Origin of the sequence: Kitasatospora sp. NPDC127035, assembly GCF_042726075.1 — a bacterium.
Lineage (GTDB): Bacteria > Actinomycetota > Actinomycetes > Streptomycetales > Streptomycetaceae > Kitasatospora.
This window is the reverse complement of the sequence record NZ_JBHXDN010000058.1, coordinates 1-56,496: the sequence shown is the minus strand read 5'-3', so window position 1 is coordinate 56,496 and position 56,496 is coordinate 1. Positions and strand designations below refer to the sequence as shown.

Genomic DNA, 56,496 nt, shown 5'->3' with positions numbered 1-56,496 from the left:
CGCGCTGCTGCTCCTGATCACCCGGACGGACGGCGGGTAGGCCGGTCCTGCCGTCCGCCGTCCTGCCGCCCGCCGTTCGTCGCCGGCCGTCCTAGCCGGCGCGCGAGGCAGCCTCGGCCAGTGCCCGGAAGACCAGCGCGGTGGAGGTGGCGCCCGGGTCCTGGTGGCCGACGCTGCGCGGGCCCAGGTAGGAGGCGCGACCCTTGCGGGCCTGGAGCGGCACGGTGCCCAGGGCTCCCCGCTCCGCCCCCTCGGCCGCCGCCGCGGCGGCCTCCGGCAGACCGGCGCCGCCGGCCACCGCGTCCCGGTAGGCGGCCAGCGCGGGCGTCCAGGCGTCGACGATGGTCTTGTCACCGGGCTCGGCCTTGCCGAGGTCCCGCACCGCGCGCAGACCGGCGGCCAGGGCCTCGCCGAGCGCCGCCGCGTCGACCGGGCCTCCGCCGGGCCCGGGCAGCGCGGCCCCGACCGCCCGGAACGCCTTGCCGTACAGCGGGCCGGAGGCGCCGCCGACCTTGGAGATCAGCGTGGTGCCGGTCCTGGTCAGCACCGCGCCGGGCCCGGTCGGCTCCAGGCCGTCCAGGGCGGGCAGCACGGCGGCGAAGCCACGCTGCAGATTGCTGCCGTGGTCGCCGTCACCGATCGCGGAGTCAAGCTCGGTGAGCCGCCCCTGCTCCTCCTCGACCGAGGCCGCGATCGCGCGGATCCACGCCTCGGCGAGCGGGGTGTCGAATTCCATGCCGGTCATTCCTCCTCTTCCTTCCCCCGTGCCGCGGGTCAGGCGCGCTTCAGGGCCGGGGTGTCCACCGGGGCGTCCCACAGGTCCAGCAGTTCCTCGTCGGCCTTGGTCAGGGTGACCGAGAATCCCGCCATGTCCAGGCTGGTCACGTAGTTGCCGACCAGGCTGCGCGCCACCGTGATGCCGTGCTCGGCCAGCCTGGCGACCACCTCGCCGAAGACGATGTACAGCTCCAGCAGCGGCGTCCCGCCCAGGCCGTTGACCAGGGCGATCACCTCGTCCCCGGCGGTCAGGTGGCGGTCGGCGAGGATCGTCTCCACCACCTCGGCGGCCAGCTCGCGGGCCGGGCGGAGCTTCTCCCGGCGGCGGCCCGGCTCGCCGTGGATGCCCACGCCGACCTCGATCTCGTCCTCCGGCAGGTCGAAACCGGGCTTGCCCGCCGCCGGGACGGTCGCCGCGGTCAGCGCGATCGCGAACGAGCGGGAGGCCGCGTTCACCCGGCCGCCCAGGGAGGCCACCTCGTCCAGCGTGGCACCGCGCTCGGCCAGCGCGCCGGCGATCTTCTCGACCAGCACCGTCGCGCCGGTGCCGCGGCGGCCGGCCGTCCAGGTCGAGTCCTCGACCGCGACGTCGTCGTCGACCAGCACGGTGCGGACCTCCAGGCCCTCCTCGGCGGCCAGCTCGGCGGCGAGCTCGAAGTTCATCACGTCGCCGGTGTAGTTCTTCACCACGAGGACCACGCCCGCGCCGGAGTCCACCGCCCGGGCGGCGGCCAGCACCTGGTCGGGGACGGGGGAGGTGAAGATCTCGCCCGGGCAGGCCGCGTCCAGCATGCCGGGGCCGACGAAACCGCCGTGCAGGGGTTCGTGGCCGGAGCCGCCGCCGGAGACCAGGGCGACCTTGGACGTGCCCGGCCGCGCGGCGCGGGTGATCACCCGGTTGGCCACGTCCACCGTCAGCTCCGGGTGCGCGGCCGCGAATCCGGCCAGCGCGTCCTCCAGGACGGTCTCCGCGGCGTTGATGAGCTTCTTCACGGCGTTGCGCTCCCCTCGGTAGACGGTGCTGACCCGACGCTACGCCAGGCGGGTGGTGCGGGCACGGATTCCGACACGCGGGGGAACGGCCGGTCCGGCTCACCCGGGTGGAGCAGCGCCGTAGGGTCGGGCCATGAGCGACTACGTGGGCATCGTCCTGGTCTCGCACAGCGCGCGGCTGGCCGCCGGGCTGAAGGAACTGCTGGGGGAACTCGCCTCGGACACGGTGCGGGTGGTGGTGGCGGCCGGCACCGAGACGGGCGGGCTCGGCACCAGCTACGACCTGATCGCCCGGGCCGTCGCCGAGGCGGACGCCGGGGCCGGCGTGGTGGTGCTGCCCGACCTCGGGAGCTCGGTGCTGACCGCCGTGACCGTGCTGGAGGACGACCCGCGACCCGGCGTCGTCCTGGTCGACGCGCCGTTCGTGGAGGGCGCGGTCTCCGCCGCGGTGACCGCCTCGACCGGCGCCGCGCTGTCCGAGGTCGTCGCGGCGGCCGAGGAGGCCCGCGGCTTCCGCAAGCTCTGACGCCCGCCCCGGGCCCGGTCGCCCGGCCCGCTCCGGGCTACTTCGCGTCGGCGTAGCACTCGACCACCGCGGTGGTGAGCGGGAACCGCACCGGTGTCTCCCCGAAGACCAGCCGCCGTGCCTCCTCCGCGGCCTCGCCGACGGCGGCGGCCACCTCGTCGGCCAGGTTGGCCGGGGTGTGCACCACCACCTCGTCGTGTTGGAAGAAGACCAGGTGCGGCCGGTCGCCCGGACCGGCGACCGGCAGGGCGTGGAGACGGCGGCGCAGCGCGGCCAGCAGGGCGAGGGCCCAGTCGGCGGCGCTGGCCTGGATGACGAAGTTGCGGGTGAACCGGCCCCGGGCGCGGGCCGAGCGCCCGCCGGCGTCGCCCGCCGTCTCCGGCGCCTCGGTCAGGTCGAGGAAGTCCGCCGAGGGCGGCGGGCAGGGCCGGCCCAGCCGGGAGGCGACCACGCCGCCGTCCTCGCCGGTGCGGGCGGCCGCCTCGACGTAGCCCATCGCGGCCGGGTAGCGGTGGTGCAGCGTGGTGAGCAGCGGCCCGATGTCGCCGCTGGTCTGGCCGTACATGGCGCCGAGCAGGCCCAGCTTGGCCTTCTCGCGGTCGCCCTGGAAGGCGTTGGCGGCGAGCGCCTCGTACAGGTCGCCGCCGGCCGCGGTGCGGGCCAGCCCGGCGTCCTGGGAGAGGGCGGCCAGGACGCGCGGCTCCAGCTGTGCGGCGTCGGCGACGACCAGCAGCCAGCCCGGGTCGGCGACCACGGCGCGGCGCAGGATGCGCGGGATCTGCAGCGCGCCGCCGCCCCGGCTCGCCCAGCGGCCGGAGACCACGCCGCCGACCACGTACTCGGGGCGGAACCGGCCGCCGCGCGCCCAGGCGTCCTGCCAGGCCCAGCCGTGCGCGGCGTGGATCCGGGAGAGCTCCTTGTAGCGGACCAGCAGGCTCGCGGCGGGGTGGTCCACGGCCTTCAGCTCCCAGGACCGGGTGGAGCCGAGCTGGATGCCGGCGTCGGCGAAGGCACGCAGCACCTGGCTGTGCGAGTCGGGGTTGAACGGGCGGCCGCCGAGCGCCTGCTGCAGTTCGGCGGCCAGCTCGGCGAGGAGCCTCGGCCGGCTGCCGGGCACGGCGGGGCGGGGGCCGAGCAGTTCGGTGAGCAGCCGGTCGTGGACGTCGGCGCGCCAGGGCAGACCGTCGTGCGCCATCTCGGCGGCGACCAGGGCGCCGGCCGACTCCGCGGCGATCAGCAGGCGGAACCGGGCCCGTGCGACCGGATCGGCGATCGCGGCGAGCCGGCGCTGCTGCTCGGCGTGCACGGCGACCACGGCGGCCAGCGGGTCGGCGCCGGGCGGCAGTTGCAGCCGGTCCGGGGCGAACAGGGTGTCCTGGCCGTCGCCGGCCTCGGCGGAGCCGGGCTCGGGCAGGTCGGCGGGGACGGGCCGGCCGAGGAGCCGGGCCCAGGCGGCGCCGAGCGAGCGCGGCGCGCCGAACCGGCCCTCGTGGGCCAGCAGCAGGGCCTCGACCAGCCGCAGGTCGTGACAGCGGGCGAGCCGGTCGGGCAGCTGTGGGAGCAGCGGCGCGTAGCCGGAGTCGGTGGCGGCCCAGACCCAGCGCGGGTGGTCGGCGGCCTCCCGTGCGGCGACGGCGGCGGCGAGGTCGGGCGCGGGGACGGGCGGGCCGAGCGGGGTACCCGCGTCGTCGAGCGGCTGGAGCCGGCCGCCGCGGCCGTGCGGGTCGGGGACGAGGGCGATCCGGGGTGTCACGGGGGGCTCCTTTCGTCGGGACGGGTGCCGTCCGAGGGGCGTACGGCGGGCGGAACTCGACGGTAGCGGGTGGGTGTGACAACCGGAGCGAGGCGGTCCGGGGCCGGTTCCCGGGCGTGGCCCCCGGGTGGTCCGCGGCCGGCCGCGGGAGCGTCCGGGGCGCCCCGGAGAAGGAGGGGAACGACGGGTCCGGGAGGTGCTTGCGCGGGGTGGCCCCGGGGGTCCGGGCGCACGGCGGGAGCGGTGCGCCCGGCGGGCGGGCGGGGACGTAGGCAGGGCCGATGACACCGCGTAGGGTCGGCGGAATGACCGAGAACCCGTTCTTCAGGCCGAGCACGCTGGCCTACGAACTGCCGCCGTTCGCCGAGATCCGGCCGGACCACTACCTGCCCGCCTTCGAGCGCGGGATGGCCGAACAGCTCGCCGAGATCGCCGCGATCACCGCAGACCCGGAGTCGCCGACCTTCGACAACACCCTGATCGCGCTGGAGCGCTCGGGGGCGCTGCTGCGCCGGGTCCGCGGGGTCTTCGACAACCACTCCTCCGCCGACACCACCCCCGAGGTGGACCGGATCGACGCCGAGATCAGCCCGCGGCTGGCCGCGCACCGGGACGCCGTCCACCTGGACGCCGCGCTGTTCGCCCGGATCGAGGAACTGCACGGGCGCCGCCACGCGCTCGGACTGGACGAGGAGTCGCTGCGCCTGCTGGAGCGCCGGCACACCGCCTTCGTCCGGGCCGGCGCCCGGCTCGGCGCCGAGCAGCAGGACCGGCTCCGCGAGCTCAACGCCGAACTGGCCGTCGGCGCCTCGGCGTTCCGCCAGAACGTGTCGGCGGACTCCAAGGCCCGGGCGCTGGTGCTGGACTCCGCCGACCAGCTGGCCGGCCTCTCGCCGGACGCGGTCGCCGCGGCGGCGGAGAACGGCCGCGCGCTCGGCCTGGACGGCATGTACGTGCTCAGCCTGAAGAACTTCTCCAACCAGACCGAACTCTCCTCCCTCACCGACCGCTCGGTGCGCGAGCGCCTGCTCGCCGCCTCGCTCGGCCGCGCGGTGGACACCAACGGCCCGCTCGCGATCCGGATGGCCGCGCTGCGCGCCGAACGCGCCCGCCTGCTGGGCTTCGACACCCACGCCGCGTACGTGGTGGCGGACGAGACGGCCGGTTCGGTCGGTGCGGTGGACGCGCTGCTGGCCCGGCTGGTGCCGCCGGCGGTCGCCAACGCCCGCCGGGAGGCGGCCGAGCTGGGCAAGCTGGCCGCCGCCGACGGCATCGAGGAGATCGCCGCGCACGACTGGGCCTACTACGCGGAGCAGGTGCGGCAGGCCTCGTACCAGGTGGACGCGGGGGCGCTGCGCCCGTACTTCGAGCTGGAGCGGGTGCTCCGGGACGGCGTCTTCTTCGCCGCGAACCTGGCCTACGGGGTGACCTTCACCGAGCGGCCGGACCTCGTCGCGTACCACCCGGACGTCCGGGTCTTCGAGGTGTTCGAGGAGGACGGGGCCCCGTTGGGCCTCTTCCTCGGCGACTTCCACGCCCGGGAGTCCAAGCGCGGCGGCGCCTGGATGGACGAACTGGTCACCCAGTCGCACCTGCTGGGCCGGCGGCCGGTGGTGTACAACAACCTGAACGTGGCCAAGCCCGCGCCCGGGGAGCCGGTGCTGCTCTCCTGGGACGAGGTCCGCACGCTGTTCCACGAGTTCGGGCACGCCCTGCACGGGCTCTTCTCGGACGTGCGGTACCCGTACTTCGCGGGGACGGCCGTGCCGCGGGACTTCGTGGAGTTCCCCTCGCAGGTGAACGAGATGTGGATGGTCCGGCCGGAGGTGCTGGCCAACTACGCGAAGCACCACGAGACGGGCGAGCCGCTGCCGGCCGAGCTGGTCGAGCGGATCGGGGCGGCCGAGTCCTTCGGACAGGGGTTCCGGACCGTCGAGTACCTGGCGGCGGCGCTGCTGGACTGGGCCTGGCACACCCTGCCGGAGGGCCAGGAGGTGGCCGACGCGGAGGAGTTCGAGGCGGCGGCGCTGGCCGAGGCCGGGCTGGCGGTGGCCGCGGTGCCGCCCCGCTACCGGACCAACTACTTCGCGCACATCTTCGCCGGCGGCTACAGCGCGGGCTACTACGCGTACATCTGGTCGGAGGTGCTGGACGCCGACACCGTGGAGTGGTTCGAGGGGAACGGCCGGAGCGTGCGGGAGAGCGGCGAGGTGTTCCGCCGGGAGCTGCTCGCGCGCGGGGACGGCCGGGACGCGCTGGCCTCGTTCCGCGCGGTGGTCGGGCGCGACCCGGAGACCGGCCCGCTGCTGGCGCGGCGCGGGCTGGCCTAGGAACGCCACCGGGGGCGCTGCCCGGCGGCGGACCCGCCGCCGGGCGTCAGCGCCCTTCGAGGGTGACGGTGACCGCGGTGCCCGGCCGGGCGCCCGGGAGGCGGATCCGGGCGGTGCCGGCCCGCTCCCCGGCGGGCTGGTCGAGCGCGACCAGTGCGCCGGCCGGTCGCACGGTGATCCGCACGCCGGCCGGGAACGCGGCGGCGGGCAGGACGAGTTCGGTGGCGTGGCCGGTGCCGTCGGCGGCCCACCGGACGGTGTGCGAGGCGCCGTCCGCGGTGGTGCGCGCGGCCGTCCCGGCCACCGCGGCCGGGTAGGGGCCGAAGGCCGGTCCGTGGCCCGGGGCCGGCCGCCCGGCCGGATCGAGGGCGCAGTAGCCGCCGTCGCCCCGGCACCAGTACCACATCGTCCAGCCGGCGGCGAAGCCGTCCATGGCGTCGACCTGGCGGCGGACCAACAGGGCGTTCCCGGGCCTGCGGGCGTCGGGCGGCCCCCACTCGCCGACCAACACCGGCAACCGGTGCGCGGCCGGGTACGCGGCGATCGCGGCGGTGTAGTCCTCCACGAAGCCGCCGGCCGGGTCCCAGTCGGCGCCGGACTCGACGGCGGTGTCGTAGAAGTGCGGCGCGTAGCCGAGCCGGGGGGCGCCGGGGCGGGGGTCGGTGAAGCCCGGCAACCGGGTCGGCACGCCCTGGCCGACCAGGACGGTCGGTTCGACGAACAGCCAGGCGCGCCGGTCGACCCGGCGCACGGCGGCGATCAGCCGGCGGTACATGTCGGCGAGCCGGCCCTGCTCCAGCGCGGCGGAGGCGGCGGCGAGCACCGCGGGGTCGGTCGGGTCGCCGTCCACCGGGCCGAACGGTTCGTTGAACAGGTCGTAGCCCAGGAGCGAGCGGTGGCCGCGGAGTTCGCGGGCCAGCCGGGTGTAGAAGTCGGCCTGCCAGGCGCGGAGGTCGGGGTCGTCGTAGAGGTGGCGGAAGGCGGCCTGGACGGCGGGCTGGAAGTAGCCGGCGAACCAGTCGTCGGGGTCGGCCTCGAAGGGCAGGTCGTCGTCGCGGGTCGCCCAGAGCGGGATGCCGCGGTCGCCGCCGCCGAACTTCGGGCCGTAGACGTCCTGGTGGAAGTCGACCAGGGCGAGCACGCCGTACCGGTCGGCCCAGCCGAGGAGCCGGTGCAGGCGGCCCAGCTCGGCCTGGTCCAGCCGGCCGCGGCGGGGCTCCAGCCTGGTCCACGAGACGGCCACCCGGATCAGCGTGAAGCCCCGGGCGGCGAGGGACTCGACGTCCTGCTCGGTGGCCTCGGCGTACTTGTCGAGGTTGAAGCCGCGCAGCCGGAGCCGGCGGCCGGAGGCGTCGACCGGGTCGGTGCGGCCGTCCGGGCCGGTGACGGCGGCGGTGGGGAACGCCGCCTGACGGTGCGGTGGCCGGGCCGCGGCGGGTGGGGCGGACAGCGCGGTGCCGGCGGTGGTGGCGGCGAGGAGGAGGGCAACGGCGGTGCGGCGCAGGCGCATCGGGACCTCCGGAGCGGGGGAGGGTGGGGCCCGATGATGCCGGGGCCGGCATGTCCGGCACAAGGGTGCGGTGGGGAGTCGGCGCCGGGCCGGCGGGGTGCGGGGGCGGCGGGGCGGAGGCGGGGCCTCAGCCGGCTGTCGGCTCCGGCGCCGCCGAGCCGGTGGACAGGGCGGTCGGCAGGTCGGCCGCGGCGGCCAGCCGGCCCCAGAGCAGGTCGGCGAGCGCCTGGACCATCCGGGCCCGGGAGCAGGGCTTGGACTCCAGCCACCAGTCCCCGGCCGCCAGCACCATGCCGGTGATGCCCCGCCCCCAGGCCTCGGCGAGGAGTTCGCGGTCGGCGCCGAGGTCGACCTGGCCCGCGACGGCCCGGGTGATCTCCTCGGCGATCTGGCGCAGCGCCGGCGCGAGCGCGTTCCCGGCTCCGCTCGGGTCGCCCGGCTCGGGGTGGGTGAGCAGCCGGTACACCTGCGGGCGGGACTCGATCCCGGCCAGGTAGGTGTCCAGCACGTGTTCGACCCGGTCGCGCCGCTCCAGCGGCTCGGCGAGCGCGGCGCGGACGGCGGCCAGCAGCCCGCCGGTGTGCCGCTCGGTCAGCGCCCTGATCAGGCCGTTCCGGTCGCCGAAGTGGCGGTAGAGGATCGGTTTGGTGATGCCCGCCTCGGCGGCGATCGCGTTCATGCTGGCGCCGGGCCCGTCGCGCTGGACGACCCGGTCGGCGGCGTTGAGCAACTGCTCCCGGCGGGGTTCTGGGGACATGCGCTGTTCCTTCGCTAGGGCGTTGACACCGGTTACCAAGCAGTAGCAGACTCCGACGATGTTACCCGAGGTAACACCCCGGTCGGCCGCACCCTTCTTCGGAGGCACGCACCCATGAGCACCTTCTCGCTGGACCCGGGCGAGGACCAGGTCGCCGTACGCGACTGGCTGCACGGCTTCGCCGCCGACGTGATGCGGCCCGCCGCCGCCGAGTGGGACGAGCGCGAGGAGACCCCCTGGCCGATCATCCAGGAGGCCGCCAAGCTCGGCATCTACTCGCTCGACTTCTACGCCCAGCAGTACTTCGACCCCTCCGGCGTGGGCATACCGATCGCCATGGAGGAACTGTTCTGGGGAGACGCCGGCATCGGCCTCTCCATCGTCGGCACCACACTGGCCGCCGTCGCCGTGCTCGCCAACGGCACCGACGAGCAGATCGGCACCTGGGCGCCGCAGATGTTCGGCACCCCGGACGACGTCAAGGTGGCCGCGTTCTGCTCCTCCGAGCCGGACGCCGGCTCCGACGTCTCCGCGCTGCGCACCCGGGCCGTGTACGACGAGGCCACCGACGAGTGGGTGCTCGACGGCACGAAGACCTGGGCGACCAACGGCGGGATCGCCGCCGTCCACGTGGTGGTGGCCACCGTCGACCCGGCGCTCGGCGCGCGCGGGCAGGCCTCCTTCGTGGTGCCGCCGGGCACCCCCGGGCTGAGTCAGGGCCAGAAGTTCAGGAAGCACGGCATCCGGGCCTCGCACACCGCCGAGGTGGTGCTGGACGCCGTCCGGGTGCCCGGGCACTGCCTGCTCGGCGGCCGCGAGAAGCTGGACGAGCGCCTCGCCCGGGCCCGGGAGGGCGTCCGCAAGGGCGGGCGGAACGCGGCGATGGCCACCTTCGAGGCCTCCCGCCCGGCCGTCGGCGCACAGGCGATCGGCATCGCCCGGGCCGCGTACGAGGTGGCTCTCGACTACGCGAAGACCCGGGTGCAGTTCGGCCGCCCGATCATCGACAACCAGGGGGTGGCCTTCCAACTGGCCGACATGAAGACCCGGATCGACGCCTCACGGCTGCTGGTCTGGCGGGCCTCCTGGATGGCCGCGAACAACCTGCCGTTCACCTCGGCCGAGGGCTCGATGTCCAAGCTGTACGCGGGCGAGACCGCCAAGTGGGTCACCGCGCAGGCGATGCAGATCCTCGGCGGCAACGGCTTCACCCGGGAGTACCCGGTCGAGCGGATGCACCGGGACAGCGCGATCTACTCGATCTTCGAGGGGACCAGTGAGATCCAGCGCCTGGTGATCGCCCGGGCGGTCTCCGGACTTCCGATCCGCTGAGCGGCGGGGTCCGCGGAGTCCGCCGGGTCCGCGGCGTCCGTGGGGTCCGCTGTGCCTGCGGGGTCCGCGATGCCCCGGGGGGCGGGCCTCAGCGGGCGGCCCAGAAGGCGAGCCCGGCGGACAGCGCGCCCACCACCGTGCCGACGACGGTCTGCGCGGTGGTGTGGTCCCGCAGCACCACCCGGGACCAGCCGATCGCCGCGACCAGCGGGCAGAGCAGCAGCCACCAGGGCCCGAGCGCGATCGCCAGGCACACCGTCGCGCCGCTCGCCACGGCGGTGTGCACCGAGACCTTCCACCAGACGGTGATCACCAGGATCGGGACCAGCGAGGCGAACATCGCCAGCACGATCGCGGTGAGGTCGGCCGGCGCGTCCAGGCCGAGCATCACGCCGAAGGCCGTCGCGACCGAGCCCATGACGAACGGGAGGACCGTCAGCCGCCGCTGCCGGTGGCCGACGTGCCGGTCCTCAAGGGTGCCCCTGCGGATGCCGCGCCGGATGAACAGGGTCGGGATCACGGCCGCGAAGAGCGCCGCGAACGCCGCCCAGCCGAGCCCGCTCCAGCCGTACCGCACCCCGCCGAGCAGGAGGACCAGGCAGATGATCACGTTCTTCGGCTCCAGGCCGTCGGTGATCTGCCGGGCCCGGATCGTCACGGGCGTGGGCTCGGTCATCGCGGTGGGGCTCCAGGACGGACTCGGCGGCGGAACGGTCGGATGATCATATCGACGGCGGTGCGGCGGTGCGGCGGCACGGCGGCACGGTGACGCCGCGAGGGCGGCGGACCGAGGCGCGGCGGGGCTCAGAACCGGGGCGGCCGGCGCTCCAGGAAGGCCGCGAGCCCCTCCCGGACGTCGGGCGACTCGCGGGAACGGCGTTCCCAGGGCGCGAGGGCCGCCGCGGCCTGCTCCGGGGCGACGGCCAGGGCGGCCTTGACGGCGCCGATGGTCTGCGGCGAACGGGTGGTCAGCAGGCGGGCGAAGTCCAGCGCGGCGGCGTCCAGTTCGGCGGCCGGGAGGACCCGGTCGGCCAGGCCGAACGCGGCGGCGTCCGGGGCGGGCAGCAGCTCGCCGGAGAACAGCAGGTACTTGGCGCGGGACGGTCCGACCAGCCGGGCCAGCCGCAGCGTGGGCACCGCCGGGTAGACCACGCCGAGCTTGGCCGGCGTGATGCCGAGCCGCGCGTCCTCGGCGACGAACCTCAGGTCGCAGGCGACCGCGAGCTGGCAGCCGCCTCCCACGCAGGCGCCGTGGACCACGGCGATCGTCGGGTGCGGGAAGGCGGCCAGCGCCTCCTCGGCGGCGACGTTGATCGCGTGGTACTCGTCGGCGCGGTCCGGGTCGCCGTAGACCCCGGCGAGTTCGTCGATGTCGGCACCGGCGCTGAAGGTGCCGCCCGCGCCGGTCACCAGCAGGGCGCGCAGGCCCGGCTGTTCGGCCAGGCGCAGCAGCACCTTCGGCAGGGCCTGCCAGATCTCCAGGGTGACGGCGTTGCGCCGGTGCGGGCGGTCGAACTCCAGGACCGCCAGGCCGTCCTCGCCGAGGTGGGCGTTGAGGCCGTCGACGTGGGTGGGCAGCGGGGTGCGGTCCCGCGTCAGCAGCGGCCTGGCGGCCATGGGCACCTCCGGGAGGGTGGACGGGTGCGGCCACTCTCTCAGGACCGGATGCCGCGGTGAGGTCCGGGGCCGCCGGCCCGACGGGTGCACCCACCGGGCCGGGGGTCCCGGACCGACGGTGCGGTCAGGGCGTCCCCGAAACCCCGGGTGTCCCCGAAGCCCCCGAAGCTCCCTACGCCCCGGCAGCCTCCGCCGCCCCGGCCGGGCCGCCCGCGGGCTTCCACTCGTGGGTGAGCATCGACCAGACCTCGCCGTCGTGGTGGACGCCCCGGTGCAGGTAGCTCTCCCGCATGACGCCCTCCAGCGTGAAGCCCAGCCGCTGGGCCACCGCCCGGCTGCGGACGTTGTCGGGCCGGTTGTGCCACTCGATCCGGTGCATGCCCCGGGTGGTGAAGGCGTAGTCGATCAGGAGCCGGACGGCGGTGCCGATCAGGCCCCGGCCCTCGGCGGCGGGCTCGGTCCAGACGCCGATCTCGCAGGTGCCGGTCTTGGTGTCCCACTGCACGAACATCACGCCGCCGACCAGCGTGCCGTCCAGCCAGATCCCGAAGAGCCGGGCGGAGTCGGCGGCCTGCCGGTCGGCGTAGCGCTGCAGGACGGCGCGGGCCGACTCGAGGTCGGTGGCCAGGGCGGCCCAGCCGATCCACCGGTCGATGTGCGCCCGGCCGCGCTCGATGTGGGCCAGGTACTCGGGGGCCTGCCACGGCTCCAGCGGGCGGAGCACGGCGTTCTCGGCGAGGGGGAGGGCGAACATGGGCTGGCCTTTCGTGGCGCGTCGGGCGGACGCGGTCGGTCCGGGTCGTTCGTACGGGTGATCGTGCTTCGTCCATACATAACAAACGTTTGGTACGTAAGATAGCCCCATGACGCCGGCCCGTGGAGATCATGAAGCCCGCCGCACCGAGGTCTCGCAGGCGGTGTGGGGGGTGCTGTCCACCCGCGGCTTCGAAGGGCTGACGCTGCGGGCGGTGGCCGCCGAGATGGGGGCCAGCACCGGGCTGCTGACCCACTACTTCCCGAGCAAGAAGGCCCTGGTCGCGCACGCGCTCGACGTCCTGGAGCGGCGCTCGGGCGCGCGGCCGAGGCGTGCCGCGCCGGCCGACGGCAGCCCGCCGCCCCCCGAGGGGCTGGCCCGGCTGCGGGCGGCGCTGCTGGACATCCTGCCGCTGGACCCGGCCGCGGTGGCCGGCAACCGGATCTGGGTCGGTTCCTGGGACGTCGCGCTGGCCGATCCGGACCTGGCCGACGCGCACGCGGCGCGGTACGGGCGGGCCCGTGCGGCGATGACGGAGCACGTCGAGGCCGCGCAGCGGCTCGGGGAGCTGTCGGCGGAGGCGCCGGCGGCGCAGCTCGCGGCCGGGGCCCAGGCCTTCGCGCTGGGCCTGGTGGTGCAGGCGCTGTTCGCTCCGGCGGAGTTCCCGCCGGAGCGGCAGGTGGCGCTGCTGGACGCCTATCTGGTGGGCCTGGCGGCCTCGGCGGCGGCGGGTGCAGCCACCGCGGGCGGTGCGGGTGCGGCGGGCGGTGCGGGCGGGGTCGTCGGGGCCGTTCGCCGGGGCTGATCGGCGGCCGGGCGGTGATGTCCGGCCGCGGCGTAAGGCCCGAAACGGGCATTCCGCCGGGTGTAGTTCGGGGTATCCCCTTTTCGCCGTGTTTTTGTCCGCGGTCATGACACGGATGGTCACGGCATATGCGCGGTGGGTACCCGGGATTCACGGCGGCGGGGGGCGCGATGACGGGTCCGGCGCCTGCGGTGGCCTGCGGGAAAAACAGTGTGGCGCCCCCAGCAGGATTCGAACCTGCGACCTACCGCTTAGAAGGCGGGTGCTCTATCCGCTGAGCTATGGGGGCGGGACGGGCGGCACCCTGATGGGCGTGACCGTTGCCGGGACCGGGCGGCGGGCGCGTGGCGCCCGTTGTCCGTCCCCGTGCCTGAGGGTGGGGTGTGGGGGTTGGCGGGCCCTTGCCCTGTCGGGACAGGATAAGGGTGTCTCGATCCTCGGTCGGGCGTAACGACACCGCCGTTGGTGTGTCGGCCTCGGTGGAGCGGTCCGATAATCGCAGGTGAAGGCCGTGAGTGCAGCGGTCTGGCGGTGTTCCGCGCCGGACGTTGTGCAGTCGTTACGGGGCTGTCTCCCCACCCGTTATGGATTCGGCACGGAGAAAGCGCCGCGGTCGAGGCCGGCCCCGGCGCGGGTGGGGGGCCGCATTCGGGTTCGTTCGGTCGGATGACGTGCGCGGACGGTCGGCGGGCCGCCCGTGGGGGTGTCCGGGGTCGGGCGGCGATCCGGGGCGATTGTTGTCATGGACCCGCAGATCGGGGGCCTGATGGTCACACAAAGGCTGAAATTCACCCCTGAGAGTGACAGTGGTTTTCCACAGCCCCGAGTTGTCCACAGGATTTCCGATCCCCCTGGTACGGATTTCCCCGAGAAGCGCACTCTCAACGCGCACCGGTCGATTCCGTACGGTGCAACCGGGAGGGCGGAGCGTGGCTGTGTACGAGACCGTCATGACGATGATCGGGAATGCCGCCGCGGCGGCGGGTCGCATCCGGGCGTCCGGCGGAGTGCGACCGCGCACGTCCGACCGGCGCCGACCGGGCGGCGGCCCGACCCGGCCGGAGAGCTCAGGGCGGACGGCGGGGTGTCGTGGGTGGCGGCGCGGTCCGAGGCGGGCGCCGGCCTGCGCGGGTGGGTACCGGCGGGCCTCGGCGGGGCGTCCGTCCGGCGCGCTGACGAAGGGTGACCCGGCGGTGGTGGGCGGGAGGCTGAGGGGGCGCGAGTGGGCGGCGGAGGCGGCCGGTGGGCCGGAGGCGAGATCGCCGAACGGTCGGTCGGACACGATCCGAGCTGCGGGGCGGTGACGTTCGCGCGGGGGAGGGGCGTTCCGGGCGGGCCCGCGGGTGGCGCCGGGGCTGCGGAGCGTGGGCTCGGACTCGTCGCGGGGAGGCCGCGCCGGGGCGGATCGTGGGCGTCCTACGGGCGGGGAGGGGCTTGGTGGCGGCGGTGTTGGGCGTCGCGCAGGTGTCGCGCGAGGGAAGCGGGGGTGTCGACCGGCGGCGGGCGGGGCGGCGGGCGAGCGCCTTGACTGTCGACAAATATGTTGATCGAGAAGGTTGTTGGGACCGCCCGTGCAATCCCGTTCCGGTTAAGAGAAAGATCCAGACTTTCTGGCAGGGCGTCAGCTTGTGTGGATACTGGGAGCGTTGATAACGATACAGATACGGAATCGTCCTAATTTCGCATGGGGGTTTCCGGGCCCCTGGGGCTCAATAGGATTCGTCTGGTTCACATCGTGAAGCAGCGCCACAGGGGGCGCGGCAAGCAAGGCGGGCTGCCATCGGCAAGGCCCGGCCCGGAGGGATCCCAGATGTTCCAGAGGCATGGGCGGAGTCTTCCGCGCATCACCACTGTCATGCTCACGACCAGCGTTGCGCTGGGCGGAAGCCTGTTCGCAGCCGGTGCGGCGGCTGCGGCCGACGCGCCGGGAGACGGTGTCACGGCAGTGGTCCAGCCGACCATGATGAGCGAGGAGATCGCCATCGAGGGCGGCCACTCGATCCAGGGCGGGCTGTTCACCCTCAAGACGGCCGACGGTGAGATCAAGACGTACTGCATCGACATCGACCACCCGGTCGACATCACCAAGGCCATCGAGTACCGCGAGTCCGACTGGAAGTCGAGCTCGCTCGGCCGCCCGGAGAAGGCTCAGGACGCCTCCAAGATCCGCTGGATCCTGGAGAACTCCTACCCGCAGGTGACGGACCTCAAGAAGCTGGCCGCCGACGCGGGCGTCAAGGGCGAGCTCACCAAGGAGGACGCCGCCGCCGGGACCCAGGCCGCGATCTGGAAGTTCTCCGACGGCAAGAACGCCACCCCGGTCGACGCCGAGGCCAAGCAGCTCCGCGACTACCTGGTCAGCGAGAAGAACAAGGGCATAGCCGCGGAGCCCAAGCCGTCGCTGAGCCTCACCCCGGACTCGGTGTCGGGCAAGCCCGGCACCAAGCTCGGCCCGTTCACCATCAACTCCAGCGCCAACGAGGTGAAGCTGGCGCTCGCCGGCGACGCCGCCGACAAGGTCAAGCTGGTCGACAAGGACGGCAAGCCGGTCGCCGACCTGGCCGGCCCGGTCGCCAAGGACACCCAGCTGTGGCTGGACGTCCCGGCCGACACCCCGGACGGCACGGCCACGGTCAACGCCGCCGCCGAGACCGTGGTGCCCAGCGGCCGCGTCTTCCTCAGCAAGGGCTACACCCCGGAGAAGCACAGCCAGACCATGATCCTGGCGGGCTCCACCAAGCTCAGCGTCAAGGACTCCGCCAAGGCGACCTGGAAGGCCGCCAAGGGTGCGCTGATCGACAGCACCGCCGTGGTCGAGTGCGTCGCCAACGGCGTCAAGGTGTCGGTCGCCAACGGCGGCGACGAGGCGGCCACCGTCTCGGTGAAGCCGGGCAAGGACCTCACCGTCCAGCCGGGCAAGATCGAGACCGTCGTCGTCCCGGTCGCCGAGGACACCGCCTACGACATCACCGTCACCGGCCCGAACGGCTTCACCAAGAACTTCAAGGGCATCCTGGACTGCAAGACGGTCAGCGTGACCACGCCGACCCCCACCCCGACGGCCAAGCCGTCGACCCCGGCGCCGACCACCCCGGCCCCGAGCACCACCCCGTCGGCGACCAAGAGCGCCACCCCCACCCCGTCGGCGACCGTCAGCACCACGGCCGCCCAGCCCGCCCCGGCGGTCACCAGCTCGGCCCCCGGCACCACCGGTGGCCTGGCCGCGACCGGCGGTAGCGACGCCACCCCGATCATCGCCGCCGTCGCCGGCGGTCTGGTCGTGGCCGGCGGTGCCGCGGTCTTCCTGCTGCGCCGTCGTGGCCGCCACGGTGGCACCGCCGCCTGAAGCGCCTCTGCCTGAAGCACCTCTGCTGCCTGGGGCGCCCCTACCCGGGGCACCTCCGCCCGAGGCGCCGAGGAGCTGACACCCGGCCCGGCCCCCCGCACCACGTGTGCGGGGGGCCGGGCCGGTCCGCGTTCGGGGCCCCGGCGGCGGGGATCGCGTGCACGGAGGGCCGTCCGCATACCCCCCAGGGGCACGGTGCGCGGTTCTGCGCTCCCGGCCGGTGCGGCACAATGGAACGCTGCAAGCCGAATACTCCCGACGACGCCGGAGCGATCTCACGTGGCGGAATACATCTACACGATGCGCAAGGTGCGCAAGGCGCACGGCGACAAGGTCATCCTTGACGACGTGACGCTCAGCTTCCTCCCCGGGGCGAAGATCGGCGTCGTGGGCCCCAACGGCGCGGGCAAGTCCACCGTGCTGAAGATGATGGCCGGCCTGGAGCACCCCTCCAACGGCGACGCCTTCATCTCGCCCGGGTACACCGTCGGCATGCTGCTCCAGGAGCCGCCGCTCGACGAGACCAAGACCGTCCTGGAGAACGTCGAGGACGGCGTCAAGGAGATCAAGGGGAAGCTCAACCGCTTCAACGAGATCGCCGAGCTGATGGCGACCGACTACTCGGACGCGCTGCTGGACGAGATGGGCAAGCTCCAGGAGGACCTGGACCACGCCAACGCCTGGGACCTCGAAGCCCAGCTGGAGCAGGCCATGGACGCGCTGGGCTGCCCGCCCGGCGACTGGGCGGTCACCAAGCTCTCCGGTGGCGAGAAGCGCCGTGTCGCGCTCTGCAAGCTGCTGCTGGAGGCCCCCGACCTGCTGCTCCTCGACGAGCCCACCAACCACCTGGACGCCGAGTCGGTGAACTGGCTGGAGCAGCACCTGGCCAAGTACGCGGGCACCGTCGTCGCGGTCACCCACGACCGGTACTTCCTGGACAACGTGGCCGGCTGGATCCTGGAGCTCGACCGCGGTCGCGCCATCGGCTACGAGGGCAACTACTCCACCTACCTGGAGTCCAAGCAGTCCCGCCTCAAGGTCGAGGGCCAGAAGGACGCCAAGCGCGCCAAGCGGCTCAAGGAGGAGCTGGAGTGGGTCCGCTCCAACGCCAAGGGCCGTCAGGCGAAGTCCAAGGCGCGTCTGGCCCGCTACGAGGAGATGGCGGCCGAGGCCGACAAGATGCGGAAGCTGGACTTCGAGGAGATCCAGATCCCGCCGGGCCCGCGTCTGGGCAGCGTCGTCATCGAGGTGGAGAACCTCAACAAGTCCTTCGGTGAGAAGGTCCTGATCGACGGCCTCAGCTTCACCCTGCCGCGCAACGGCATCGTCGGCATCATCGGCCCGAACGGCGCCGGCAAGACCACCCTGTTCAAGATGCTCCAGGACATGGAGACCCCGGACAGCGGCACGGTCAAGGTCGGCGACACGGTCAAGATCAGCTACGTCGACCAGAGCCGCGCCAACATCGACCCGAAGAAGACGCTCTGGGAGGTCGTCTCCGACGGCCTGGACTGGATCAACGTCGGTCAGGTCGAGATGCCGTCCCGCGCCTACGTCTCGGCGTTCGGCTTCAAGGGCCCGGACCAGCAGAAGCCGGCCGGCGTGCTCTCCGGCGGTGAGCGCAACCGCCTCAACCTGGCGCTCACCCTGAAGCAGGGCGGCAACCTGCTGCTCCTCGACGAGCCGACCAACGACCTCGACGTCGAGACCCTCTCCTCGCTGGAGAACGCGCTGTTGGAGTTCCCCGGCTGCGCCGTGGTCATCTCGCACGACCGCTGGTTCCTGGACCGGGTCGCCACCCACATCCTCGCCTACGAGGGCGAGAGCAAGTGGTTCTGGTTCGAGGGCAACTTCGACTCGTACGAGAAGAACAAGGTCGAGCGGCTGGGTGCGGACGCGGCCCGTCCGCACCGGGCCACGTACAAGAAGCTGACCCGAGGCTGACACCCAACCGTCACAACGGCCCGGCAGACTCGCCCTCCTGGGCGGCCTGCCGGGCCGCGGCCCACCGGCACCGAAGCCCGGCCGGGTCACCGGACGTCGAGGAGAACACCCGTGGCACGCCACATCTACGCCTGTCCGCTGCGCTGGTCCGACATGGACGCCTTCGGGCACGTCAACAACGTGGTCTTCCTGCGCTACCTGGAGGAGGCCCGGATCGACTTCATGTTCACCCAGGCCGCCGCGGCCGGTGCGGGGGAGTTCGCGGGCGGTTCGGTGGTGGCCCGCCACGAGATCGACTACAAGCGCCCGCTGGTCCACCGGCCCGAGCCGGTGACCGTCGAGACCTGGGTCACCAAGATCGGCGGCGCCTCGCTGACGGTCGGCTACGAGATCAAGGACACCGCCGAGGACGGCACCGAGACGGTCTACGTCCGGGCGTCGACCGTGGTCGTCCCCTACGACCTGGCCGAGGGCCGGCCCCGCCGGATAAGCCCGGTCGAGCGGGGGTTCCTGGAGCGTTTCATGGACGAGGAGCCGGCCGTCGCGGCGGTCTGAGCGGACCGCAGGACCCCGCCCCGCTACCGGATGTGAGCTGAAGCGTTGATCAGTACCGCCCCCCTCGCCCTCGCCGGCACCGGGGAGGCCGCCGACCTGGCCGCCTTCCTGGTCCGCCTGCTGCGTTTCGACAGGGCGGCGGCGGTCCGGTTGCAGGGGGTGCCGCGGCCCGGGGCCGGCGGCGGCGTGCTGGCCGTCTTCGGACGGCTGCCGCTGGGCGGTTCGGGCGCGCTGGCGGTGCGGACCGCGCGGCTGGTCGAACTCGGCGGGCCGGTCGACCTGACCGTCTCGGCCGGGCAGCTCCTGGACGGCGTCGACACGGAGGCCGGCACCGTCACCCTGCCCGGGCCGGTCACCGGCCCGGCCTGGGCAGGTCTGCTGCCGCCGCGCACCGGCTGGCGGCCGGTCGGCGAACCGCCGGCGGCCCGGGTGTATCCCGAACTGATGGCCGCGGTGCGGGAGTTCAGGGAGCGCAGCGAGGCCGTCCCGGATCACCACCGGACCCGTGCCGTGCTGGACGCGCTGGCCGACGAGATCTGGTCCCGCCCGGTCACGGCGCTGCCCGAACTGCCGCTGCGCGCCGCCCACGCGGCCTACGTGATCGGGTTCCTGGCCCCGACCGCCCCGCTCACCGTGCACCGGGCCGGCGGCTGGCTGAGGCTGAGCGCCCCGGCCGGGTCGGTGGCGGTCCGTACGGCGGCCGCGCCGGGCGCGGGGCTGGGGCTCAGCCCCGTCCGCTGAGGCGGGTCGGGCCGTCCGCCGGACCCGGCCCGGCCCACCGGGTCGGGCCGTCGGGTCGGCCGTGCGGTCAGCCCTCGGTGTTGATCATCGAGGCGGCGGCGTACGTGAGGTAGTCCCAGAGCTGCCGCTCCGCGTCGGCCGGCAGGGCGAGTTCGTCGACGGCCACCCGCATGTGCTTGAGCCAGGCGTCGTGCGCCGCGCGGTCCACCCGGAACGGCACGTGGCGCATCCGCAGCCGCGGGTGGCCACGCTGGTCGCTGTAGGTGCGCGGGCCGCCCCAGTACTGCATCAGGAACAGCGTGAACCGCTCCTCGGCCGGACCGAGGTCCTCCTCGGGGTACATCGGCCGCAGCAACTCGTCCCCGGCGACGCCCTGGTAGAACCGGTGGACCAGCCGCCGGAAGGTCGGTTCGCCGCCGACCTGCTCGAAGAACGTCTCCTCGCTGAGCGTGCCACGCCGGATCTCTTTCACCCGACCATGGTCGCAGACGGCGGCGGGGCCGTACACCGGGACCTGGGGACCAGGACCGGAGGTGTACGACCCCGCCGCCGATGCCGTGGCGGTGGCCGCGGCGCCGGCGCCGCCGCCGGAGGATCAGTCCTCCCAGCGGAAGAGCTTCCACGAGATGCCGGTCAGCACGGCGGCGAAGAGCAGCAGGCCGCCCATCGCCGGCAGCGCGTCCGTCACGCCGCCGCCCCGGGAGAGGACCGACTGGGCGGCGGTGACCAGGTGCTTGAGCGGCAGCGCCTCCGAGATCGCCTTCAGCCAGCCCGGCATGTCGTCGGTCGGGAAGAACGAGCCGGACAGGAACGACATCGGCAGCACGATGATCTGCGAGAGGCCGTTGGCCGCCTCCTCGGTCTTCGCGATCGAGCCGGCCAGCAGACCGATCGACATGAAGGCGATGGTCGCGCAGACCACCAGCGGGATGATCAGCCACCAGTTGCCGGTGAGCCGGAGGCCGAAGAACGGCATGGTGGCCACCACCAGGAAGATCGCGGTCTGGGCCAGTGCCGTCACCACCGACACCGCGATCCGGGAGGCCACGATCGACCCGGCGCTCACCGGGGCCAGCCGCAGTCGCCGCAGCACCTTCTTCTGCCGCCAGCCGACCAGGGTCAGCGAGGCGCTGAACACCGCGCCGGTGGCCACCGCCCAGCCCAGCAGGCCGGGGGTGAGGAACTGGATCGGCTTCAGCGCCTCGTCCTCGACCTGGCTCGCGTCCAGGGTGTACGCCGGCGGTCGGCCGGACGCGGCCTGGTTGGCCTGCTGGACGACGGAGTTGACGATGCCCTGGACCGAGCCCGCGCGGACCTGGTCGGCGGCGCTGTAGCGCACGACGACCCTGCCGTCCGGCCCCTCCTTGATCATGGCGTCCAGGTCGCCCTTGCGGACCTTCTCCAGCGCGGCGGCCTCGTCGTCGCCCCGGGTGATGGTCAGGACCTTCTCCAGCCCGGCCCGGCCCTCGCCCTGCACCGCGTCCAGGACCTTGACCGCGCCGACCTGCTCCACCTTGGCGTGCGGGCTGGAGGCGCCCTTGAGGAGGGTGCCGAAGAGCAGCAGGAACATCAGCGGGAAGAGCATCACGAAGAACAGCGCGGTGCGGTCGCGGACGAACGAGACCAGCATGACCCGGGAGAGGCTCGCGAAGGCGGAGACCCGCTCGCGTTCGGCCGGTGCGCCCGCCCCGCCCGGTCCGGCGGGCGTGCCCGCCGGGTCGGCGGACCGTTGGTCCGGGACGGCGGCGGACCCGGTGCGTTCGGTGGTCATGCGCGGTACTCCCGTCCGGTGAGCTGGAGGAAGACGTCCTCCAGGGTGGCGCCGCGGACCTCCAGGCCGCGCAGCGCGTTGCGCTCGGCCAGGACGGCGAGCACCGGGGCCGGCAGCCGGGTGGAGAGGGAGAGCGAGACGCCGTCGTCCTCCAGCGAGGTGATCTCCGCCCCGGCGGCGGTGAACAGCTCGCGCGCGGTGTCCACGGCCAGTTGGCCGGACTCCACGCTGATCCGGACGGTGTCGTCGATCTCGCGGACCAGCGCGGCCGGGGCGCCGGTGCGGAGGATCCGCCCGCGGTCCATCACCGAGACGCGGTCGCAGAGCACCTCGGCCTCGTCCAGGTAGTGGGTGGTCAGGACGACGGTGCGGCCCTCGGCGTTGATGTCCCGCAGCAGGTCCCAGAGGTTGCGGCGGGCCTGCGGGTCGAGGCCGGTGGTGGGTTCGTCGAGGAAGACCAGTTCCGGGCCGTGGACCAGCGCGCAGGCGATCGAGAGGCGCTGCGCCTGGCCGCCGGACATCTTGTCGGTCATGACGCCGGCCGACTCGGTCAGGCCGACCCGCTCCAGCATCGCGTCGGCGCGCCTGGGGCCGACGCCGTAGAAGGAGCCGAAGGTGCGGATGGTCTCGCGGGCCGTCAGCTTGGTGAAGAAGGCCGAGGCCTGGAACTGCACGCCGATGCGCGGCAGCAGCTTCGGGTTGCGCGGCCAGGGCGCCAGCCCCAGCAGTTCGACGCGCCCTTCGTCGGGCTTGCGGATCCCCTCCAGGATCTCCATCGTGGTGGTCTTCCCGGCGCCGTTCGGGCCCAGGATTCCGTAGAATTCGCCGGCCTCGACGGTGAGTGACACCCCGTCGACGGCTTGTACGTCCCCGTACCGCTGACGGATTCCGTCGGCGGATATTGCAGCAGTCATGGGCAGTGAGCGTACGGGCGCGGGGCAGCCTTGGGCAGAGATCCGGGGCTGATTTGATGATCATTTTTACAATGAACGCCGACCGCCCTGGCCGGACGGACGGTGACGTCCGTCCGGCCGGGGCGGTCGAGTGGCCGGACTGCCGGCCCGGGCGGGCCGGCGGGGCTCAGGCGCGGTGCAGGGTGATCGTCGTCCAGGCGCCGACGTGGACCCGGTCGCCGTCGCCCAGCGGGATCGCGGTGTGCGGGGCGATCGGCTCGCCGCCGCCGTTCACCGTGGTGCCGTTGGTGGAGTCCTGGTCGACCAGCACCCAGCTGCCGTCCGCCTGTTCGGCGAGGAGGGCGTGCTGGTGCGAGGCCCCCGGGTCCTCCGGCGGCACCGAGAGGTCGATCTCCGGCACGGTGCCGCGGTGCTGGCTGCGCCGGCCGATCCGCAGCTGGCCGCGCCCGGTCAGCGGGATCCGGCGCTCGGGGCAGTACGGCGGGAAGAACAGGCCGGCCGCCTCGGGGCCGCTGCGGGCCATCATCTCGGTGAAGTACTCGCGGTCCGCCGCGACCACCGCGAACCAGGTGCTGCGGACCTGCTCGGGGGCCTGCCCCTGCGGCGGCTGGGCCTGCTGCGGGGGCATCGGCGGGGCGAGGTGGAACGAGGTGCCGAACTCGTCGCCGCGCCGGGTCGGGCCGGGCTGGGCGTAGACCGGGCCGGAGTCCTCGCGCGGTGCGGTGCCGGGGTACGGCGCGCCCTGGTGCGGGGCCTCCTGGTAGGCGGCCTCCTGATAGGGCGCTCCCTGCGGGGGCGCGCCCTGGTGCTCCTGGTACGGCGCGCCCTGGTGCACGGGCTCCTGGTACGCGGCTTCCTGGTACGCGGGCTCCTGGTACGGGGCCTCCCGGTAAGGGGACTCCGGGTACCCGGCCGCCTCCTGGTAGGGAGCCTCCTGGTACGGCGGAGCCGCGTGGGCGGGGGAGGGGCCCTCCGACCCGTGCGCGGGCGGCGGGTAGCCGTACCCGGCGGGCGGGCCTGGCTGCGGCGGGGCCGCCGGCGGCTGGGGGGCGGCGGGCGGCTGCGGCGGGCCGCCGTACGCCGCCGGGATGTTGAGCGGCGCCGGCGGGGGCGGCGGTGCCTGGGCGGGGACGCCGAAGGGCTGCTGGGCGCGCTGGGGCGCGGAGAGGTCGTAGTCGTACCCGCACTCCTCGCAGAACCGCCCGGTCTGCGGGCTGCGGCAGATCGGGCAGACCACGAGGCCCTCGGTGAGGTCCGGGAAGCCCCGCGGGTTCGACGGCGGCACCGCTCCGGGCGGGACGGCCCCCGGCGGGGCTGTCGGACCGCCGTACGGCGCGCCGTGGCCACCGTGCGCCCCCGGGCCGCCGGGTGCGCCGGCGAGCGTGCCGGGCGGCGGCGGTACCGGCTGCGGCGGCGTCATCGGGAAGCCGCAGAAGTCGCACCAGTCCTCGGCCTGCGACTCATGGCCCCTCGGGCAGATCGGCATCAGGTCCCCCCTCAATTCCAGCAAGCCGGGGCAGTGTCCGGCCGGGGTTGCGGCCCGGTCGGCTCGTCGGCGGTCACTTCTTCACACGGACGGTCTTGGTCGACCGGGTCTCAAGGGTCATCGAGTCGGCCTCGCTCACGTTCTTACGGAACCGAACGGTACCCTCCTTCGGGTCCACCACGTCCACCACCTTCTGCAGCAGCTTGAAGGTGCCCTCGTTGCCGGTCGCGTGGGCGATCCGGACGGCGGCGCCGAGCTTGGCGGTGGCCCGGTCGACGTCCCCGGCCCGGTGCGCCTCCAGCCCCTCCTGGATGGACGAGGCCAGCTCCGCCTGCCCGGTGTAGTGGGCGACCTGCGGGCTGATCCGGGTCGACGAGGCGAGATCGTCGGTCCAGACCGCCTTGACCAGGCCCTGCGACAGCACCTCCGGCGTCCCCCCGGAGACCGACGGCGGCAGGACGAGGCTGATCCGGGCGGCGAGCATCTCGTTGCCGACGGCGGAGGACGGGACCTCCACGCAGACGTGGTAGTCGCGGCTCTCGTCGCCCCACGAGCCGGTCGGGTAGTCGCCGGCCCGCGGCCCGGCCTCGGTGCGGCGTTCGGTGAGGTCCTCGACCGAGGGGGCGACCTGCTTGACGAACCTGACGACCGCGTTGGCCGGCGTCCAGATCCGCAGCGCGACGTCGGCGACCTGCTTGCCCATCGCGCCGGCCATCATCGAGCGGAAGTCCTCGGCCAGGCCGGAGGGCTCGGCGACGATGTCGACGGTGCCGAGCAGCGCGGAGGAGATCCTGCGCAGCTCGTCGACCCGCCAGTCGGTGCCTACGCCCCGGCAGTCCGCCGTGAAGTGGCCGCCGACCCGCTCGATCGCGCGCTCCAGGTCGGCGGCGGTCTCGTGCTCGTTGTTGCCGTCGGTCAGCAGGATGGCGTGCCGGATGGCGATGTCGCGGCGGGTCAGGAACAGCTGGTCGGCCTTGGCCAGCCAGGTGCCCATGGCGGTGCCGCCGGCCGCGGTGAGGCGGCGCAGCGACTCCTTGGCCCGGGCCCGGGTGGCGTCCGAGGCGATGGCGAGGGTGCCGTCGCCGGGGAAGACGTCGCGGGCCTCGTGGGTGCCGGCGACCACGGCGAAGGCGACGCCGTCGCGGACGGTGTCGATGGCGGCGGCGGTGGCCTCGCGGGCGCCGCGCAGCTTGCTCGCGGGGTAGTCCATCGAACCGGAGCAGTCCACCAGGATCACCACGGCGGCCGACTGCGGGCCGGCGCCGCCCGGGCCGGCGTCGGTGACGCCGGGCGGGCGGGCGCCCTGGGTGCCGAGCGGGCGGCCGCCCGAGGTGCCGCCGCCGGTCGCGGTGACCGTCACGATGGCGTTCACCTCCCGGGCGCCGTCCGCGAGGAACTCGTTCTGGAAGATCTCCACGTCGAACCTGGGCAGGTTCGGCTTGGCCAGTGTTGCCATGGGCGGGTGGCTCCCGTCGGATGGTCGGATGGTGCGGGCGGTCGGTGGGCGTGCAGCGGGGTGGCGGGTGGTGGCGGTCCGCCGGCCCGGTCGGTGCGTGGCGTCCCGGCCTCCGGGCTCAGCGGGCCGCCGGGGGCCGGACCGGGCGCGGGGGGACGGCCGGCGGCTGCGGGGGGAGGGGCGGGACCGGGGGCAGCGGAGCGGCGGCGGAGCCGATCACCGGGATGTCCGGCAGGGTCGGGTCGTGGTCCTCGTCGTCCGCGTCCGCCGGCCCGGATCCGGCCGCGGTGATCACCGGAAGGTCCAGCGCGGTCGCGGTCCGGCCGTCCTCGCCCTCCGCCGGTTCGGCCGCCGGGGGCGGGTCGATCGGGATCACCGCGACGGTGATGTTGTCGTGCCCGCCGGAGGCGACGGCGAACTTGACCAGGGTCTGGGCGGTGGCGAGCGGTTCGGTGCGGGCGTCCGGACGGACGAAGTAGGCGAGGTCGGTGGCGGCCTCGGCGTAGTTCCAGAGTCCGTCGGTGCAGATCAGCAGCACGCCGGGGACGTGCGGGGTGAAGTCGAGGGTGTGCGGGACGACCTCCTCGGCGTCGGCGCCGAGCCAGCCGGTGATGGCGTGGGCGCGCGGGTCCGCGTAGGCCTCGGCCTCGCCCATCAGCCCGGCCTCGACCATCCGGGCGGCCCAGGAGTCGTCCTGGGTGAGCCGGAACGGCTCGGCGGAGACCCGGTCGTCCGGGATCCAGTACGCGCGGGTGTCGCCGACCCAGCCGATGGTGACCCGGCCGCCGGTCGCGATCGCGCTGACGTAGGTGCAGGCGGGCGCGTTGACGTCGGGCCGGAGCGGCTTGGTGCCGTCGGTGGCCAGGGCGGCCACGGCGGCGGCGGCTTCGGCGATCGCCCGGCGCATGGCCGCGGTCGGTTCCTGGCCGGCCTCCAGCGAGCTGAGCAGCGACTCGGAGGCGGCGTCGACGGCGGTCTCGGAGGCCTGGTCGGGCCGGTCGGAGGAGGAGACGCCGTCGCAGACCACGGCCACCACGACCGGTTCGCCGCCGGGCAGCGAGGTGGCGGCGACGGTGAAGGAGTCCTCGTTGCGGTGGTGCCGGACACCCCGGTCGCTGACCCCGGCGACGCCGCCGAGCGCCTTCTCCATGTGGTCGCGGGGGCGCGGCTGGGCGCGGCCGCAGGCCTCGCAGTAGCCGTCGCCGGTGACCTGCTGGAGCCCGCAGTGTGCGCAGGCGGGTCCGCCGTGCGCAGCCGCGGCGCCCGGTGCACCCGTGGCGCCCGGTGCACCCGCGGCGCCCTGGAGGCCCGGCGTGCCGTTGGCGCCCTGGGAGTTCTGCGCCGGGACGGTGGGCGTGTCGGGCAGGGTCGGCGCGTGGCGCTCGTCACCGTCCCGGGCTGCGGACCAGCTGGGCGGCATCGCGCCGGGGGCGGGACGGCCGTCGCGGCTCGCCCCGCAGGAGCCGCAGAAGACGTCCCCCGGGTCCATCGGCTCGGCACAGCTCTGGCACACGGTCTGCTGCGGCATCTCTTACACCCACGTCCTGGGGCGGGCGCGGTTGGCCCGCTCCACCATGTCGATCCTGTTCTCGGCCCGGTCGGCCAACCGGGCGAGTACCCGGTATGACTGCTCCAGGGCGAACCGCAGTTCCCGTTCCACCGCGGGCCGTCCCAGCACGCTGACCTCGCCGGTTGTCCGGCCCACGCCGGTCTCGCCGGGTGACCCGGCGGTGACCCAGCCGAGCGCGGCGCCGAGCACCTCGACGGCGAGCTCCTCGCGGCGGCGGTCGTCCAGGCGCAGCGCGGTCAGCTGCTCGGAGCTCGCGCCGAGGTCGGCGCCGAGCGGGTCGGTGGCGGGCCGCTCGCGCAGCCGGGCCCGGACGGCGGCGATCCGGGCGGGGGTGTACTGGCTGGAGGTGGCCGGCACGGACTCCAGGACGGCGACGGCGCCGGCCCGGTCCTCGTCGGCGAGCCGGACCCGGGCCAGCCCGAAGGCGGCGCTCAGGTAGCTCTGGTCGGTGCTCCACACCAGACGGTAGAACTCGGCCGCGTCGCCGCCGTCGCCGAGGAGTTCGGCGCAGGCGGCGAGGGCCAGCTTGGGGGCGGCCTCGCCGGGGAAGGCGTCGTAGACGGCGTCGAAGGCCTCGGCGGCGGCGCGCAGCGCCTCGTGGTCGGGCGCGCCGGGGTCGGCCGCGGCGGAGACCAGCGAGGTCAGGCCCCGGTACCAGACCACCCGCCAGTCGTCCGGGTACTCCTGGTCCAGTGCGGCGAGGGCCTCGACGGCCCGGGTGTGCCGGCCGAGTTCGAGCAGGGCGCGCAGCTCGCGGAGCCGGCGCTCGGCGGAGTCGGCGGGCGCGCCCTCCAGCGCGGCCAGCGCCTCCCCCGGGCCGGTGGCGAACAGGGCGGCGAGGAAGCCGGCGTTGGGGTCGGCCGGGTCGACCCGGGGGACGGGCAGGGCGAGCGCGGCGGCGGCGGGGTCGAGGGCGGCCAGCCGCAGTTCGCCGGGCCGGACCGTCGGTGCGACCAGCTCGGTGTCCACCACGCGCAGTTCGGGGCCGAACAGGGTGGAGGGCGCAGGTCGGGCCCGCCCGTCCTGGAGGGCCAGCACCTCGCGCAGGACGCCGGTGAGCTGGTCGGCCATCTCCTCGGCGGAGGCGAACCGGCGGGCCGGGTCCGGGTCGGTGGCGCGGACGAGGAAGCGGTAGTACGACTCGTACGCGGCGAAGACCGGCACGGACTCCGGGCCGGGCAGGGTGTCCCGGTGGACGGTGGAGTAGCCCTGGAAGTCGAAGCTGAGCACGGCGAGGGTGCGGGCCACCGTGTAGAGGTCGGAGGCGGGGGAGGGGCCGTCGGTGGCGATCTCCGGTGCCTGGTAGCCGATGGTGCCGTAGATCGGGCCGTCGTCGTCGAGGCGGCGGACGGCGCCCATGTCGATGATCTTGAGCGTGTCGCCGCTCTGGATCGCGTTGTCGATCTTGAAGTCGCAGTAGACCAGCCCGCGGGCGTGCAGGTAGCCCAGCGCGGGCAGCGCCTCCAGCGCGTAGGCGATCGCCTGCTCGACCGGCAGCGGCTCGCGCCGGCCGTCCGGGGTGCGGCGCTCGTTGGCGATGTCCTTGAGCGACTTGCCGCCGACGTACTCCATCACGATGTAGCCGTCGGTCGCGCCGGTGCGCAGGTCCGGGTGCTCGGCGAAGTTGATGATGCGGACGATGCTCGGGTGGTCCACCTCGGCCAGGAACCGGCGCTCGGCGACGGCCACCGCCAGCGCGTCCTCGTCCCCGGTGTCCAGCAGGCCCTTGAGCACCACCCACTTGTCGCTGACCCGCCGGTCCACCGCCAGGTAGATCCAGCCGAGCCCGCCGTGCGCCAGGCAGCCCACCACCTCGTACTGGCCGCCGACCAGGTCGCCCCGGCGCAGCTTCGGCGTGAACGAGTACGGCGTGCCGCACTTGGTGCAGAACCCCTCCGGGCGGCCCGGCGTGCCGTTCCGCTCCCGGCCCACCGGGGTGTCGCACTTGGAGCAGAACCGCTTGCGCTCCGGCACCTCCGGGTTCACCAGCACCGCCTGCGCGGGGTCGGCCGCGGCGACGGTCGGCACCGTCACGAGGCCGGCGCCCAGCCGGTGGCGGGTGCCCACGGTGCCGCTGCCCCGGCTGCTGCGCACCGAGACCGACCGGCCGCTGCCGGTCCGGGTCGAGCGGTGCGAGCGGGAGCGTCCGGACAGCGAACGGGACGAGCCGGTGCGGGTCGAGCCGGTGCGCGAGGACCCGGTGCGCGAGGAACCGGTGTCCGGGTCGAGGACGGCGCGCCCGGTCGGGGAGTGCGCGGAGGTGGTCCCGCCGGAGCCCTCGGGCGGCGTGAGGCCGCACTCGTCGCAGTAGCCGTCGGCGTCGATCGTCCCGGAACAGGCGCGGGGGCACGGCAGGCCCGGGCCCGCCGGGGCCCGGACGGCCTGCCGCGCGGCCGGTACGGCCGCGCCGGTGGCGGTCCTCACGGAGACGGAGGAGGTGCCCGCCGGGGCGAGGCCGCACTCGTCGCAGTAGCCGTCCGTGTCGATCGTCCCGCTGCCGGTGCACTCCGGCCGTACGCACGTCTCGCCCATCACCCTCAGCCCCCCAGTCCCTGTCCCTGTGCCGCCTGTCCGTCGACCGGCTCCCCGCCGGCCGGCGCCTGTGCCGCCTCGCCCTGTGCCGGCCGCAGCGACTGCTGGAACCGGGCCACCGCGCCCGCCGCCGCGCGCAGGTCGCAGGGCGCGCTCCAGAGCAGCCAGCGCGCCTTCTCGTACCGCTCCACCACTTCCGGGTCCTCGGCCACCCGCAGCCGGGCGGCCATCGCCTTGTACGCGTCCAGGCGCCCGCGCAGTTCGGCCCGGAAGGCCAGCGGCTGGGTCACCTCGGTGAGCGACTGCCGGGCCCGGGCCAGTTCCTTGGCGGCCGCGTCCTCCAGCGCGTCCAGCAGCGGCGCGAGCCGGTACCACTGCCCGTTCTGCCGCAGCTCCAGGGCGACCACGATCCGTTCGCGCAGCGCCGAGGCCGGGCCCGGGACGGCGGGCACCTCGGTCGCGGCGATCTTCGCCAGCACCTCGCCGCGCGCGCGGCGGGCCTCGGCCAGCGTGACGTCGGCCCGCTGCAGCAGCTCGCCGACGCCCTGCAGGCGCTCCTCGGCGTCGTCGCGCAGCCGCAGCAGGTTCTCCAGCTCCAGCCGGACGCCGTCCAGCGCCCGCCCGGCCCGGTCGAACCGCTCGGTGTCCACGACCCCGGACGGGGTGGCCAGCGCGCCGCCGTCCGGGACGGTCCCGCGCTGGGCGGGGACCCGGGCCGGCCGCCAGAGCGCGAGCGGGTCGCTGCGCACCTCGGCCCGCAGCGCGTTCAGGTCGGTCTCCAGCCCGACCAGGTCGTCGCCGAGCGGGTGGCCGCCGGGGTGCACGCCGAGCGAGCCGGCCAGGGTCTGCACCCGGCGCAGCTCGGCGAGCAGCAGGTCGATCCGGGCGGGCAGCGCCGTCCAGACCGCGTCCGCGGCGGAGACCACCTCCAGCACGGTGGCGTACCAGGAGTTCATCCGGGTCATCAGCCCGTCCAGGCTGACCCGTTCGACCAGCCGGGCGGGCGCGCCGAGCAGTTGCGCGCCGTCCGGTGCGCCGCCGGGCACGGTCACCGCGTCGCCGGTGAGGAGCTCGCTGAGTTCGGCGAGTTCGGGCCCGCCCGGTCGGGCCTTGCGGGCCCGCACCGCGCGGGCCGAGGCGAGCGCCTCCGAGTAGCGGTCGAACAGCGCCCAGAGCATCGGCAGGCCCTGCCCGGCGACGGACCACCGCTCCTGCGTCCGCCCGGACAGCGCGGCGCCGTCGAGCAGCCGCAGCCCGGGGTGGTCCTGGAGGGAGAGCAGCGCGGACTCGACCGCGTCGCGTTCCGCGCCGAGGCGCGCCAGCGCGCGGTCCACCTCCTCCCGGCTCAGCACCGGGCCAGCAGAAGCCGCCAACGCCCTCTCTCCTCCTCCGCCTGCTCCGTGGTTCCCTGTTCCGTGCTTCGCCGCTCCGCGGTCCCCGGCTCCGTCCCGTGCTCCGCGGGGCCTCCGCCGAGATCCGTCCCGACCCTAGCGGGTGCCTCCCGGGAGCCCGCCGTCCCGGCCCTCGGGGTCGTCACCGCGGCATCGGCCAGTAGTGCTCGGCGTCGTTCAGCAGGTACGGCTTGAGCCAGCGGTCGTACGTGCCGCGCCAGGCGCCGCTCGTGTGGTAGTCGCCGAGCACCTGGTTCACCCGGGCCGTCAGGTCGGTGCTGGTCTTCAGCATCGCGATGCCCATCACGCCCGGCCGGACCTCGCCGTCCACCACCCGGACGGTCTGGTCCTGGGCCGCCTGACTGGCCGCCAGGACGTCGTCCGTCATCGTCGCGTCGACCTTGCCCAGCTGCATCAGCACCAGGCAGTCCAGGTTGTTCTCCGGGGTGACGAGCTCCTTGATCGGGCGGTTCTTCAGCTCCTCCAGGGCCGAGGAACCGGCCGCGGCGCAGGCGGTCGTGCCCTTCAGCGCCTCGTCGAGGTTCTTCGCGGTGGACGACTTGGGCACCACCACCCGCTGGCTCATGGTGAAGTACGGCCGCGAGAAGGACACCTGCTCCATCCGCTCGCAGGTGATCGTCATCGTGCGGATGATCAGGTCGACCCGGCCCTCCTGGATGAACTTGATCCGCTCGGCGGTCGGGACCGCCTTGAGCGTCACCTTCTCCGGGTCGCCCATGATCGCGGTGCCGATCGCCCGGGCGAGGTCGATGTCGAAGCCCTCGATCTGACCGGTGTTCGGGTTGCGCGAGCCCCAGCGGTAGCTGTTCAGGTCGATGCCGATGACCAGGCTGCGCTTGGCCTTGATGGCCTTCACCGCGGGCCCGTCCTCGCCGCTCGGCGGCACGCTCCTGTACACGTCGCAGGCGCCCGCCTGCTCCTGCCGGGGCGCCGAGGCCGCCTGCACCTCCAGCGGCGCGCCGCCCGCCGGCGCCGCGCCCGGCGACCCGCTCCCGCCGAGGACCGCCGCGCCGGAGGCCAGCAGCGCCAGCGCCACCGCCGTCCGGGCCGCCCGTACCGTTGCCCTGCTCATCTTCCCGTCCCCCCTCTACCGGTACTCGGCCAGTCGGCGGCCCAGCCCGCGGACCGCCGCGGCGGCCGCGAGCAGGCCCAGCACCGCGACGGCCACGGCCGCGGTGCGCAGGTCCCCGTCGACCCCCAGGGCCGCGTCCCTGAACCGGCCCTCCTCCAGGGTGGCGGCCCTGGCCAACTGCTGGTCGACGGCGTTGAACGAGGCGTCGGCGGTCTTCGGCACGTCCGCCTCCTTGACCGTCACCGTCGCGTCCAGGGCGCCCTGGTAGTCGCCGTCCTTGTTCTCCAGGTCGCTCGCCGCGGTGTGCCGCTCGCGCCACTGCTGGTAGTCGAGCCGCGCCTGGTCGAGCGCTCCCCGGGCCTCCGGCGGTGCCAGCGTCTGCGCCTCCACCAGCGTGCCGGTCGGCGCGGTGCCGGGCTGGGGGTCGGTCGCGACCAGGTGCCCGGAGGTCTTCGACCAGAGCTCGGCGTACTTGGCGCTGGAACCGCGCGCCACCAGGTGCAGGTTCTCCGCCAGCCGGGCGGTCAGTACGTCCACCCGGGCGGAGTTGAGCACCCGCAGGGGCGCCGCGCCCTCGCGCTCCGCGCGCCGGAGCGTGGAGCCGGCGCCGGTCGCGGCCACGGTCAGCCAGAGCACCCCGGCCAGCACGGCGGCGGTCGCCGCCAGCAGCCCCGGGTTGAACACCCGGTTGGTCCGCCGGAACAGCGCCATCTGCACCCAGACCAGCGCCGTCAGCACGATCACACCCAGCAGGTACCCGGCCCACGGGGTGGCCCGGGCGTCCGCGAGGTCGTCGGCCAGCGCCTCGTTCTCGGCCGCGATGAGCTTCTCGGCGGCCGGCAGCAGCCCGGTGCGCATCTGCTCGGAGGCGTACCGCAGGTAGGCGCCGCCGAGCGGGAATCCCTGCCGGTTCTCGGCCCGCGCGTTCTCCACCAGCCCCGCGTACACCGGGACCTGCTGGTTGAGGGTGGAGAGCCACTCCTGCGCGGGGGAGGAGGTGGTGGTCCGGGCCGCCGCCTCGGAGATCAGCTGGGACGCCGTCCTGAGGTCCTGCTCGTAACGGGCCCGGACGGCCCTCGGCTCGGCGCCCGCCAGCAGGAAGCCGGTCGCCGCGGTGGTGTCCGCGTCGGCCAGCGAGAGATGGATGTCGGCGGCCGCCTGGCTGAGCGGCTGGCTGTACCCGACGACCCGCTTCGCGGCCTGCGCCCGGGAGTTCAGCTGGGCGGCGGTGAGCGCGCCGAACGCCAGGGTCAGTACCGCCAGCAGCGCCCCGGCCAGCCGCAGCCGGCCCGGGGCCGTCCGGGTGGCCTGCCCCAGCCGGGCGATCGGCCCGGTCGCCACGGCCACCGGGCCCGGGCCGCCGCGCCCCGGCGCGACCGCTGATGAACCGTCGGGCCGCCCCGGTGCGAGCGCGCCCGACCCCTTCGTACGAACCGGTGTCGCCACCAGCCTCACCCTCCCCTGTGGCCCGCACCCGCATTCGGGACCCGGCCGTTGCCAGCAGTATGGCCGTCACTCCCCGCGGCCACACCCGAGTTGCGCCGATCTTGAGCTTCTCCGCAGCGCTGCGCGCCGCCGGACCGGGTGTCTCCCGGGCCCCGGGCCCCCAGGGTGCGGGGCGGGCGGCGATCGGGTCGACGCGGGAAGCACCCTATGCGGTTCCCCGGACAGTCGGAGGGCTGGGGTCCGCTTGTGCCGGTCCGGTGACGGGGGCGGCCGCTCCGTACGATGGCGGCATGCGTCTTCTGGGAACGATCTCCGCCGACCGTCCGCTGCTCGTCGTCGCCGTCCGGGAGGAGGCCGCCCACCTCGGCGACCGGCTCCCGGTCCTGCTGACCGGCATCGGCAAGCTCAACGCGGCCGCCGCACTGGCCACCGTCCTCGCCCGGGAGACCCACCCCTCCGAGGTGGTCAACCTCGGTACCGCCGGAGCCCTGCGCCCCGGCTGGGAGGGCACCCACACCGTCACCCAGGTGATCCAGCACGACATCGACACCCCCGCCCTGTTCGCACTGACCGGCCGGACGTACGGCGCCCCCCTGGTCGTCGGCAAGGGCGACGGCCCGGTGCTGGCCACCGGCGACCTCTTCGTCTCGGACCCGGCCGCCCGTGACCGGCTGGCCGAGCACGCCGACCTGGTCGACATGGAGGGCTACGCCGTCGCGACCGTGGCCCACCGCGCCGGCGTCCCGGTCCGCCTGGTCAAGCACGTGAGCGACGAGGCCGGCGACGGTGCCGCCCACACCTGGCGCGAGTCCGTCGACACCTGCGCCCGTCACCTCGCCGACTGGCTCCACGGCCAGGGCTGGTGAGGACCGGTCGGCCGCCGGGGCCGTCTGGCCGGTGCCCGTGGTTAGGGTGGCGGGCGTGACCGAGAACACCGTGGCCGATGGCGGCGCGAGCGACGAATCCGTGACCGGCGATTCCGTGACCGGCGATTGCGTGACCGGCGATTCCGCGATCGGCGGGGTGGCGACCGGGGACGTGGCGACCGGGAGGCCGGTGGACGAGGGCCGTGCGGGCGGGCGGGCCGACCTGCGCCCGCCGGGGGTCGACGCCGACGAGCACACCACGCTGCTCACCTTCCTGGACTACCTGCGCGCCTGCGTGATCGCCAAGACGGACGGCCTGTCCGACGAGGACGCCCGGCGGCCCGGGGTGGCGTCCGGGACCAGCCTGCTCTGGCTGGTGCGCCACCTCACCGCCGTCGAACTGAACTGGTTCCTCTGGGCGTACCGGGGTGACGACGTCGAGCTGTGGGACGACGAAGCGCTCTCGCCCGGCGACGAGACGGTGGCGGAGTCGGTGGCCGAGTACCGGGAGGCGATCGTCCGGGCGAACGCGGTGATCGGTGCGGCGGCGGAGCTGGACCGCCCCGGGGCGCGGTCGCTGCGGCCCGACGGCGAGGCGCCGTCGATGCGTTGGCTGCTGGTGCACATGATCGAGGAGACCGGGCGGCACGCCGGGCACGCCGACATCCTCCGCGAGCAGCTGGACGGTGCGGTCGGTCGCTGACGGTCTCCGGCCGCGACCCGCCGTTCCCGCCGTCCGCGCGGTCCCCGCCGTTCCCGCCGTCGACGGGGCGGGTGGACGCCTCGCTGACGGTCAGTGGAATACTCCCCCGCGCACCGTCGGCGCCGTTGCGGCGGCGCCGTGCGTTTTCACACAGGGGGATCAGAAGTTCATGTCATCGTCAGGTAGAAATGCCCGTCGCTCCGTTCGTACCGCGGGGAGTGCGCTGGGGGCGTCCGTTCTCGCGCTGACCCTGCTCACCACCGCGGCCTGCGGTCCGGAGAACAGCTCGGCCGACGTCGCCGTCACGGCCGGCGCGCAGCCGAACCTCGGACTGCCGGCCAATCTGGACGAGCTGAAGAAGTGGAAGTTCGACGACTGGGAGAAGTGGGCGAAGGACTACGCCCTCCCGGCCGCCGCCAAGGGCTTCTGGACCTTGGACAAGCTGCTCAAGGCCAAGCCCGACGAGCCGATCGCGCCGCCGGCGCCGCCCACCGCACCGCCGGCCCAGCCGCCCGCCCAGCCCACGCAGCCCGCCCCGCCGACGCAGGCCCCGGCCCAGCCGACGGCGCCGGGGGCGCCGTCCGTGCCGTCCGCACCGGGCACCAAGCCGCCGGCCGGCCAGCCCACCCAGCCGGGGCACCCGACCACCCCGGCGGCGCCGAAGCCGTCCAGCACCCAGCAGCCGGCCTCGCAGGCCCCGGCGCCGCCGGCCCAGCCGCCCGCCGGCCAGCCGACGCAGGCCCCCGCGCAGCCGGGACAGCCGTCCCAGCCCGCGAAGCCCTCCCAGCCCGCCCAGCCGGCCGACAACGGCAACGACCCGCTGCCCAAAACGGTCAACGCCCAGCCCCTCCCGCACCCGTACACCAAGCTCGGCGTGCACGGGAAGCTGTTCGCCGACGAGCCGGGCAGCGGCGCGGCCGCCGCCGGCGGGCTCAACCACTTCCAGTGCTCCGCCACCGTGGTCGCCGACCCGGCCCACCCCGGCAGGAGCAACCTGGTCTGGACCGCCGGCCACTGCGTCCACCAGGGCCGGGGCGGCGCGTTCTTCAGCAACCTCTCCTTCATACCGGCGTTCAACAGCACCGGTGCGCTGAGCGGGGGCAAGCAGGCGGACGAGTCCCAGTACGCGCCGTTCGGCATCTGGAACGCCACCCAGGCGGTGACCTCCCCGCAGTGGAAGGCGGAGGGCGGCAAGGGCGGCGACCCGGCGACCCACTACGACTTCGCGATCATCCGGGTGAAGCCCGCCGACGGCGCCAAGTCGCTGGAGGAGACGGTCGGCGGCGCGGTGCCGGTCTGGTTCAACGCCCCGCGCGAGCAGCTGACCATCTCCGAGTACGGCTACCCGGCGGCCGCGCCGTTCGACGGCATGGAGCTCAACCGCTGCGAGAGCGGCCGGCCGTCCCGGCTGTCGTACGAGCCGAGCCGCCCGCCGATGCACGCCATCGGCTGCACCATGACGGGCGGTTCCAGCGGCGGCGGCTGGCTGGCGGTGAAGGACGGCCAACCGGCGCTGGTCAGCAACGTCTCGGTCGGCAAGCACACCGGCGAGCCGAAGTTCCAGGCCGGCCCCTACCTGGACGACGTCGCGGCGGGCGCCTACGACTTCCTCTCCAGGAAGGGCTGAGCCCCGCAGACCGCCGACGGCCGCCCCTCGCACCGGACTTCCCCGGGCGGGGGCGGCCGTCCGCCGCCCGGACGCCGTCGGCCCTACGCGCCGAACGCCGCCAGGTCCAGCGCGGCGAGCCGCTCCGGGTCGCTCAGCACGTCGATGGCCGCGATCGTGCCGCCGACCACCGTGAAGGCCATGATCGAGACCGGCCGTCCGTTGGCACCGACCACCACGACCCCCGCCGCGCCGTTGACGAGCGCCGGGCGCGCGTACGGCGAGAGGCTGCGGAACATGACCGCCTGGCCGGCCACCGTGCGGGCGCCGTTGAGGACCACCGGCCGGCGGTCCCGGCCGGCCGAACCGTCGGCGCGCAGCACCACGTCCGGGGCGAGGACGGCGAGCAGCGCGTCGAGGTCGCCGTCCCGGGTGGCGGCGAAGAAGGCGTCGACGGCCACCCGCTGCCGGGCGAGGTCCCGGTCCGGGGCGGGCGCCTGCCCCTGGACCTTGCGGCGGGCCCGGCCGGCCAGCTGGCGGGTGGCCGCCCCGGTCTTCTCGATCAGCGGCGCGATCTCGTCGAACGGCACCGCGAACAGGTCGTGCAGGACGAACGCGACCCGCTCGGCGGGCGACAGCGACTCCATCACGACCATCAGGGCCAGACCGACCGAGTCGGCCAGCAGCACCTCCTGTTCGGGGTCGACGGCGTCCGCGCACCCGATCAGCGGGTCCGGTATCCGGGGCACCTCGGCGACACCCGCCTCGGCCCGCGACTCGAAGGACTCCTCGCGCCGCCGGGCGCGCGACCGGAGCTGGTTGAGGCAGATCCGCCCGGCCACCGTGGTCAACCAGCCGCCGAGGTTCTCGACGTCGGCGGTGTCGGTCCGGTCGTACCGCAGCCAGGTGTCCTGGACGGCGTCCTCGGCCTCGCTGATCGAGCCGAGCATCCGGTAGGCGACGGCCCGCAGATGGGACCGGTGCGCCTCGAAGAGTTCGGCCGGCAGTGCTTTCTCGTCCACCCGTGTCACATTCCTTCGTCGCCGTGGGCCGTCGCTCCGGAACCGCGCGACCCGGCGGCTCCGACCGGAAGATCAACTTCCGGCGGGGATGCGAAGTGCCCGACGGCGGCGGTCAGGACCGCCCGGCGGTCACCGGCCCGCCGGCCCTCGCCGCCGTCACCACCGACTCCGCGGTGACCACCTTGGCGAACCGCATCGCGTGCAGCACCGCGCCGGTGGCCCGGGCCAGTTCGGCGGCCGGGACGGTCACCCCGTCGGGCCCGGCCATGTCGAACGCGTGCATCGCGTCGATCGGGAAGACCGCGTCGTACCCGAGGTTGCCGGCCATCCGCGCGGTGGTCTCGTTGCAGACGTTCGTGATGATGCCGACGATGACGACCTGCTCCGCGCCCCGCTCCCGGAGCCAGGCGTGCAGGTCCGGCGTGCCGTAGAAGGCGCTGTTCACGGTCTTGGTGATGTGCAGGTCCGGTTCGACCGCCGCCACGAAGTCCTTCAGCTCGTGGCCCGGGGTGCCCTCCGCGAGCGGCCCGGTGGGGGAGACGTGCTGCACGGTCACGATCGGCCGTCCGGTGGCCTGCCACACGTCGATCAGTTCGCCGATCCGTCGTTCGGCCCCGGGGTTGTCGCGTTCGCCCCAGAACGCGGTGTCCTCGAAGCCCTTCTGGACGTCGATGACCACGAGGACGGAGTCGGGGGCGATGGTGAGCGGGGCGTCGAAGGCGCTGGTGTTCGTCATGCGTCCATCGTGCGGCGGCCCCTCCCGGCGGAGTGAGGGGCGGTGGGGCCACCCATCGATATGATCCTGCCAACCGGCAGGGAGAGGGTGGACGGTCGTGCGCACGGTGGGGTGTCTGGTCTTCGACGGCGTCCGGGCCTTCGACTACGCGGTGATCGGGGAGGTCTGGGACAACCGGCCGAGCCGGCCCGGACTGCCCGACTTCGAGCTGCGGGTCTGCGGCCCGGCCGGCGCCCGGGTGCGGCTCGGCGGCGGCCTGGAGCGGGTGCCGGACCACGGCCTGGACGCGCTCGCCGAGTGCGACCTGGTCGTCGTCCCCGGGATGGAGCGGCCGTACGAGCCGCGCGACCCCGCCGTGCCCGCCGCGCTGCGCGCCGCGCACGAGCGCGGCGTCACCGTCGCCTCGCTCTGCGCGGGTGCGTTCGTGCTCGCGGAGGCGGGGCTGCTCGACGGCCGCCCGGCCACCACCCACTGGGCGCTCGCAGGCGAACTCGCCCGGCGCTTCCCGGCGGTGGACGTCCGGCCCGAGGTGCTGTTCACGGGCGAGGGGCAGATCTGGACCTCGGCGGGGGTGGCGGCCGGCATCGACCTCTGCCTGCACCTGGTCCGTGCCGCCCACGGCGAACGGGCCGCCGCGAGCATCGCCCGCGCGATGGTCACCGCGCCGTTCCGCTCGGGCGGGCAGGCGCAGTTCATCCCGTCCCCGGTCCCGGAGGACGGCGGTGCGGACGGGGACGACCCGCTGGTCCGGGCCCGCGCCGAGGTCCTGGCCGCGCTGGACTCCCCGTGGACGGTCCGCCGGATGGCCGGACTCGCCCTGATGTCGGAGCGCTCCTTCGCCCGCCGCTTCGTCGCCGCCACCGGGACCACGCCGCTGCGCTGGCTGCTGGAACAGCGGGTGCTGACGGCCCAGCGGCTGCTGGAGGAGACCGACCTGCCGGTGGACGCGGTCGCCGTCCGCTGCGGCTTCGGCTCGGCCGTCTCGCTGCGCCCCGCCTTCACCACCCGGGTCGGCGTGGCCCCGCGCGAGTACCGCCGCGCCTTCCGGGGTCGGGAGCTCTAGGCCCGGGGCCGGCCGCCACCGGTGATTCGGGCCGCCCGGTCGGCTCCGGCGCTCTCGATCCGGGGCGTCAGGCCGTCCAGGAGGTTGGCCAGGCCGAACTCGAACAGGGCGTCCAGGTCCAGGTCGTAGCCGCTCGCGAGGTCCGCCATCAGGCGGGTGAAGACCGGGAAGCGGCCCGAGTCGGCGAGCGGGCCGAGGGCGGGGACCCGGCTGTCCGTCCACTGGTCGGCGGTGACGCCGGTGGAGGACTGGGCCTGTGCCTCGCGCTCCAGGTTGACGGCGATGCCCTCGATGTAGCTGTACAGCAGGACGTGGACGTCCATCATCGTCGTGGGGTCCAGGCCGTGGCCGTCCAGTGCGGCGAGCGCCCACTCGGCGTGGGCCAGCAGGTTGGGCAGCATCAGCGGCCGGGTGACCGGGCTGAGCTGGGCGAGCCAGGGGTGACGCCGGAACAGCGCCCAGAGGGTGCGGGCGCTCAGTTCCAGGCGGGGCCGCCAGCCGGCGGGCGGCTCGGCGGGGTAGGAGGCGTCGCCGAACGCGGCGTCGGCGGCGAGCAGGACGAGTTCGTCCTTGCTGGTGACGTACCGGTACGGGGACATCGCCGAGACTCCGAGCCGGGCCGCCACGGCGCGCATCGAGAGGGCGGGGAGGCCTTCCGCATCGGCCAGGTCGAGGGCGGCCCGGACGATCCGCTCGCGGCTCAACTCGCTTTCCTGCGGGTGCTGGTGCCGAGCGGGCTGGTGCGGACGCGTGGGAGCCGGTGCGTCGGCCCCGGTGGCCGTGGTCGTCGCGGAGGGCGTGGCGGGCGTGGCGGGCGTGGCCACCACGGTGCCGACCCGGGGGAGAGCCTCCACCAGGCCCTCCAGGCGCAGCACGGTCAGCGCCTTGGTGGCGGTGGCGAGGGCGACGCCCCACTCCTGGGCGATCCGTCGGGTCGAGGGCACCCGCTCGCCGGGCGAGAGCTCCCCGGTGCTGATGCGCCGCCGCAGTTCGGCGGCGATGCGCCGGAAGGGGGGCGGGGCTGTGTCCGGTGCCACGGGCAGGGCTCCTCGGGTGAGGTTTTTCGTGGGGGCGGCCGCTCTGTACTAGCTCAGACCCTAGCAGCGCCGATGGCGGTCCCGGCCGTTCTGTCCTAGCTCAGAACTGGGCCCAAGCGGCGTGGAGGGCGCTTGCGACACCCTGAATTTACGTCGTACATTCAGAGCGCTTACAGCGTACGAAGCCGAACAGGGAGCACCCGTGAAGACCGTCCTCATCTCCGGTGGCGGAGTCGCCGGCACCGCGCTCGCCCACCTGCTGCACCGCAACGGCTTCGCCCCGACGGTGGTCGAGCTGGCCCCCGGCCCCCGCGCCGGCGGCCAGGCGGTCGACATCCGGGGCGTCGCCCTCGACGTGGTCGAGCGGATGGGGCTGGGCGAGCAGGTCCGTGCCGTCCGGACCAGGATGCGCGGCATGTCCGTCGTCGACGCCGACGGCAACGAGGTGCACCGCTCCACCGAGGCGACCTACAGCAGCGGCCGTCTGGACAGCGGTGACGTCGAGCTGCTGCGCGAGGACCTGGTCGCGATCCTGGCCGAACACGCCTCCGGTAAGGCCGAGTTCGTCCACGGCGACAGCATCGCCGAGCTCCGCGAGGACGAGCACGGCATCCACGTCGCCTTCGAGCGCGGGCGGCCCCGCACCTTCGACCTGGTGGTCGGCGCGGACGGACTCCACTCGCGGGTCCGCCGGCTGGCCTTCGGCCCGGAGGGGCGGTTCCTGCATCCGCTCGGCACCCACGTCGCGATCTTCGAGGCCGACAACTTCCTCGGCCTGGAGGACTGGCAGGTCTGGCACCGCGACGGGGAAGCCGGCTACGGCGTCTACCCCGTGCGCGACAACCGGGAGTTGCGGGTCACCTTCGGCTGGAGGAGCGAGGAGGCCGTCGAGCGGGACGGCGATGCGGCGCGGACGCTGGTCGCGGAGCGGATGGCGGAACTCCGCTGGGAGACGCCCCGGCTGCTGGCGGCGCTGCACCGTTCGACCGGCTTCTACGCCGACGCGATGGCGCAGATCCACCTGGACCGCTGGTCCGCGGGCCGCGCCGTCCTGCTCGGGGACGCCGGGTACTGCGCCTCGCCGCTGTCGGGCCAGGGGACCGGCCTCGCCCTGGTCGGCGCCCACCTGCTGGCCGACGAACTCGGCCGGGCCCGTGCGGCCGGGGAGGGGCACGCCCCGGCCTTCGACCGTTACGAGCGGCGGATGCGCCCGTTCGTCGACCTCAACCAGGCGCTCGCCACCGAGAACCCGGGCGGCCCGGCGTCCGAGGAGTCGGTCGAGCGGGCGAAGAACGCGATCTCCCTGGACGCGAATTGACCCATGATTCCGACGGCTGAATGCACCATGTTCCTGGTCGCATCCGACCTTAGAGTGATCATCACGAGGTCGCGGCAGGGAGCCGGGACCGCCCGATCCGGGGGAGCACCACCATGACCGCCAGCCCGCTGAAGCCGCTGCTGACCCGCGCCGCCACCGCCGAGACCACCAGCGACCCGAGCAGCGTCATGACCCTGCTCGCCGACTGCGGGACCGACGGCAGCCCGATCACCAGCTACCGTTCCTCCTTCGCCGAGGGGGCCGTCGGCGCCCCGGCCCACTTCCACACCCGGGCCTCCGAGCTGTTCTTCGTCATCGGCGGTGCGCTCCAGGTGCTGGTCGAGGACACGGTGGAGACCCTCGGCGCGGGTGACTTCCTGCTCGTCCCCCCGCACGCCCCGCACGCCTTCGCCGCCGCACCCGGCTCCGCGGCCGACGTGCTCTTCGTGTTCACGCCGGGCATGCCCCGCTTCGACTACCTGCGGCTGCTCGGCCGGGTGATGCGCGGCGAGGCGAGCCCGCAGGAGATCAAGGACTCCTCCGAGCTGTACGACAACCACTACGTGGACAGCCCGCTGTGGCGCGCCACCCTGGCGGCCGCAGCCGGCAAGTGACCTGCCGGGAAGGGGCTCCGGTCCCCGGGCCGGGCCCCGGCGTCAGTCGCGGGCCGGGCGGCTGCGGCCACGGGCGCCCCGCCGCGCGTCCGGGCGTCGTCGCGCACGCGCCGACGGCGGCGGTGGTGCGGGCCCCGGCCGGGCGGCCGGGGACAGGCCGGGCGGCACGTCGAGTGGCACGTCGAGTGGCGCGTCGGGCGGTGCGGGCTCGGGGTGCGGGCGGTGCCGGATCCGCAGTTCCACCGGGACCGCGGGGGAGAGCGCCTCGCGCAGCTCCCGGTGCAGGGCGTCGGCGTCGGTGTCCGGCGGGAGCGACTTGGGTGCCAGCCGGTGGCGGGCGAACTGTGCGGTCAGGGTGACGGTGAGGGCGGCCGGGCGCGGGTCGCCCCCGTGGGGTGCCTCGGTGGAGCGGTCGATCCGGATCCGCCGCAGTTCGGTGACGGGCATGGGGCGTCCGACCCGTGCACCCCGGACGAGGGTGACCGTGGCCGGCCCGTCCGCGGGGGCGAAGCGGAGCCGGTGCACCTCGTGGAAGGCGCTGCGGGTGAGGAACGCCCACCCGGCGACCGCCGCCGCGCCACCGATGAGGGCGGCCACCGACCAGACCGGCCCCCATCCCGTGCCGGTGAGGAGCATGAGGACCGCCACGGGGCCGGAGGCGAGCGCGCCGACGAGGAACAGTGCGGGTACGGCCAGCGCCGACCCGAGCGAGGTCGCGAACGCGTAGCGGAGGGAGCCGCCGCGCTCCCAGAGGACGAGGTCGAGCACGTCCGGGTCCGAACGATCGATCCGTACCGGCTGCATGACGCAACGTTAGGTCGGAGTCGCCGGTCGGTGGAAGTGGGTGCCCGGCCGTCCGCCGGACGCGCGCGGCCGGGGCCGCCGGGGCTGCCGGGGTCGCCGGACCCGCCGGGCGCGTCATCGGCCAGGGGACGGGGGGGCTGGGCCGAACCCCGCTTCGGGGGTGGCTCCGGGGTAGCGCCGGACTCCGGCCGGCTCGCCCCCGCCCTCCCTCCGAAGCGGCGATTTCCGCTCCCGATCGGTCCGTTCGGATCGCTTTCGACCAGTACCGGTCATGTCCTGGTGCGCTGTGTGATCGAGCCGTTACAGTCGCCCATCGTATGCGGATGATCTCCATTGGATCGGACTGAGGCGGTAGCCATGGCACAGGAATCCAGGATCGACGTAGCCCTCGCACTCAAGGAGGGGCAGGCGGAGCCCGGTTCGGCAGAGGTGGCGGAGCTTGCTGCCACCCTCTCGCCCGAGGTGTGGTTCGCCGGTGCGCTGGAGCGCTCGGAGGGCGGCGGCCGGGAGGCCGACGTGGTCTGGGATCTGAGCGGCACGTACAAGGACCGGACCGCCCGGGGCAAGGCCGCGGTCTACTACGCCAACCCGAAGATCGGCCTGCGCCGGCCGTTCGTCTTCGCGGACGGTTTCAACTACGGCCCGAGTGACCTTCCCGGCCTCTTCGCGTACTTCAACACCCCGTACGACGGCAAGCAGGGCCTCTTCGACCAACTGCTCGGCCAGGGCATCGACGTGGTCCTCCTCGGCTTCGAGGAGCGGCACACCTACATCCAGGCCAACGCCGAGGTCGCGATCGACGGCATCCTCCGGGTGATCGCGGAGCGCGTCGGCGACGAGCGGCTCACCGTCGGAGGGGTGAGCATGGGCGGCATGATCACCCGCTTCGCGCTCGCCAAGCTGGAGACCCAGAAGGTGGATCACCAGACCGGGACGTACCTCTCCTACGACACGCCGCACAACGGCGCCTGGATCCCGCTGATCCTCCAGCAGCTGGCGTACTTCTTCGAGGACGTCACCCCGGCCGGCCCCGGCGGGGTCAAGCAGGCCGACCTGATTCGCAGCCCTGCCGCCCAGCAGCTGCTCTGGGCCTGGGTGGAGAACTCCAAGTACTCGGGACCGGTGGCGACGTCCAGCCCGCTGCGCAAGGAGTTCCTGGAGGACCTCCGGCGGTTCGGCGACTTCCCGGTCGTCCCGCTCAAGCTCGGGGTCTCCAACGGCCGGCGCGACGGGGTCGGCCTCCCGCTGCCGGCGGGCGAGGTGGCGTTCGACTGGCAGGCCCTGATCGCCAGCGCGACGGCCCGGTTCCAGGCCGAGAGGGGCGAGAAGCAGAAGATCGGCGGCATGCACCTGGGCCTGGCGGTCCGCCGCAGCACGACCACCGACGTCCCGGCGCTGGACGGGGCGCCCGGCGGCACGCTGGACTCCTTCGGCAAGGTCGCGGACGCGCTGAAGGCGAAGATCTCCGACGACTTCCGCAGCGGGACGTTCGTGCCGTCGGTCAGCGCGGCGGCGCTGGCTTTCGACCCGGTGAAGTGGGACGTCGCCCCGACGCTGTCCATCACCGACGCCGACCTCGAGAACGGTCACCTGGACGAGGTCGCTTTCGACACGGACAACCACGAGCACAGCCACATCTCCGGCGGCCTGATCGACTGGATCGTGGCGCGCGTCGGGCGCTGACCTGGCACGCCTCGCCGAATTGGTTCGAAGCACCCCTGCGCATGGGCTATGGTTTACCCATCACCCAGATGCGCGGGTGGCGGAATAGGCAGACGCGCTGGATTCAGGTTCCAGTGCCCGAAAGGGCGTGGGGGTTCAACTCCCCCCTCGCGCACATTGGTCAACCGACCCTGAACGGCCGGTCGAACCGACTTCACGTCGGATCGACCGGCCGTTCTGCTGTCCGGAGACGCGGATCGCCCCTCACGGTGTTGTGAGGGGCGATCCGCGTTTTTTGCTGGTCGGGTGGGGTGTATGGGGTGGGGCGGGTTCAGGGGTTGCCGGTCTGGCGCCTGGGGGTCCAGTGGTGGGGGTTGTTGGGGGCGTGACGGTTGGTGGGGCGTCGGCGCGCGGGTTGGGTGGCGCTCTGGAGGGTGTCGAGCCAGGTGGCGAGTTTGCGGTGGTTGGCGTGGGCGAGTTGGAAGGCGAGGAGGAGGGACTGAGCGCGCAGCCGCCGGCCCGGTGCTCCGGGGGCGCGGGCAAGTCCGAGCACGCTTCGTGCTGGGCCATTTCGCCGTGGTGCACGAGCGCCGTCGGACGCCCGTCCCGTCCCTCAGTCGAGTCGGGCATCCGGCGGCTATCGCCAGTCCGCGTGGCCGCAGACTCCGCGATTAATTCCAACTATGCACGAAATAACCGTGTGGCGATAGAGGCCGGATCGTCATAGAGGTCCTTCTCCAGTGCCACGCGTGCCCCGCCGCGGGCGGCCGACGCCAGGCCGTAGGTGGAGGTGGTGATGATTGAGCGAGGCGTGGAGGGGATCCGACGGGCGTCGATCCCCGCCTGGACGTGAGGGGCGAAGATGTCGCCGAAGTAGGCGAAGTAGCCGCCGAGGACCACGGATTCCGGGCCGAGGAGATCGACCAGGACTGCGGTGCCGAGCACCAGCGCGTCGGCGACCCGGGTGAGCGCGTCGTTGGTCCTGGTGTCGCCGTTCTCCGCGCGCCGACGCAGCTCGGCGAGGCGATCGGCGAGGTCGAGGCTCGGGTCGCGGACGGGGTCGGACGGATCGGCGGCCTGGCCGAGCAGGGCATCGAGTCCGACCATGTTCTCCCAGCAGCCGCTGCGGCCGCAGGCGCAGGGTTGTGCTTGCGGGCCCAGGGCCAGGTGGCCGATCTCGCCGGCCGTGCGCATGAGCCTGCCGTCCTCGATGATGCCGGCGCCGACGCCGACCGTCCCGCTCAGGTAGACCATGTCGCGAATCCCCCGGGCCGCGGCGGCCGAATACTCGGCCACCGCGCCGAGCTTGGCATCGTTGCCCACGTGCAGCGGTGGCGCCGTGGCCCCCAGCTGGGAGGCGATCGGACCCAACAGGGGGACGTCCCGCCAGTCGAGGTTCGTGGCGATGGTGACCCGGTCGCCGGCTTCGTCGTAGCCGCCCGGTGTGGCCACCGTGATCCCGACGACGTTCTTGCCCGCCGAGCCGAGCGTGGCGATGGCCTCGGCCGCGAGCCGTCCGACGACCTCCAGCGTGGCGGTGGGCGGCATACCGCGCGCGTCGAGGGCGAGACGGCTGGTCCACGCGACGGTACCGCGCAGGTCGAGGGCGACGGCATACAGGTGGTCGACCGCGATCTCGATGCCCAGGCCGCAGTAGGCCGTCCCGTCGAGCTCCACCGTGCGCTGCGGCCGGCCGACCGCGCCGGCGTGTTCCAGCTCGCCCTCCCGTACGAGCCCGAGTTCGACCAGTTCCCCGGTCAAGCTCGAGATGGTCGCTCTGGGCAGGCCCAGCTCCTCGGCGAGCGTGGTACGTGACCTGCCTCCGTGGTCGGCGAGGCGGTGCAGGATCAGGCCGAGGTTGGAACGCCGGATCGATGCCCGATCGGCCGGCTCGACGGAGGGTTTCATCAGGGGTGGCATAGCCCTTGACTTTACCAGAGTTAATTACAACACTAGCGGAACCAATCAGGGGTCCTTCGCTTCTGCGCCACTCCCTGGTTCCCCGGACACCCCCTCCGATCAAAGGCGGTACCCGCGCCATGCGTGCAGCCTCCCTCCCCCACAGAACGCTCACCGCTGCGGCGGTCGGCCTCCTCGCACTCTCCTCGCTCTCCGCCTGTTCCGGCAAGGACGAGGGCGCTTCCAGCAAGGAGGGTGCCTCCTCCGGAGCCCGTTCGTTCACCTACTGGTCGATGTGGCGCGCCGAAGAGCCACAGGCCAAGGTGCTCAAGGCCGCAGCCGACAAGTTCACCGCGGAGACCGGCATCAAGGTCGATCTCGAGTTCCAGGGACGCGACGTCAAGAAGAAGATCGGCGCGGCGATCGCCGCCCACCAGGCCCCCGACCTGTGGGACCAGGGCGATCAGATCATCTGGGCCACCACCGCCTCCATCGGCCAGGCGCTCGACCTGAGCGACGTCTACGGCGCGGAGGTGCCCGGTGAGGGCAAGAGGGTTGCCGACGTCATCCCCGTCAAGTACCTTGACGCCCTCGGCGCCGACAGCGACGGCAAGAGGCGCTGGGTGGTCCCCTACGAGCTGCTCTCGGCCCAATTGTTCTACAACGCCGCCGACCCGCTGACGGCGACCCCGCCCGCCACCTGGGAAGACCTCATGAAGGTCTGTGACTCCCTCAAATCCCAGGGAAAGCCGTGCATCGTCTCCGACGGCGAGCTGGCGTGGGAGAACTCCCTCATCTGGGACAACATCCTGGCGGACGAGGCCGGCGAGGGCACCTACGCCAGGCTCGCCAACGACAAGTCCGCCGCCGCCTGGGACGACCCGGCCGTTCTGTCGGCCACCAAGAAGATCGAGAACCTGGTCAAGGGCGGCCACATCATCAAGGGCTACGACGCCAGCAAGTATCCGGCGCAGCAGACCAAGTGGGCGCAGGGCAGCGGCGGGTTCGTGATGAACGGCAGCTGGATCATCAGCGAGGTCTTGGAGCAGATCGGTTCGGGCTGGAAGTTCGGCGCCATCCCGGTCCCGTCGGTCAAGTCCGCCGGAGCCCCTGCGGTCGACCTCATGACGTTGGGGTTCAGCATTCCCAAGGCGGCCAAGAACCCCGATCCGGCCAAGAAGTTCATCGCCTACTTCATGAAGAAGGACAACCTGTCCGGTATCTCGACCGAGGCGAAGAACATCACCCCGCGCATCGACATCCCTGCGCCCGCGGAGCTCGCCGACGTCCAGAAGGCCTTCACCCGTAATCCCGTCCGTACCGCCTTCGGGGTCGGTGGTGCCGTCCCCGGCGACTACGCCGACAAGGTCTTCAACAGCGCCTACCTCGACCTGTGGCACGGCAAGTCCAGTGCGGAGCAGTTCATTGCCGCCGTAAAGAAGGCACAGGTGGCTTACTGGAAGGCCGCGGGCTGATGGCGGCCACCGCCGAGTCCCCGACCCGGGTGCGGGCCCGGGCCGGGGACGCCCGCAGAAGGCGATCCGGCGTCGCTCCGTTGGAACGCCAGCAACGTCGGCTGTTCTGGCCGTTCGTCGGCCCCGCGGTCGCCGTCTACGGCGTCCTGTTCCTGGCACCGATCGGCTACGCGGCCTGGACCAGTCTCTACAAATGGAACGGCATCGGTGCCAAGACATGGGCGGGGTTCGGCAACTACCGGACCCTGATCGACGATCCCGTCTTCCACACGTCCCTGACCAACACCCTGAAGATCCTCTTCGTGGCCGGCGGGATCACCTTCGTCCTCGCGTTCGCGCTGACCCTGGCGCTGCGCGAGATGAAGGGTCGGTTCTTCGCCCGTTCCGCCCTGTTCTTTCCCTCGCTCATCAACGGCATGGTCTTCGGAGCCGCTGCCGGGTTCCTCTTCGCCCCGGACGGCCCGATCAACACCGCCCTGGTCCACCTCGGAATGACGGACCCGCCCAAGTGGCTGGCTCAGGAGAACATCTTCCCCCTGATCATGGCCACCCTGATCTGGTCGGGCACCGGCTACTACACCAGCATCCTGATGGCCGCGGTCGATCAGATCCCCGAGTACCTCTACGAGGCGGCCGAACTGGAAGGCGCGAGCGCCTTCCAGCGGTTCCGGTACATCACCCTGCCGCTGTCGTGGGACGTCGTCTCGGTCTGCGCCGTCCTGTGGACCGTCAGCTCCGTCAAGATCTTCGAGATCGTGCTGCTGTTCGGGGGCAGCTCGTCCGGTTTCCCGTCCAACAGGACCTGGACGACGGCGATGTACGTCTACACGACGGCGTTCCCCACCGCCTCGGTCCCCGAGCTGGGTCTCGCGACCGCCGCCGCGATCGTCAGCCTCGTCATGGTCGCCCTGTTCACCGTCGTCCTGCGGCGCCTCATGCGGCGCGACCCCATCGTGTACTAGGAGCTACGGTGAAGCGCACGTCCTTCAGCCCGCTGCGCAGGCTCGGCGACGGCACTGTCTGGTTCGCGGTTGGTCTCAACCTCCTGTTGCTGGTGTGGATCTTCACGACGGCGATCCGCAACACCCGGGACATCTTCGCCCGTCCCTTCGGCCTGCCGACCGACATCAACCTGCGCAACTTCGTGAAGGCGTGGGAGGGCGGCGGATTCGGTCAGGCCGCTCTGAGCAGCGTCTACGTCTCGGTCGTGTCGGCTTTCCTCGCGGTCGCCATCGCCGCTCCGGCGGCATACATGCTGGCCCGGCGGCGCACCCGGACGTCCGGTGCGATCACCATGTCGTTCGTGATGGGCCTGGGTGTACCCGGACAGGTGCTGATGGTACCGCTGTTCGTCGGCCTCGCCCAGATCCAGCTGACCGACTCCTTCACAGGCCTGATCCTCGTATACGTCGGGCTGGCGATGCCGTTCACCGTCTACCTGCTGACCGGGTTCTTCGCCGGGGTCCCGAAAGTCCTGGAAGAGGCCGCAGCGATCGACGGCGCGACGGGCCTGCGGTGCTTCGTGCGGATCGTGCTCCCGGTGGCGCGCGGCGGCCTCACGACCGCGTTCCTGCTGAACTTCATCCACGGCTGGAACGAGACGCTCTTCGCGATCGTGCTCATGCACAGCGAGGACAAGGTCACCCTGCCCGTCGCCCTCGCCAACTTCGTGGCCTCCCAACAGCTCAGCGGACTCGACTGGGGCACCATGTTCGCCGGCATCGCGATCATCCTGGCCCCGCTGGTGGCCCTGTTCACCTGGATGGGCAACCGGATCGTCCAGGGGATGACCGTCGGCATCGACAAATAGGCGCATCGGCATCCTCACACACCTAGAACTCCGCCCCTACCGGGGGGCGGTACCGGGGGGACCCTTCCACCACGACCGAGACAAGGCACGCACATGTCCAAGCCCCGCATCACCGCGGTGGGTCTCGCCCTGGCGATGTCCACCGCGACCCTCACGGCCACCCTCGCCTCGCCCGCGCAGGCGGCCACCCCCTACTACGTGGACTGCTCGCAGACCTCCACCGGTGACGGCTCCCAGGCCCGGCCGTGGAACACCCTCGCGGCCGTCAACACCCCCGCCTTCGGGCCCGGCGACTCGATCCTGTTCAAGCGCGGCTCCAACTGCGTGGGGACGTTCGAGCCCAAGGGCTCGGGTGCCGCCGGCGCGCCGATCACCGTCGGCGCCTACGGCACAGGCGCGCTTCCGCAGATCGACGGGCACGGCGCCGTCGACACCGTCCTGCTGACCAACCAGGAGTACTGGGAGATCCGCGACCTCTCCATCACCAACGCCCACAACCCCGGCACCGCCCGCAACGGGGTCCGGGTCACCGGTGTCGACGCCGGTAAGGTCCTGCACCACATCGTGCTGCAGCGCCTGAACATCCACGACATCCTCGGCAACGACGAGAAGGGCACGGACGGCAGCAACGGCATCAGCATCGCGAGCCGAGGCACCACCACCCCGGACAAGTTCGACGACGTTCAGATCCTCGACAACACGATCACCAACGTGGACCGAACGGGCATCACCACCGCCTCCAATTGGAGCAGCCCGACGAACTACTACCCGCACACCGGCGTCGTGATCCGAGGCAACACCCTCACCGACATAGGCGGTGACGGCATCGTCGCGGTGGTGACCTCCGGCGCGCTGGTCGAGTACAACACCATCGCCGGTTTCAACACCACCTCGACCCGTTACAACGCCGGCATCTGGCCCTACCGCGCCGACCACACCGTCATCCAGTACAACGACATCTCCGGCGGAGTCGGCCTCAACGACTCCATGGGCCTGGACATCGACGACCTGACCGACAACACGCTCGTGCAGTACAACTACACGCACGACAACGACGGCGGCTTCCTGCTCCTGTGCACCGACGTTTTCGCCGACTCGTTCCTGACCAACGCGGTCGTGCGGTACAACGTCAGCCAGAACGACGAGTACCGGGGCGTGGAGAACTGCGGTGGCAACATCGGATCTGCGCACATCTACAACAACACGATCATCGTGAAGCCCGGCGCGAACATGACCGTGATCCGGGAGAGCGCCACCGGGCTGCGCAACGTCCGCTTCGACAACAACGTCGTCTACAACACCGGCGCCCTCGCCGACGCCAAGTTCGACTTCTCCCCGACCACCGGCTACAACCTCCGCAACAACCTCTTCTACCGGACGACCACCGCCCCGGGCACCGGCACCGTCACGACCGACCCGCAGCTGGCCGCCCCCGACACCGGGCCCAACGGCTACAAGCTGTGCGTCGGTTCCCAGGCTATCGGCAACGGCCTCACGATCCCCGACAACGGCGGCAAGGACTACTACGGCAACCCGATCCCGGCCGGCGCTCCGCACCGGGGTGCCTTCGCGGGCACGCCCGTGGTCTGCAACAAGGTCCTCAACGGAGGCTTCGAGACAGGGACCCTCACCGGATGGGCGAACAGTAACGCCGCCGTCGGCGCCGCCAACGCAAGAACCGGCGGCTACGCCGTCACCCTGACGGCCACCTCGACCAAGGCCGCCACCGTCGAACAGACGATCACCGGCCTCACCCCGAACACCACCTACGCCCTCGACGGCTGGATCAAGTCGGACGGCAACGAGACCTCGATCGGCGTCAAGGGATACGGCGGCACGCAGGTCAGCGGCTACAGCTCCGCCACCTCCTACACCCCGGTCGCGACCACGTTCACCACCGGCGCCACCAACACCACCGCCACCGTCTTCTGCTACCACGCGCCCGCCGGAACGGCCTCGTGCGACGACATCGCCGTCCGCAAGCCGCTCGTCGCCAACGGCGGATTCGAAACCGGGACGCTCACCGGCTGGACGAGCAGTAACGCCGTCGTCGGCGCCGCCAACACCAGGTCGGGAAGCTACGCGGTCACCCTGACCGCGACCGCGACCCGGGCCGCCACCGTCGAACAGACGCTCACCGGCCTGCTTCCCGCCACCTCCTACAACCTGATCGGGTGGGTGAAGTCCGACGGCGGCACCACCAGCCTCGGCGTCAAGGGCCACGGCGGGACGCAGGCATGGTCCTCGACCACCGCCTCCACCTACACCCCGCGGATCGTGAACTTCACGACCGGGCCGACCTCGACCAGCGCGGTCGTCTACTGCTACCGCCCCGGTAGCGGCACCGCGAGCTGTGACGACATCACCCTCTCAAGGAACTGACCCATCCCCGCCCGCCCGGCGGAGCCCCACGCCCCGCCGGGCGGCTGACCCCTGTCCAGATTGGAACGCAGAACATGACCAGCACGCTACGGACCGCGACCATGCGCCTGCCCGCGGCCGCTGACCCAACTCCCGGGATACTGCCGATTCTGCGTGGCACGCGACGCAGGAAGGCTGACGTCTCCGGTGCCGATCCCGAGATGCGCGCACAGGTGGCCTACGGGCAGCCGGACTCCCTGCTGCCGTACACCACACAGGACGGCTACGACCGGGAGCGCGCCGAGCGGGAGCTCGACGTGATCGTGCTGGAGAACGAGATCCTGACGGCGACCTTCCTGCCGTCCCTCGGCGGACGGCTGTGGTCCCTGGTGCACCGACCATCCGGGCGGGAGCTGCTGTACCGCAACCCCATCCTGCAGCCGGCCAACCTCGCGCTGCGGGACGCCTGGACGGCCGGCGGCGTCGAATGGAACCTGGGCGCGACGGGGCACTGGCCGCTGACCTGCTCGCCGCTGCACGCGGTGCGCCTGAGCCGGCCGGACGGGACGCCCGTGCTACGCATGTTCGAGTTCGAGCGAATGCGGCGTCTGGTGTTCTGGCTGGACTTCTGGCTCCCGGCCGGCTCACCCGTTCTCTACGTGCGGGTGAATGTTCACAACCCCGAGCCGAAGGAGACACCGTTCTACTGGTGGTCGAACATCGCCGTACCCGAGTCGGCCGACGTCAGGGTGGTGGCCCCCGCCGACCACGCCTTCCACTTCGACTACTCCGCCCGGCTGGAGCGGTTGTCCTTCCCGATCCTCGAAGGGGTCGACCGCAGCTACACCGACCGGGCACAGGGCGCCGCGGACTTCTTCTTCGACATTCCGGACGGGCGGCGCCGCTGGGTGGCCGCCTTGGACGCCACCGGCACCGGCCTCGTGCAGACCTCCACCGACCTGCAACGCGGCCGCAAGCTCTTCCACTGGGGAACCGGTCAGGGCGGGCAGAGCTGGCAGGAATGGCTGAGCGGTCCAGGCTGCCGCTATCTGGAGATCCAGGCCGGCGTGGCCCGCACCCAGCTCGAACATGTGCCGATGCCCGGCCGGACGACCTGGCAGTGGGTGGAGGCCTACGGGCTGCTGCAGGCCGATCCCGACCTGGTGCACGGCGACTGGGAGAGCGCACAGCAGGCGGTGGGGCAGGCCCTCGACCGGCTCGTGCCGCAGGAGCGGCTCTCGGAGGAGCTCGAGTCTGCGAGCGAGCCCGGCGAACCCGGCGAGCTGCTCGCCCAAGGCTCGGGATGGGGCGCGCTGGAAGCATCCGACCTTGCCGGACTGCCGTGGGGCACCATCGATTCGGAGCAGCAACCATGGCAGCGACTGCTCGAGACCGGGACGCTTCCCGTCAGCGATCCGCCAGTCGCGCCGGTCACCGGTAGCCGGTGGCGTGCGCTGCTGGAGGCGCACCCGGCCGACTGGCACGCCCGCTACCACCTCGGCCTGGTCCGGCACGCCGACGGTGACACCGAAGGCGCCGTCGCCGCCTGGACGGAGTCGCTCAAAGCCCGGCGCACCCCATGGGCGCTGCGCTGCATCGCGCACGCCGAGCCGGAGCGTGCCGCGGACCTGCTCACCGAAGCCCATCGGATGCTCCCCAACCTCCGGGCGCTGGCCGTGGAGGCAACCGAGGCGCTGCTCGCGGCCCACCGCGTCACCGAGGCAAGCAAGCTGATAGAGGCGCTCGACGACGAAGTCCGCTCACACGGACGCATCCGAGTGCTCGACGCACGCGCAGCCCTGGCCGCCGGCGACCACGATCGGGTCCGTGCCCTTCTCGACGAGGGCATCCAGGTCGACAACCTGAGGGAAGGCGAGGTCTCCCTCGACGACCTCTGGGAAACCGTGCGCCCGGACGTTCCCGTCCCGCCGCACTACGCCTTCCGCATGTGACCCCTCCCCGCCGAGAACGGCCCACAGGAAAGACATCCGCGTTCAGGATCAAAGAACGACCCGGGTGGCGAGCCGAAGCGAACGTCGGCTCCACCACCCTGCAGAACGTACCGCTGCCCCGTCGAGGGTCAACCGACCCGGAACGGCCGGGCGCGGCTGGGCAGGGCAGGCCCCGGAGGTCGGGGAGCGGCCCCGGGGGGTCGGCGCCTCAGCCCGCGGCTCCTCCCCGCAGGCCGTCCAGCACCATGCCCGCCAAGCGCTCCGGCAGGTCCGGCTCGATCGGGCGGTGGCCGAGCAGGGACCGGGTCTGGAGCGGGGAACAGAGCAGCTCCAGCGCCAGGGCCGTGTCGGTGCCCGCGGGGAGTTCCCCGCGGGTGACGGCCCGGTCGACGATGGCGCCGGCCTGGTCGAGGCGGGACTGCCAGAAGGCCTGCCAGGCCTCGGCGAGGTCGGGGTCGTCGGAGCTGAGCGAGGCCGCCCGGGCGACGGAGCGGCCGGCCGGGGTAGCGAGGTACTCGGCCAGCGCGCGGGCGAAGGCGGCCAGGTCGGTGCGGACGGCGCCGGTGTCGGGGACCGGGACGCCTTCGTTGCTTCCGGTGAGCACGGCGTCCAGCACGAGCTTCTCCCGGGTGCCCCAACGCCGGTACACCGTGCTCTCGTTGACCCCCGCGCGGGCCGCGACCGCAGCGATGCCGAGCCGGGCGACGCCCTCCTCGGCCAGGATCTCCAGGGCGGCCGTCAGGACGGCCCGGCGGACGCGCTCGGCGCGGCCGCCCGGGCGGCGGCGGATCGGCTCCGGTGCTTCCTCGGTCATGTGTCGATCACCTCGGCCACCACCTTAACGCAGGTCTGCTTGCAATAAGCGCGACCCGGGCGCATAGTCGCTAAAGCAAGAGTTCCAGCTTTAAGCGCAGCAGGAGGCACCACCATGTCCTTCACCTGGCCCCTGGATCCGCAGGACCTGTTCGTCGAGCGCTACCCGCAGATGACCCTCGGCCTGCCCGTCGACGAGGTGGACGCGGTCCGCGCCGCCGTCACCGAGATGTGGCCCGACCGGCCCGGCGGCTGGGTGTACGAGTGGTCGGCCCTCGCCGCCCGGCACGCCGGGGCCGGGCGCCACCGCCTGGCCGCGCAGGCGTACGGCTGGGCCAAGTTCCCCTCGCCGGCCGACGACCCGAAGCGCACCGCGCTCGCCCGCCAGGTCGAGCAGTATGTCCTCGCCGCCCCCGGCTTCCCGGTGGAGTTCGAGCGCCGCACGCTCACCCTGCCGTACCGCGGCGGCGAGGCCACCCTGCGGATCCACCTGATGGCCGCCCCCGGACTGCCCGCCGACGCGCCGGTCGTGCTGGCCAGCGGCGGGGTGGACTCCTGGAAGACCGACCTGCACGGCATGTGGGAGCAGCTCGCGTTCGCCCTGCCGGCACGGCTCCTGCTGTTCGACCTCGCCGGCACCGGTGAGACCGCCCACCTGCCGATGACCCCGGACGGCGGGGCCGAGGTGGTCGCCGGACTGGTCTCCTTCGCTCGCACGATCGGCAACGGGAGGGTCGGCCACTTCGGCATCTCGATGGGCGGCTACTACTCCGCGCGGACCGGACTGACCGGCGCGGTGGACGCCTCCGTGGTGCTCGGCGGCCCGGTGGAGCGCTCCTTTGCTCCGGGCCGCGGCTTCGCCTTCGGCATGGACGGCATCGTCGGCAACGCCCTGGGATTCGACGCCCTGCCGAGCACGGCCGAGCGCGAGGAGGCCTTCGCGGCCTTCGGCCTGCGCCCGCTGCTGGACCGGGACGACAACGGGCCGATGCTGATGGTCAACGGCACCGAGGACGTCCACGTCCCGCTGGACGACACCCGGGTGTTCGAGGGCCGCCGGGACACCCGGGTCGAACTGATCCCGGACACCGGGCACTGCGCCATCTCGCGCTTCGGCGAGGCGATGGCCGTGATCGCCCCCTGGCTGAAGGACACCCTGGCCGGCTGATCCGGCTGATCCGGGACTCCTGTCGCGGGCGGCCCGCCGTGACGGCCGGTCCGCAACGGCCGGTCCGTGACGGCGACGGCTTCCGCCGCGTGTCCGCCGACGGGCTGGGCGGGCCAGGGAACGACCGCTGCCCCTCACCACGGTGAGGGGCAGCGGGGGTTGCCCGGGGGCGGGGGGGGGGGGGCGGC

Annotated in this window: 47 protein-coding genes and 2 tRNA genes (1 of these 49 only partly in view); 23 read left to right on the top strand and 26 right to left on the bottom strand. The window is 73.4% G+C overall.

Translation table 11 applies throughout. The annotated features are described in order from the left end of the window. Positions 1-40, top strand: the end of a protein-coding gene (locus ACFWIC_RS30800) for a PP2C family protein-serine/threonine phosphatase (RefSeq protein WP_329881955.1). It extends 1,136 nt beyond the left edge of the window; the window shows 40 of its 1,176 coding nt (coding positions 1,137-1,176); its start codon lies beyond the left edge, outside the window; it ends in the stop codon at positions 38-40. Between the two features lie 51 nt (positions 41-91). On the opposite strand, the gene dhaL is transcribed toward ACFWIC_RS30800, so the two are convergent. Continuing rightward, complete coding sequence (dhaL, locus tag ACFWIC_RS30795; RefSeq protein ID WP_329949361.1) at positions 92-745, bottom strand: dihydroxyacetone kinase subunit DhaL; 654 nt, start codon at positions 743-745, stop codon at positions 92-94. Between the two features lie 29 nt (positions 746-774). Further along, positions 775-1,770 carry a dihydroxyacetone kinase subunit DhaK gene (gene dhaK / locus ACFWIC_RS30790; RefSeq protein WP_380520528.1) on the bottom strand — a complete coding sequence of 332 codons (996 nt, stop codon included), beginning with the start codon at positions 1,768-1,770 and terminating at the stop codon, positions 775-777. A 133-nt stretch (positions 1,771-1,903) separates the two neighbouring features. Between dhaK and dhaM the strand changes: the two genes are divergently transcribed. Beyond that, a complete protein-coding gene (gene dhaM, locus ACFWIC_RS30785) occupies positions 1,904-2,296 on the top strand; it encodes a dihydroxyacetone kinase phosphoryl donor subunit DhaM (protein ID WP_329881958.1) in 393 nt (130 codons plus the stop codon). Between the two features lie 37 nt (positions 2,297-2,333). Here the strand turns inward: dhaM and ACFWIC_RS30780 are convergent, their stop codons facing one another. Beyond that, on the bottom strand, positions 2,334-4,049 hold the full coding sequence (locus ACFWIC_RS30780; protein ID WP_329949364.1) for a bifunctional 3'-5' exonuclease/DNA polymerase: 1,716 nt from the start codon (positions 4,047-4,049) through the stop codon (positions 2,334-2,336). A 305-nt stretch (positions 4,050-4,354) separates the two neighbouring features. On the opposite strand from ACFWIC_RS30780, the gene ACFWIC_RS30775 reads away from it, so the two are divergent. Next, the gene (locus ACFWIC_RS30775; RefSeq protein ID WP_380520527.1) at positions 4,355-6,379 is read left to right on the top strand and encodes a M3 family metallopeptidase; all 2,025 of its coding nucleotides are present in this window, start codon (positions 4,355-4,357) and stop codon (positions 6,377-6,379) included. A gap of 46 nt (positions 6,380-6,425) precedes the next feature. Here the strand turns inward: ACFWIC_RS30775 and ACFWIC_RS30770 are convergent, their stop codons facing one another. Next, positions 6,426-7,889 (bottom strand): cellulase family glycosylhydrolase, encoded by a 1,464-nt coding sequence (locus tag ACFWIC_RS30770; RefSeq protein ID WP_380520526.1) that lies wholly within the window; start codon positions 7,887-7,889, stop codon positions 6,426-6,428. Positions 7,890-8,016: 127 nt separating this feature from the next. Further along, positions 8,017-8,646, bottom strand: a complete 630-nt coding sequence (locus ACFWIC_RS30765; protein WP_329881962.1) for a TetR family transcriptional regulator — start codon at positions 8,644-8,646, stop codon at positions 8,017-8,019. A 114-nt stretch (positions 8,647-8,760) separates the two neighbouring features. On the opposite strand from ACFWIC_RS30765, the gene ACFWIC_RS30760 reads away from it, so the two are divergent. Then, positions 8,761-9,978: an acyl-CoA dehydrogenase family protein gene (locus tag ACFWIC_RS30760; RefSeq protein WP_380520525.1), complete on the top strand. Its 1,218-nt coding sequence runs from the start codon at positions 8,761-8,763 to the stop codon at positions 9,976-9,978. Between the two features lie 88 nt (positions 9,979-10,066). Here ACFWIC_RS30760 and ACFWIC_RS30755 read toward each other — a convergent pair whose 3' ends face one another. The 3 genes from ACFWIC_RS30755 to ACFWIC_RS30745 all read right to left on the bottom strand — a co-directional run bounded on the left by ACFWIC_RS30755 (position 10,067) and on the right by ACFWIC_RS30745 (position 12,349). Continuing rightward, complete coding sequence (locus ACFWIC_RS30755; RefSeq protein WP_380520524.1) at positions 10,067-10,654, bottom strand: hypothetical protein; 588 nt, start codon at positions 10,652-10,654, stop codon at positions 10,067-10,069. Positions 10,655-10,782: 128 nt separating this feature from the next. Beyond that, on the bottom strand, positions 10,783-11,595 hold the full coding sequence (locus tag ACFWIC_RS30750; RefSeq protein WP_329949369.1) for an enoyl-CoA hydratase/isomerase family protein: 813 nt from the start codon (positions 11,593-11,595) through the stop codon (positions 10,783-10,785). Between the two features lie 172 nt (positions 11,596-11,767). Continuing rightward, on the bottom strand, positions 11,768-12,349 hold the full coding sequence (locus tag ACFWIC_RS30745) for a GNAT family N-acetyltransferase (RefSeq protein WP_380363451.1): 582 nt from the start codon (positions 12,347-12,349) through the stop codon (positions 11,768-11,770). 109 nt (positions 12,350-12,458) lie between these two features. Here ACFWIC_RS30745 and ACFWIC_RS30740 point away from each other — a divergent pair, with 109 nt between their 5' ends. Further along, positions 12,459-13,154 carry a TetR/AcrR family transcriptional regulator gene (locus ACFWIC_RS30740; RefSeq protein WP_380520523.1) on the top strand — a complete coding sequence of 232 codons (696 nt, stop codon included), beginning with the start codon at positions 12,459-12,461 and terminating at the stop codon, positions 13,152-13,154. 213 nt (positions 13,155-13,367) lie between these two features. Here the strand turns inward: ACFWIC_RS30740 and ACFWIC_RS30735 are convergent. Continuing rightward, positions 13,368-13,443 (bottom strand) — tRNA-Arg (locus tag ACFWIC_RS30735). A gap of 1,566 nt (positions 13,444-15,009) precedes the next feature. Between ACFWIC_RS30735 and ACFWIC_RS30730 the strand changes: the two genes are divergently transcribed. The 4 genes from ACFWIC_RS30730 (at position 15,010) to ACFWIC_RS30715 (ending at position 19,740) form a co-directional block, all read left to right on the top strand. Then, complete coding sequence (locus ACFWIC_RS30730) at positions 15,010-16,500, top strand: Cys-Gln thioester bond-forming surface protein (RefSeq protein ID WP_355404661.1); 1,491 nt, start codon at positions 15,010-15,012, stop codon at positions 16,498-16,500. A 279-nt stretch (positions 16,501-16,779) separates the two neighbouring features. Continuing rightward, positions 16,780-18,444 carry an energy-dependent translational throttle protein EttA gene (ettA, locus tag ACFWIC_RS30725; RefSeq protein WP_329949373.1) on the top strand — a complete coding sequence of 555 codons (1,665 nt, stop codon included), beginning with the start codon at positions 16,780-16,782 and terminating at the stop codon, positions 18,442-18,444. A 111-nt stretch (positions 18,445-18,555) separates the two neighbouring features. Next, positions 18,556-18,999: a thioesterase family protein gene (locus ACFWIC_RS30720; RefSeq protein ID WP_329949374.1), complete on the top strand. Its 444-nt coding sequence runs from the start codon at positions 18,556-18,558 to the stop codon at positions 18,997-18,999. 45 nt (positions 19,000-19,044) lie between these two features. Next, positions 19,045-19,740, top strand: a complete 696-nt coding sequence (locus ACFWIC_RS30715; RefSeq protein ID WP_329881971.1) for a hypothetical protein — start codon at positions 19,045-19,047, stop codon at positions 19,738-19,740. 67 nt (positions 19,741-19,807) lie between these two features. Here the strand turns inward: ACFWIC_RS30715 and ACFWIC_RS30710 are convergent, their stop codons facing one another. The 10 genes from ACFWIC_RS30710 to ACFWIC_RS30665 all read right to left on the bottom strand — a co-directional run bounded on the left by ACFWIC_RS30710 (position 19,808) and on the right by ACFWIC_RS30665 (position 33,399). After that, positions 19,808-20,212 carry a globin gene (locus ACFWIC_RS30710; protein WP_329949376.1) on the bottom strand — a complete coding sequence of 135 codons (405 nt, stop codon included), beginning with the start codon at positions 20,210-20,212 and terminating at the stop codon, positions 19,808-19,810. A 123-nt stretch (positions 20,213-20,335) separates the two neighbouring features. Continuing rightward, positions 20,336-21,511 (bottom strand): ABC transporter permease, encoded by a 1,176-nt coding sequence (locus ACFWIC_RS30705; protein WP_380363794.1) that lies wholly within the window; start codon positions 21,509-21,511, stop codon positions 20,336-20,338. Further along, complete coding sequence (locus tag ACFWIC_RS30700; protein WP_329949378.1) at positions 21,508-22,425, bottom strand: ABC transporter ATP-binding protein; 918 nt, start codon at positions 22,423-22,425, stop codon at positions 21,508-21,510. Before ACFWIC_RS30700 ends, ACFWIC_RS30705 begins: the two co-directional genes overlap by 4 nt. A gap of 166 nt (positions 22,426-22,591) precedes the next feature. Beyond that, entirely contained in the window at positions 22,592-23,911 is a 1,320-nt protein-coding gene (locus ACFWIC_RS30695; protein ID WP_329949379.1) for an FHA domain-containing protein, read from the bottom strand. A 73-nt stretch (positions 23,912-23,984) separates the two neighbouring features. Continuing rightward, the gene (locus ACFWIC_RS30690; RefSeq protein WP_329881976.1) at positions 23,985-25,367 is read right to left on the bottom strand and encodes a VWA domain-containing protein; all 1,383 of its coding nucleotides are present in this window, start codon (positions 25,365-25,367) and stop codon (positions 23,985-23,987) included. 118 nt (positions 25,368-25,485) lie between these two features. Beyond that, the gene (locus tag ACFWIC_RS30685) at positions 25,486-26,895 is read right to left on the bottom strand and encodes a PP2C family protein-serine/threonine phosphatase (protein ID WP_380520522.1); all 1,410 of its coding nucleotides are present in this window, start codon (positions 26,893-26,895) and stop codon (positions 25,486-25,488) included. Between the two features lie 3 nt (positions 26,896-26,898). Then, positions 26,899-29,469: a tetratricopeptide repeat protein gene (locus ACFWIC_RS30680; protein WP_355404670.1), complete on the bottom strand. Its 2,571-nt coding sequence runs from the start codon at positions 29,467-29,469 to the stop codon at positions 26,899-26,901. A gap of 5 nt (positions 29,470-29,474) precedes the next feature. Beyond that, entirely contained in the window at positions 29,475-30,842 is a 1,368-nt protein-coding gene (locus tag ACFWIC_RS30675; protein ID WP_329949382.1) for a hypothetical protein, read from the bottom strand. A 160-nt stretch (positions 30,843-31,002) separates the two neighbouring features. Then, complete coding sequence (locus ACFWIC_RS30670; RefSeq protein WP_380361895.1) at positions 31,003-31,953, bottom strand: glutamate ABC transporter substrate-binding protein; 951 nt, start codon at positions 31,951-31,953, stop codon at positions 31,003-31,005. 15 nt (positions 31,954-31,968) lie between these two features. Continuing rightward, positions 31,969-33,399, bottom strand: coding sequence for a hypothetical protein (locus tag ACFWIC_RS30665; RefSeq protein ID WP_380520521.1), 1,431 nt, complete (start codon positions 33,397-33,399; stop codon positions 31,969-31,971). 290 nt (positions 33,400-33,689) lie between these two features. Between ACFWIC_RS30665 and ACFWIC_RS30660 the strand changes: the two genes are divergently transcribed. The 3 genes from ACFWIC_RS30660 to ACFWIC_RS30650 all read left to right on the top strand — a co-directional run bounded on the left by ACFWIC_RS30660 (position 33,690) and on the right by ACFWIC_RS30650 (position 36,595). Further along, positions 33,690-34,265 (top strand): nucleosidase, encoded by a 576-nt coding sequence (locus ACFWIC_RS30660; RefSeq protein WP_329881982.1) that lies wholly within the window; start codon positions 33,690-33,692, stop codon positions 34,263-34,265. A gap of 55 nt (positions 34,266-34,320) precedes the next feature. Next, complete coding sequence (locus ACFWIC_RS30655; protein ID WP_380520520.1) at positions 34,321-34,968, top strand: DinB family protein; 648 nt, start codon at positions 34,321-34,323, stop codon at positions 34,966-34,968. A gap of 169 nt (positions 34,969-35,137) precedes the next feature. Beyond that, a complete protein-coding gene (locus ACFWIC_RS30650; RefSeq protein WP_380520519.1) occupies positions 35,138-36,595 on the top strand; it encodes a hypothetical protein in 1,458 nt (485 codons plus the stop codon). A gap of 83 nt (positions 36,596-36,678) precedes the next feature. On the opposite strand, the gene ACFWIC_RS30645 is transcribed toward ACFWIC_RS30650, so the two are convergent. Both ACFWIC_RS30645 and ACFWIC_RS30640 read right to left on the bottom strand, forming a co-directional pair. Then, positions 36,679-37,596, bottom strand: a complete 918-nt coding sequence (locus ACFWIC_RS30645; protein WP_380361903.1) for a sigma-70 family RNA polymerase sigma factor — start codon at positions 37,594-37,596, stop codon at positions 36,679-36,681. 112 nt (positions 37,597-37,708) lie between these two features. Continuing rightward, positions 37,709-38,332, bottom strand: a complete 624-nt coding sequence (locus tag ACFWIC_RS30640; RefSeq protein WP_329949388.1) for a cysteine hydrolase family protein — start codon at positions 38,330-38,332, stop codon at positions 37,709-37,711. 97 nt (positions 38,333-38,429) lie between these two features. Here ACFWIC_RS30640 and ACFWIC_RS30635 point away from each other — a divergent pair, with 97 nt between their 5' ends. Next, positions 38,430-39,395 (top strand): helix-turn-helix domain-containing protein, encoded by a 966-nt coding sequence (locus tag ACFWIC_RS30635; protein WP_329949389.1) that lies wholly within the window; start codon positions 38,430-38,432, stop codon positions 39,393-39,395. Here ACFWIC_RS30635 and ACFWIC_RS30630 read toward each other — a convergent pair. Continuing rightward, positions 39,392-40,438: a TetR/AcrR family transcriptional regulator C-terminal domain-containing protein gene (locus ACFWIC_RS30630; protein ID WP_380520533.1), complete on the bottom strand. Its 1,047-nt coding sequence runs from the start codon at positions 40,436-40,438 to the stop codon at positions 39,392-39,394. The genes ACFWIC_RS30635 and ACFWIC_RS30630 overlap by 4 nt on opposite strands. A gap of 196 nt (positions 40,439-40,634) precedes the next feature. Between ACFWIC_RS30630 and ACFWIC_RS30625 the strand changes: the two genes are divergently transcribed. Further along, a complete protein-coding gene (locus tag ACFWIC_RS30625) occupies positions 40,635-41,750 on the top strand; it encodes an FAD-dependent monooxygenase (protein ID WP_380520518.1) in 1,116 nt (371 codons plus the stop codon). 113 nt (positions 41,751-41,863) lie between these two features. Further along, a complete protein-coding gene (locus ACFWIC_RS30620; RefSeq protein WP_329949392.1) occupies positions 41,864-42,364 on the top strand; it encodes a cupin domain-containing protein in 501 nt (166 codons plus the stop codon). 42 nt (positions 42,365-42,406) lie between these two features. Here the strand turns inward: ACFWIC_RS30620 and ACFWIC_RS30615 are convergent, their stop codons facing one another. Beyond that, on the bottom strand, positions 42,407-43,168 hold the full coding sequence (locus ACFWIC_RS30615; RefSeq protein WP_380520517.1) for a hypothetical protein: 762 nt from the start codon (positions 43,166-43,168) through the stop codon (positions 42,407-42,409). 357 nt (positions 43,169-43,525) lie between these two features. Between ACFWIC_RS30615 and ACFWIC_RS30610 the strand changes: the two genes are divergently transcribed. Together ACFWIC_RS30610 and ACFWIC_RS30605 are read left to right on the top strand one after the other, a co-directional pair. After that, a complete protein-coding gene (locus tag ACFWIC_RS30610) occupies positions 43,526-44,851 on the top strand; it encodes a hypothetical protein (protein WP_380520516.1) in 1,326 nt (441 codons plus the stop codon). Positions 44,852-44,921: 70 nt separating this feature from the next. Continuing rightward, positions 44,922-45,005, top strand: a tRNA-Leu gene (locus ACFWIC_RS30605). A 156-nt stretch (positions 45,006-45,161) separates the two neighbouring features. On the opposite strand, the gene ACFWIC_RS30600 is transcribed toward ACFWIC_RS30605, so the two are convergent. Further along, positions 45,162-45,383: a hypothetical protein gene (locus ACFWIC_RS30600; protein ID WP_380520515.1), complete on the bottom strand. Its 222-nt coding sequence runs from the start codon at positions 45,381-45,383 to the stop codon at positions 45,162-45,164. Positions 45,384-45,511: 128 nt separating this feature from the next. Beyond that, positions 45,512-46,738, bottom strand: coding sequence for an ROK family protein (locus ACFWIC_RS30595; RefSeq protein ID WP_380520514.1), 1,227 nt, complete (start codon positions 46,736-46,738; stop codon positions 45,512-45,514). A gap of 131 nt (positions 46,739-46,869) precedes the next feature. Between ACFWIC_RS30595 and ACFWIC_RS30590 the strand changes: the two genes are divergently transcribed. The 5 genes from ACFWIC_RS30590 to ACFWIC_RS30570 all read left to right on the top strand — a co-directional run bounded on the left by ACFWIC_RS30590 (position 46,870) and on the right by ACFWIC_RS30570 (position 54,327). Further along, positions 46,870-48,204, top strand: coding sequence for an ABC transporter substrate-binding protein (locus tag ACFWIC_RS30590; protein WP_380520513.1), 1,335 nt, complete (start codon positions 46,870-46,872; stop codon positions 48,202-48,204). After that, positions 48,204-49,166: a carbohydrate ABC transporter permease gene (locus tag ACFWIC_RS30585; RefSeq protein ID WP_380520512.1), complete on the top strand. Its 963-nt coding sequence runs from the start codon at positions 48,204-48,206 to the stop codon at positions 49,164-49,166. Before ACFWIC_RS30590 ends, ACFWIC_RS30585 begins: the two co-directional genes overlap by 1 nt. Before the next feature lie 8 nt (positions 49,167-49,174). Beyond that, positions 49,175-50,014 (top strand): carbohydrate ABC transporter permease, encoded by an 840-nt coding sequence (locus ACFWIC_RS30580; protein ID WP_380520511.1) that lies wholly within the window; start codon positions 49,175-49,177, stop codon positions 50,012-50,014. Between the two features lie 93 nt (positions 50,015-50,107). Further along, the gene (locus ACFWIC_RS30575) at positions 50,108-52,396 is read left to right on the top strand and encodes a carbohydrate binding domain-containing protein (protein ID WP_380520510.1); all 2,289 of its coding nucleotides are present in this window, start codon (positions 50,108-50,110) and stop codon (positions 52,394-52,396) included. Positions 52,397-52,470: 74 nt separating this feature from the next. Beyond that, complete coding sequence (locus tag ACFWIC_RS30570) at positions 52,471-54,327, top strand: DUF5107 domain-containing protein (protein WP_380520509.1); 1,857 nt, start codon at positions 52,471-52,473, stop codon at positions 54,325-54,327. Between the two features lie 208 nt (positions 54,328-54,535). Here the strand turns inward: ACFWIC_RS30570 and ACFWIC_RS30565 are convergent, their stop codons facing one another. After that, positions 54,536-55,141, bottom strand: a complete 606-nt coding sequence (locus tag ACFWIC_RS30565; RefSeq protein ID WP_380520508.1) for a TetR/AcrR family transcriptional regulator — start codon at positions 55,139-55,141, stop codon at positions 54,536-54,538. A 114-nt stretch (positions 55,142-55,255) separates the two neighbouring features. Here ACFWIC_RS30565 and ACFWIC_RS30560 point away from each other — a divergent pair, with 114 nt between their 5' ends. After that, the gene (locus ACFWIC_RS30560; protein WP_380520507.1) at positions 55,256-56,308 is read left to right on the top strand and encodes an alpha/beta hydrolase; all 1,053 of its coding nucleotides are present in this window, start codon (positions 55,256-55,258) and stop codon (positions 56,306-56,308) included. Positions 56,309-56,496 lie beyond the last annotated feature (188 nt).

What these genes read in the sequence shown, in the direction of transcription:
- dhaL (WP_329949361.1), bottom strand. Translation starts at nt 745, where the DNA reads ATGACCGGCATGGAATTCGACACCCCGCTCGCCGAGGCGTGGATCCGC.
- dhaM (WP_329881958.1), top strand. Translation starts at nt 1,904, where the DNA reads ATGAGCGACTACGTGGGCATCGTCCTGGTCTCGCACAGCGCGCGGCTG.
- ACFWIC_RS30775 (WP_380520527.1), top strand. Translation starts at nt 4,355, where the DNA reads ATGACCGAGAACCCGTTCTTCAGGCCGAGCACGCTGGCCTACGAACTG.
- ACFWIC_RS30770 (WP_380520526.1), bottom strand. Translation starts at nt 7,889, where the DNA reads ATGCGCCTGCGCCGCACCGCCGTTGCCCTCCTCCTCGCCGCCACCACC.
- ACFWIC_RS30765 (WP_329881962.1), bottom strand. Translation starts at nt 8,646, where the DNA reads ATGTCCCCAGAACCCCGCCGGGAGCAGTTGCTCAACGCCGCCGACCGG.
- ACFWIC_RS30760 (WP_380520525.1), top strand. Translation starts at nt 8,761, where the DNA reads ATGAGCACCTTCTCGCTGGACCCGGGCGAGGACCAGGTCGCCGTACGC.
- ACFWIC_RS30755 (WP_380520524.1), bottom strand. Translation starts at nt 10,654, where the DNA reads ATGACCGAGCCCACGCCCGTGACGATCCGGGCCCGGCAGATCACCGAC.
- ACFWIC_RS30750 (WP_329949369.1), bottom strand. Translation starts at nt 11,595, where the DNA reads ATGGCCGCCAGGCCGCTGCTGACGCGGGACCGCACCCCGCTGCCCACC.
- ACFWIC_RS30745 (WP_380363451.1), bottom strand. Translation starts at nt 12,349, where the DNA reads ATGTTCGCCCTCCCCCTCGCCGAGAACGCCGTGCTCCGCCCGCTGGAG.
- ACFWIC_RS30740 (WP_380520523.1), top strand. Translation starts at nt 12,459, where the DNA reads ATGACGCCGGCCCGTGGAGATCATGAAGCCCGCCGCACCGAGGTCTCG.
- ACFWIC_RS30730 (WP_355404661.1), top strand. Translation starts at nt 15,010, where the DNA reads ATGCTCACGACCAGCGTTGCGCTGGGCGGAAGCCTGTTCGCAGCCGGT.
- ACFWIC_RS30705 (WP_380363794.1), bottom strand. Translation starts at nt 21,511, where the DNA reads ATGACCACCGAACGCACCGGGTCCGCCGCCGTCCCGGACCAACGGTCC.
- ACFWIC_RS30700 (WP_329949378.1), bottom strand. Translation starts at nt 22,425, where the DNA reads ATGACTGCTGCAATATCCGCCGACGGAATCCGTCAGCGGTACGGGGAC.
- ACFWIC_RS30695 (WP_329949379.1), bottom strand. Translation starts at nt 23,911, where the DNA reads ATGCCGATCTGCCCGAGGGGCCATGAGTCGCAGGCCGAGGACTGGTGC.
- ACFWIC_RS30690 (WP_329881976.1), bottom strand. Translation starts at nt 25,367, where the DNA reads ATGGCAACACTGGCCAAGCCGAACCTGCCCAGGTTCGACGTGGAGATC.
- ACFWIC_RS30685 (WP_380520522.1), bottom strand. Translation starts at nt 26,895, where the DNA reads ATGCCGCAGCAGACCGTGTGCCAGAGCTGTGCCGAGCCGATGGACCCG.
- ACFWIC_RS30680 (WP_355404670.1), bottom strand. Translation starts at nt 29,469, where the DNA reads ATGGGCGAGACGTGCGTACGGCCGGAGTGCACCGGCAGCGGGACGATC.
- ACFWIC_RS30670 (WP_380361895.1), bottom strand. Translation starts at nt 31,953, where the DNA reads ATGAGCAGGGCAACGGTACGGGCGGCCCGGACGGCGGTGGCGCTGGCG.
- ACFWIC_RS30660 (WP_329881982.1), top strand. Translation starts at nt 33,690, where the DNA reads ATGCGTCTTCTGGGAACGATCTCCGCCGACCGTCCGCTGCTCGTCGTC.
- ACFWIC_RS30650 (WP_380520519.1), top strand. Translation starts at nt 35,138, where the DNA reads ATGTCATCGTCAGGTAGAAATGCCCGTCGCTCCGTTCGTACCGCGGGG.
- ACFWIC_RS30640 (WP_329949388.1), bottom strand. Translation starts at nt 38,332, where the DNA reads ATGACGAACACCAGCGCCTTCGACGCCCCGCTCACCATCGCCCCCGAC.
- ACFWIC_RS30620 (WP_329949392.1), top strand. Translation starts at nt 41,864, where the DNA reads ATGACCGCCAGCCCGCTGAAGCCGCTGCTGACCCGCGCCGCCACCGCC.
- ACFWIC_RS30615 (WP_380520517.1), bottom strand. Translation starts at nt 43,168, where the DNA reads ATGCAGCCGGTACGGATCGATCGTTCGGACCCGGACGTGCTCGACCTC.
- ACFWIC_RS30610 (WP_380520516.1), top strand. Translation starts at nt 43,526, where the DNA reads ATGGCACAGGAATCCAGGATCGACGTAGCCCTCGCACTCAAGGAGGGG.
- ACFWIC_RS30595 (WP_380520514.1), bottom strand. Translation starts at nt 46,738, where the DNA reads ATGAAACCCTCCGTCGAGCCGGCCGATCGGGCATCGATCCGGCGTTCC.
- ACFWIC_RS30590 (WP_380520513.1), top strand. Translation starts at nt 46,870, where the DNA reads ATGCGTGCAGCCTCCCTCCCCCACAGAACGCTCACCGCTGCGGCGGTC.
- ACFWIC_RS30585 (WP_380520512.1), top strand. Translation starts at nt 48,204, where the DNA reads ATGGCGGCCACCGCCGAGTCCCCGACCCGGGTGCGGGCCCGGGCCGGG.
- ACFWIC_RS30575 (WP_380520510.1), top strand. Translation starts at nt 50,108, where the DNA reads ATGTCCAAGCCCCGCATCACCGCGGTGGGTCTCGCCCTGGCGATGTCC.
- ACFWIC_RS30570 (WP_380520509.1), top strand. Translation starts at nt 52,471, where the DNA reads ATGACCAGCACGCTACGGACCGCGACCATGCGCCTGCCCGCGGCCGCT.
- ACFWIC_RS30565 (WP_380520508.1), bottom strand. Translation starts at nt 55,141, where the DNA reads ATGACCGAGGAAGCACCGGAGCCGATCCGCCGCCGCCCGGGCGGCCGC.
- ACFWIC_RS30560 (WP_380520507.1), top strand. Translation starts at nt 55,256, where the DNA reads ATGTCCTTCACCTGGCCCCTGGATCCGCAGGACCTGTTCGTCGAGCGC.